Consider the following 53704-nt stretch of genomic DNA (forward strand, 5'->3'; position numbering starts at 1 on the left):
ATACCGGCCGGATGTGGATGACCTGAGGTTGCGTAGAACAAAACTGGAACAATGCCGCGGGCAATGCTATATGTGGATAACCGCTGCTTTGCCGAGGGATCGCTAAGTCGGGGCGGCCATCGGGCGTATAGGGTCGTCTCAAATGTCCCTGACAGGATGAGGCGGCCAATCCGGCGGCCCGTGCCGGCCGATTGCAGCGGTCGGGCAGCAGTTTTTTGGTACCGATTTTGAGTGGAGAGCGACGATGGCGGGAAGCGTGAACAAGGTGATCCTGGTCGGAAACCTCGGCAAGGATCCGGAAATCCGGCGGACACAGGACGGGCGGCCGATCGCCAATCTGAGCATCGCGACCTCGGAAACCTGGCGCGACAAGGGTACCGGTGAGCGCAAGGAAAAGACCGAGTGGCACCGCGTCGTGATCTTCAATGAAGGGCTCTGCAAGGTCGCCGAGCAGTACCTGAAGAAGGGCGCCAAGGTTTACATCGAGGGCGCGCTGCAGACCCGCAAATGGACCGACCAGAGCGGGGTCGAGAAATACTCGACCGAAGTGGTGCTGCAGGGCTTCAATTCGACCCTGACCATGCTCGACGGCCGGTCCGGCGGCGGGGGCGGCAGTTTTGGCTCCGACGATTCCAGCGGCGATTTTGGCGGCGGCCAGGCCACTTCCGCGCCGCGCCGCGCGGTAGCCGCCGGCGCCGGCCGCAACAACGACATGGACGACGATATCCCGTTCTGATCGGGGTCTGTCCGACCAACCGGGCTAGCGTGCTGCCATAAAATCGGCGGCTCGGGCAAGCTCGGTTGGCTCGTGTGTATTCTTACAAATCTGATCCAACGGGTTGATTCCATGGGCATGCGCTTGTGCGACGCAACATTTTGACTCGCGTCTATGTAAATGATATTTACATTAGGAGATCGATTTAGCGTTTTCGCCGCGCGTGATGCCGTCGAACCGGCGGCAGCCGGATGGAACCTTGGGGAGCGTCCGTCATGAGCTTCGCGCCGCTGCTGGATGCCGCCCCCGCGATCCCGCTTCATGCCTTTGCGGCGATGGCGGCCTTTGCGCTTGGCGTGGTGCAGTTCGCGGCCCCGAAGGGAACGCTGCCGCACCGGACGCTTGGCTGGATCTGGGTTGGCCTGATGGCCGTGGTCGCGATCTCCTCGTTCTGGATCCACGAGATCAGGCTGCTGGGTCCCTGGAGCCCGATCCATCTGCTGTCGATCTTCACGCCGATCATGCTGGTGCTCGGCGTGTGGTACGCGCGCCGGCACAAGGTCCGCGGCCACAAGATCACGATGATCTCGATCTTTGCCGGCGCGCTGGTTGTTGCGGGGCTGTTCACCTTCGTTCCCGGGCGGATTATGCACGCGGTGGTTTTCGGCCAATAGGCGACGCTGAGAACACCGGTTTTGACGAGTTGGATTTGGCCGCGGAGACGGCCGTATCGGGGGCCCGGAAATGGCTGGCGCGATGACTTGCCGGAAGGGCGCCGCGGGTCCTGTAAGTCCATGAAAAAACGAAGGGAAAAACAGCTGGCCGGGAGCGCCTTGGGGTGGTTAAAAGCACCCCGATACGCTATATGATTCCCAGCCTAGAACTGACCGGATTCCCCCTTTGTCTGATAACGATGAGAACAAGCCCGGCGAGCCGCCGGCGCCTTCCGATATTCGTCCCGTTTCCATTCTGGACGAGATGAAGCGCTCCTATCTGGATTACGCCATGAGCGTGATCGTGGCGCGTGCGCTGCCGGATGCCCGCGACGGCCTGAAGCCGGTGCATCGCCGCATTCTGTACTCGATGTACGAACAGGGGCACACGCCGGACAAGAAATACGTCAAATCCGCGCGCGTCGTCGGTGACGTGATCGGTAAATATCATCCGCACGGCGACCAGTCGATTTACGACGCGATGGTCCGGATGGCGCAGGAATTCTCCATGCGCGTGCCGCTGATCGACGGGCAGGGGAACTTCGGCTCCGTCGACGGCGATCCCCCGGCAGCCTACCGGTATACCGAAGCGCGCCTGACGAAATCGGCGCTCGCCGTGCTCGGCGATATCGACAAGGACACCGTCGATTTCCAGGCCAATTACGACAATTCGGAGAGAGAGCCGTCGGTTCTGCCGGCCAAGTTCCCGAACCTCCTGGTCAACGGTGCCGGCGGCATCGCCGTCGGCATGGCGACCAACATCCCCCCGCACAATCTCGGCGAAGTCATCGACGCCTGCACGGCGCTGATCGACAACCCCGCGCTCGGGATCGACGACCTCATCAACATCGTACCCGGCCCCGATTTTCCGACCGGCGGCATCATCCTCGGCCGCCAGGGTATCCGTTCGGCCTATCACCTCGGCCGCGGCTCGATCGTGATGCGCGGCAAGGTCGCGATCGACACCATCCGCAAGGACCGCGAAGCGATCATCATCACCGAAATTCCCTACCAGGTGAACAAGGCCACCATGGTGGAGCGCATCGCCGAACTGGTGCGCGAGAAGAAGATCGAGGGCGTCTCGGACCTGCGCGATGAATCGTCCCGCGAGGGCCTGCGCGTTGTCGTCGAACTGAAACGCGAAGCGGTGCCGGATGTCGTTCTGAACCAGCTCTATCGTTTCACGCCGCTGCAATCGAATTTCCCGGCCAACATGCTGGCGCTGGATTCCGGCCGCCCGCTGACCATGAACCTGAAGGACCTGCTGACGCTGTTCATCGCGTTCCGCGAGCAGGTCATCACGCGCCGGACCAAGTTCCTGCTCAACAAGGCCCGCGACCGCGCCCACATCCTGGTCGGTCTCGCCATTGCCGTCGCCAATATCGATGAGATCATTCGCGTGATCCGCGCCTCGCCGGATCCCACCACCGCCCGCGACAGCCTGATGGCGCGGGACTGGCCGGCGCGGGATGTCGAGGCGATGATCACGCTGATCGACGATCCCCGGCACCGGATGACCGCCGAAGGTACCGCGCGGCTGTCGTTCGAGCAGGCCAAAGCCATTCTCGACCTCCGCCTGCAGCGTCTGACTGCGCTGGGCCGCGAGGAGATTTCCGAGGAGCTCGACAAGCTCGCGGTGGAGATCGCCGACTATCTCGAGATTCTGCGCTCGCGTGCGCGGGTGCAGGCCATCGTCAAGGCCGAGCTCGCCGAGGTGAAGGCCGATTTCGCCACCCCGCGCAAGACCGTCATCATGGAGCAGGAAGACGAGGTCGAGGACGAGGACCTGATCCAGCGCGAAGACATGGTGGTCACGGTCTCGCATGCCGGCTACGTCAAGCGCGTGCCGCTGTCGGCCTACCGGGCGCAGCGCCGTGGCGGCAAGGGCCGCGCCGGCATGCAGACCCGCGACGAGGATTTTGTCTCCAGGCTGTTCGTGGCCTCGACCCATACGCCGGTGCTGTTCTTCTCCTCGCGCGGCCAGGTCTACAAGGAAAAGGTCTGGCGGCTGCCGATGGCGGCGCCGAACGCGCGCGGCAAGGCGCTGATCAACATCCTGCCCCTGGAGCAGGGTGAACGCATCACCACCATCATGCCGCTGCCGGAGGATGAATCCTCCTGGGGCAATCTCGACGTGATGTTCGCCACCACCGGCGGCAACGTCCGCCGCAACAAGCTGTCCGACTTCGTCGATGTCCGCCGTTCCGGCATCATCGCCATGAAGCTCGACGAGGGCGAGGCGATCGTCGACGTGCAGATCTGCACCGAGCGCGACGACGTGCTGCTGACCGCCGCCGGCGGCCAGTGCATCCGCTTCCCCGTCACCGATGTGCGCGTCTTTACCGGCCGCACCTCGATGGGCGTGCGCGGCATTGCGCTTGCCGAAAACGACAGACTGATCTCGCTGTCGATCCTGCGCCATGTCGAGACCACCTCGGACGAGCGGTCGGCGTACCAGAAGATGCGCCGCGCGGTGGCCGGCGAGACCGGCGCCGAAGAGCCCGCCGATGTCGAGGCCGAAGAGACGTCAGGTACGCTTCAGCTCTCCCAGGAGCGCTATGCCGAAATGTCGGCGCAGGAACAGGTGGTGCTGACCGTGTCCGTCAACGGCTACGGCAAGCGTACCTCGTCCTACGAATACCGGACCACGGGCCGTGGCGGCAAAGGCATCGTCGCGATGTCGGTCAACAACCGCAACGGCAAGCTGGTGGCCTCGTTCCCGGTCGAGGACAGCGACCAGATCATGCTGGTGACCGACAAGGGCCAGTTGATCCGCTGTCCGGTCGAGGGCATCCGCATCGCCGGCCGTTCGACACAAGGCGTGATCGTGTTCGACACCGCCGAGGACGAGCACGTGGTCTCCGTCGAGCATATCGGCGACGACGGCGAGAATGGCGAGAACGGCAATGGCGGTTAGCGCCTTGTCAAAGGCGCTGTCTCATTTCAGCGGAGCCAAATTCGGTTTGATGCGAGCTTGACGGAAGCCAGATTGGTGGGCGCTCGTTAATCGTGTCGGGCGCGCCACGCGCCGCTATTTCTTCGTTGCGGCATCCGCCGGAGCGCCCGGGACAGCGCGCGGCATCGATCGCGAACCAGGGTGCATGGTGATCGTGTGGCTGGACACGTAGGTGGCCCACGTGCTGCCGCTCAATAGCGATAGGCCGCTGGCGGCGTTCTTCGACGGCTTCATGACGCGACGGAGATGAATGCGACGTGCAATTTGATTGGGACCGGACGCCTGCAACCGGACCGAGCCTGCGTATGTCCGTTGTTCGGGGACGACCGGAAGTGACCGGCACGCGGCCAACCGACGCGACTGACCCTTAGCTGACATCGAGCCTACTCAGTCACAGGCCGGTTGGGGCGATTTGTCGCTCAACCGTGCGGTAGCAAAGTGCTAGGCTAAACCCAACGCCAGCGTGTTCTTCGGGAAGGCATGCGACGGCGCTAGTTCATCACATTGATTGGCGGTGCATTGGCAATTTGGCCGCTGGCAGCGCGGGTGCAGTAGCCGGCGGGTGAAGATTACCGCATCGGGTACTTGGGTTGTGTCGGTTTCTCTGACGCACTCCTAATGCTGCCAGATCCGAGAAGGTCGGAACATCGAATGGCATTGGGAAGTCTGCATTGAAGATTGGGCTGCCGACGATGTTTGGCTTGAGAGATGACCTCGCGGTTCACCTTTCCAGGCGGGGTCCTGCGAGACATGGGAGCTGAGTTTTCGGGAGCGAAGAGGAGGATTTCATGGCTGGACGTGATTGGCGCATCGAAGCTAAGTACGTTGAATACTGCAGTTGCGATCTTGGCTGTCCATGCGAGTCGATGGCCGATCCGACATACGGGATGTGCACCGGCTTAGTAGCCTTCAAGATCGACAAGGGCCACTGCGAGAAACTCAGTCTCGACGGTCTCGCGGTGGTGGCCACTTTTTACTTTCCCAGAGCCATCCACCACGGCCACGGCGTCTTGCAGCCGATCATCGACGAGCGTGCCAACGACGCGCAGCGGGACGCGTTGTTCTATGTCCTGTCCGGCGAGGACCAAAAGGCCGGGACGATGTTCCAAATTTTTTCAACCATTATCGAGACCATCAAGGACCCGCAGTTCTCGAAAATCACTTTTGAATGGGACTTGGCAAAGCGCACCGCACGCATTGAGGTGCCGGGCTTTGTCAGGGCCAACAGCGAGCCGATCCGCAATCCGGTGACCGACGAGGAACACCGCATGCTGACGGTGCTGCCCAACGGCTGGGTGTTCCATGAAGCCGAAAGCGCCGCCGGATTCGCCAAGGGGATCGGCGCGATCAAGTTCGATCTTAACCGCCGGCACAGTTCGCTTGCTAATGTCGCTTGGGATCCGAACGGACTCGTCCACTCCTACGACGAATACAAGCAGAAATTCGGACGGCCATAGACGACCTCACTGGCGATGCAGCTGCTGCCGTCGATGCTCGAAAAGGTACTGCACCGCGACCGGGTGATCGTGGGGGTGGGGTTGCTCTCGGTCATCGCGCTGTCGTGGTTTTGGGTTGCGCTCGGCGGCGGCATGGACATGAGCGCGGTCGAGGTAACGCGCATGCCTCGAGACATGGTGATGACGCCGGCGATCTGGACGGCAGGCTATGCTGCGCTGATGTTGTGGATGTGGTTTGTGATGATGGTAGCAATGATGCTGCCGAGCGCCACGCCGATGCTGCTAATTTTCGCGCGCGTCAGCCAGCGTGAACGAGCGGCTGAACGGCCGTGGGTGTCGACCGGCATCTTTGCCTCAGGGTATCTCGCAGCTTGGGCCTGCTTCAGTGCGGGGGCCGTCGCGATGCAGTGGGGGCTGGAAGAAAGCGGACTGCTGTCGGCAATGATGGTTACCACCACGGCCTGGCTCGGCGCCGCGATCCTGATCGCCGCCGGGCTTTGGCAGTTTTCGCCGATCAAGCATGCCTGCTTGCGCCAGTGCCGTTCGCCCGTCAGCTTCCTAGCCGCCCACTGGCGTGTCGGACGCGGTGGTGCATTCCGCATGGGCCTGACACACGGTGCCTATTGCCTAGGATGCTGCTCGTTCCTAATGGCGCTGCTGTTTTTTGGCGGTGTTATGAATCTTTGGTGGGTCGGGGGGCTCGCAGCGCTCGTCCTGCTCGAAAAGACTTTGCCGATCGGCCACTGGCTGGCCTACGCCGTCGGGGGCGCGCTGGTCGTTTGGGGCGTATGCCTGGTGGCGAGCGCCAGCAAGCACGTGTTTGACCTTCTTTGATTCCGAGTGCTCTCGCATGAGCACTCCATCTAGTCGCGTTGCGGGCCCGCAAAATGCCATTTGAGGCAATTTGGGCTCGCTGTCTCGCGTCCGCATTCGCCCATCTTGGACGTGACGTCGAGGCGCACGCGGCGGCGGCGAGTGTGCTTGAACACGATCCCAATTTAACAATAACCACGTACATCGCTCGCCGCGGACGATCAAACGCGAAGCTGTTTATCGAGGGCCTTCGGAAAGCGGGGTTGCCCGAGTAGCTCTGTTGCTTGTTCCGGCAGAGACCACACGAAGCGCGTTGTCGGTTTATCGGATAACCGAGTCAGCGCTGTTTCGGTGCTCGAAGCGCGTATAGCCTTTGATAGATCATCGGCTCGGGTATCCAATCAAGCAAGGTGTGTCCAAGTGGCAGCTTGATCAGGCTGGCGATAATTCGAGAAGAAGGCGGATGCCAGTAAACGGACAGGTTATGAAGTTTAAGGGGAGCGAACCCCAGAGCCGTGAACTCGTACATCAATCGCTTATGACCGAAGTGTCTTCTGTAGTCGACGATTGGGCCCGAAAGCAAAAGTATCTTGCCAGAGTGCTCTCTGGCGACCTTCTGCAAGAACGCTTCCCGCTCCGGCAGGGACAGATAGTAGACGCATTCGAGGGCTGCGATGACGTCGTACCCCTCGAATGAGGCTTGCAAGAAATCAACGCTTTCAAATCTGGCGTTTGGCAGGCTTAGCGATTTGGCGCGGGCAATTGCTACATCGCTGATGTCGATGCCAACCACCGATCGTGCTTTGTCAAAGATCGCTTGCGTCAAGTGGCCTTCGCCGCAGCCGAGCTCAAGAACGGATTTGTCCCGGATGAATGGCTTCAGGCATCGGCGCAACACCTTGTCCCTGAATTGGGCGTGGGAAATATGCCAGGGGTCAGGGGTCGCGTAATAGAGATTGAAATCTGCAGCCGTTCGCATGGCTGGTTTCCGCTTGGTTGAAAGACAAGCAATATTCCCAGTCGCCAAGAACGAAATGTCTGTGGCGCGTTGGCGAGATGCTTAAAACCTTGCCTGTGGCGGCAACGCCTATTGCATGCTCACCCTTTCGCGCCATCGCGCTTCGAAAGTATCAAAGTCCTTCAGTGCCCAGGCTTGGGCGTCCAATGGATTGCCGGACTTCTCTGTGGCCGCGGTTGTAACTTTTGCGGCGGAAACGGGTTGCGGGGATGCCTCCTTGGGCCATTCCAGCAACGCTTTCGACAGCATGGGCTTGCCTTCGTACCAGCACTTTCGTCCATCGATCAGACGATAGGACCACCAGCGCCCGTGCGTATTTGACGGCGTCGCGGCGCTGCATTGTTGTTTGGCCTGCGCGTTTGGCATCCCAACTGGCAGGAGCGTAGCAATCCAAACGGCCAGGGCGATTGGTGGGAGTTTCCTCATTTGCGCGCCTGTTGCTGCAAGCGGCTTACTGCGACCACCAAATCGGGGCGGCCCAGAACTTCCACCAAGCTGTCGAGGATCGTTTCATTGTTCTGCGGCCAGGGCCGAAGGTAATCTTCCAGTATGCGTTGTGCTTCGCTAATTGCCTGAACTGTCAATTGTTGATCGGTCATGTCTTCTTACCCATCAAACAAAACGCGCCCCGCCAAAAAGCGGAGCGGAAAATCAAGACGCTTTTGGGAAATATCCCCGTTATTCTGCCTTATTCGATCAATTTTTGTTTCAATGTGGAACCTCGGCGCTCAACCTCGGCGGCCTCGACCGGCGGATGACTACGTGAAGGCGATCGCACTGAAGTCGATTGAGACCAGCAGCATGTCCGTGACGGGTCTGCGATCGGGACCGCGAGCGTAAGCGCGCCGCATGCTCGGAAGGCGAATACCGCCGGCTTCGATATGCGCAGACGTGAGTTGCGCGGCCGGAAAACCGCCCGCGATGTTCACGCTGTAATCATGACGGCGCAGCATCATGTCCTCGCCGAAGAAGAAGTCCTGCACCATGCAGTGGGTTTCCATCCAACCGGGGAAGCGGGCGCGCAGCACGCGCCAGGTTCGGCCCCCTCGCGCCAGGGCTCGGTCTCTTCGACACGGACCCCGTCCATGGCCAGCAGGAATGGTGTCGTTAGATATGTCCACACGGCTTCGCCGTTGAAGTAGGCACGGTGCAGCGGATCCCAGGGGGTGTGCATCTGGTGGCCCGCGAAAGAATCCCGTGGCGCGTATCGCTCGGCGACCAGCGTACCGTCGAGCTTCTCGATGGCGATCCGATCCGGCGTGAACACGGTCCGCTGATCGGGAGCCCCGAACGGCGTGACGGAGGAGCGCTCCTCATGCAGCCACACGGTCATGCGCCGCGGATTGCTATCCTGCAACAGGCCTTTGAGGGGAAAGAGGCCGCCGCCTGTGACCATGGTGGCCTCGACCTTATTGTATCTTTGCCAGCGCTCCAGACCGCCGTGCGCATCGAGAACTTTCGCAAGCAGCTCGTTCATGGCTTTCGTCTCCAATCCTCAAGAGAAATCGGTCAGGATCAGGTCGAAGTTCGGTCTGGTTAGGCGGTCGGCGTTGGTAGCGCCGATATATGTGGGCGCGCTGGTGACGAGGGCGGCGTGCCCGGGGTAGCGGTGCTCGTGGACATACCCCTTCGTGGCTCTAAGCTATGCCCTCCGAACTTGCCGCGATATGGCAGATTAAGAGCTATCCTTGCGAATGGTGGAAGCGGATTCGATGGAATGCCTGGTGACGCTGCGGCATTCCAGAGCCTGGTTCCACCGCACCAAATTTTCGCCAAACGTCGCCGCTAACTCGACCGCCGGCTGGTGGTCGATCAAGGTGGAACTCAGTCATGTCGGCATATCCGAGCGTCACGATCGATGTCGAACCGCGTCACCCAAACGTCGCGGAAAGCCGTGTAGAGGGTGCGGGCAGATCCGATCTCGGCAACGGCCTCGTTGCCGCACTTTACGCTACGCTCGTCATTCCCGTGATGACTGGATGGTTGTACTTGCTCGGTCTTTCGTTTTGGAAGGTCATGATCTGGATGATTGCCTGATCATGCAGGGTTCTCTGTCCAGCCCCCTCAAGCCCAGTGCGTGGAGCACATGAGATGCTGGACGTCCTCGTTATTCTGCTTTTGCTCGGGGCAGCCTACGCTGCTGGATATTATACGCGTGACCGCATGTCCCGGAAACGGCGTGAGAGCGCTCGCAGATGGAAGAACTACGTGGAAGCGGGACGGCCGATGCCGGCTAATACGAACCGGGCTCCCGCCGAACAGGCGCATGGCGATCTCGCGCAAATGCTGAGCCGCTGGGATGACAGGGCCCGAGCACGTCGATCGCAGCAATGATCCTTCCCTAAAATGGATGCTGATCGCTTCCTGAAACGCCGAAGTCCTCGGGGGGCATCCCGAGGACTTCAAATCAGAGCAATCTGACGGCTAATTGGAAAGGTCGGCGCCCTTATGGGGTGCGGTCGGCGGTAACCAGGCGCGCTTCCCGGATCAACGACTTGGAACCGGCGGCGCGGAGGCAGGAAGCCTCGAAATTCGGCCAAGCCTGCTGCGAGCAATCCTTGCCGACGGTGCGGATGTCGAGGCGGTCACCCTTGGCAAGCGCCTGCGGCACGCTGGCTTCAACCGAGGGGGCAAAGCCGGGCAAAATGGTCAGTGCGGTGGCGATCAGCGCGGCAAAGGTGATTGCGGAAAGTGCCTTGATCATGACGGTCCCCTGTCATGGGCCGTTCGGCCCGTCGTTTCGTTGGATGGATGTGTACCTAGGCGGCGTTTCCGGGTGTCTTCGCCAAGCCCAAAAATGGTTTCGTCCGGGCCGAGTTTTGTTTCGTCGCCCCGACGGGACGAAACATTGGCGGCTCCTTAAGCAGACGCGCCGACCCCAAAAGTGGTTCATTGGCCGATTTCAAATAAATAGCGCCCATTGTGGGGAACCGGAGCGTTTTCGAGTGAAGCCGGCCCCGGGCTTGATCCGGGGTGGGTACCGGTTCGCGTGAAGAAAACGCGTCAAAACAAGAGGCTGGCCCGCTTGCCGGGCCGCCCGCGGCGGGTTAGGAGGGTTCTATGCCCCGTATTGCGCTCTATCCCGGCTCTTTTGACCCCGTTACCAACGGCCATCTGGACGTGGTCCAGCACGCTGTGACCCTGTGCGACCGCCTGATCGTCGCCGTTGCCGTCCATCCCGGCAAAAAGTCATCGCTGTTTTCGACCGAAGAACGCCTGGAAATGCTCGAGGACGTATGCGCGCCCATCGCGAAGAGCGCCGGTTGCGCCTTTGAGGCCTCCACCTACGACAATCTGACGGTCACGGCGGCCCGGGCCGCCGGCGCCACCATCATGATCAGGGGCCTGCGCGACGGCACCGATCTGGACTACGAGATGCAGCTTGCCGGCATGAACCAGGCCATGGCGCCTGAGGTGCATACGGTGTTCGTCCCGGCGTCCCCCGCGGTCCGCCCGATCACCGCCACACTGGTGCGCCAAATCGCGGGCATGGGCGGCGACTTTTCCGCGTTCGTGCCGCCCTCGATCGCAGCCAAACTCAAGGCCAAATTCGCCAGCTAGCGCGCCTCGCGTGCTCCCGACGCCTTACTCTCTCGATCCCGGAGTTTTCATGATCCGCATTCTCGCTTTTGTCGCCGCGCTGATTTGCGCGGCTCCCGCGATCGCCCAGCCGCTGCCGGCCAATCTCGACAAGGCCAATGCGGTCGTAATCGACACGACGAAAGGCCGCATCGTGATCAAGCTGCGGGCCGACCTCGCGCCCCAGCATGCCGAGCGCATCAAGCAGCTGGCGCGCGAGGGCTATTACAACAACGTGCCGTTCCATCGCGTGATGGACGGCTTCATGGCGCAGACCGGCGACGGCCAGAACTTCAACGGCACCGGTGGCTCGAAATATCCGAACCTGAAGCAGGAGTTCTCCAAGGTGCCGTTCACCCGCGGCATCGTCGGCATGGCGCGGCGCGGCGACAGCGTCGATACCGCGAACTCGCAGTTCTTCATCATGTTCGCGGAAGGCTCGAGCCTGAACAACCAGTACACCGTGATCGGCGAGGTCGTGTCCGGCATGGATGTGGTCGACAAGCTGAAAAAGGCGCCGCCGGGATCGTCCGGTGGACAGGTCACCGACCCTGACAAGATGGTGAAGGTACAAGTCGCATCCGATATCAAGTGAGCCATGACAACGTCGCGCAGCAAGCCGCTCCTCGGGTTTGCCGCGCTGCTGTTGTACCTGGTATCGACGGTGCAGGCCTCGGCACAACCGCTGCAACTCGACACACTCAAGGACATCTTTGTGCGGCTGCAGTCGTGCTGGAAGCCGCCGCCGCTGTCGCAAGCCAACCCGATCGACATCACCGTGGTCGTCAGCTTCAACCGCGCGGGCGCCATTATCGGTCAGCCCAGGATTACCTATGAATCGGAACACGCCAGCGATAACGACCGGCTCAAATACCGCATCGCGGTGATGGAAACATTGCAACGCTGTACGCCGTTGCCATTTACCGAGGGACTCGGCGGTGCCGTTGCCGGCCGGCCGCTCGCGATCCCTTTTCGAACCCGCAAACGTCCACCCAAACCTGATGAGAGAAGAGCATGGCAGCCACAGAAAATACTTTGATCCTCGAGACCACGCAGGGTCCCGTCACCATCGAGATGCGCCCGGATCTGGCGCCGGGCCATGTCGCCCGCATCAAGGAACTGGTGCGCGAAGGGTTTTACGACGGCATCGTGTTCCATCGCGTGATCGACGGCTTCATGGCGCAGACCGGTTGCCCGCAAGGCACCGGCACCGGCGGTTCCGGCAAGAAGCTGAAGGCCGAATTCAACAAGGAGCCGCATGTGCGCGGCACCACCTCGATGGCGCGCGCCGCAAGCCCGGATTCCGGCGACAGCCAGTTCTTCATCTGCTTCGACGACGCGTCCTTCCTCAACGGCCAGTACACGGTCTGGGGCAAGGTCACTGACGGTATGGAGAATGTCGACAAGATCAAGCGCGGCGAGCCGGTGCAGAACCCGGACAAGATCGTCAAGGCGCATATGGCTGAAGACGCGGGCTGATAGCCGCCGTCATTCCGGGGCATGCGAAGCATGAACCCGGAATCTCGAGATTCCGGATTGCCGCGTTTCACGCGGCATCCGGAATGACGCCCCTGGGTTACGCTGGAGCGCATTGCGCCATGCGCACCGATCTGTTCGACTTCGAACTGCCCCCCGCCAACATCGCGCTGCGACCGGCGAGCCCGCGCGATTCAGCGCGGATGCTGGTGGTGCAGCCGGACGGCGTGTTGCACGACCGGGCCGTGGCCGAACTGCCGGACTGGCTGCAGCCAGGCGACCAGCTCGTCGTGAACGATACCAAGGTCATTTCGGCTCAGCTCAATGGACGCCGCATTGGCCGCGAGACCGAACCGAAGATCGAAGCGACCTTGATCAAGCGGCTCGACGGCTCGCGCTGGCGGGCGCTGGTCAAGCCGGCCAAGAAGCTGGCGCCGGGCGACGTGGTGCGCTTCGGCAATGAAGGCAAGGTCTGCCTGCTCGGCCATCTCGATGCCGAGGTCGAGGCCAAAGGCGAGGAGGGCGAGATCACGCTGTCGTTCTCGTTTCATGGACCAACGCTCGACCAGGCCATCGCCGACCTCGGCACGCCGCCATTGCCGCCCTACATCGCCTCCAAGCGCACGCCTGACGATCGCGATGCCGCCGATTACCAGACCATGTTCGCGGCCAATGAGGGGGCGGTCGCGGCGCCCACCGCAGGGCTGCATTTCACGCCGGCGCTGGAGGCCGCGTTGCGCGAGCACGGCGTCGGACTGCACCGGATAACGCTGCATGTCGGGGCAGGGACCTTCCTGCCGGTCAAGGTCGAGGAAACGTCAGAACACCGGATGCATGCCGAATGGGGCTCGATCTCGGCCGAGACCGCCGCCGCCTTGAACACGGCCCGTGCCAAAGGTGGCCGCATCGTCGCGGTCGGGACCACATCGTTGCGGCTGTTGGAAAGCGCGGCCGCCGAGGACGGCACCATCCAGCCGTTTGGCGCGGAGACCGCGATCTTCATCACGCCGGGCTATCGCTTTCGCGCGGTCGATATTTTGCTGACCAACTTCCATTTGCCGCGCTCGACACTGTTCATGCTGGTGTCGGCGTTCAGCGGCTTGGAGACGATGAAGCAGGCCTATGCGCACGCGATCGCCAGCGGCTATCGGTTCTATTCCTATGGCGATGCGTGTTTATTGTTCCGCGCGCGGAAGTGAGTGACTGACGCGCCTGCTAGTTTCGTTCGACGGCGCGTTCGAGCTTCTTGCTCAAGAACCAGGACAGGCCGAGGAACACGACCAGCAGCGCGAAGGCCACGCCGGAGGAAGCATCGCTCATCATTTTCTCCGAGACCTGACCAAAAGCGTAGCCGGCCGAGACGACCGTGCAGGACCACAGGCCCGCCGCGACGAAATTGAACGCCAGGAAAGTGGACCAGGGCAGTTGCGATATTCCATACGCAAAGCCGGCGACGCCACGAATGCCGTGCGGAAAACGATGAAACAGGATCATCCAGGCATAGTGACGGTCGGCCAGCCGGGCTGCGATCTGGACGGCACGTTCCAGCCTCGGAAAGGATCCGAGCCAGCGTGTGCCATAACGCCGCCCGATCCAGAACCGGATGACATCACCGGTGAAGGTGCCGAGCCAGCAAACCGTGATCAGCGTGCCGAAATTCAGTGCGCCTGCATGCGCGGCGTAGCCTGCGAACAACGTTAGCAGCAGGCTGTGCGAGGCCGCATAAGCGAACATGAGGCTGTAGGCCGCATCGCCGTGCTGGCGGATGAGATCGAGAAACGACGCTAGATCGGTCGGAAACAGCAAATCAGCCCCGCTTTGACGACTATCCCCCGGTGACACGTCCTGTCGCCCGGGGGACCAGTTGGAACGCTACTACGCTGCGGGAGCATTTGAAAGCAAAAGGCAGGCTGGGTTTATGGGCATATTCGCGCAGGGCGCAGGGTGGCCAGAACGCAGCGAACCTACCAACACATGTACGCTGTTGCGTGCCTAGGGGCGCAGGAAACGCGCTACAACGGCGGTCTGTCGGTCCTTCATATGTCGATCAACGCGGCTCGCTCGGCTTGTCCCGCTCCCGACCTTCGGCGGCTTGAGCGGCGCATTCATCCATGCCGTGGCACTTGCTCTTGTAATAATAGTACCACGATCCGGCTATGGCGCAGATCAAGACCAGCCCGAGGAGATAGACCCAGCTTCGCTTCGGCATCGTCAGCCTTCAAGTTCGGTAGCGATCGCGAACTTAACCAACGATTCGCCGTGAAGCCAGCAGGCGCTGCGCGCCCCTCATCGATGTCAGGAATTTCTCATTTCCGGCGACGCAAAGGGCGCTTCGGCTCGACGGCACGCGATCGGTCAAATCCAGGGTTCTTGCAAATGCTCCTGTTGCAGCGCGCGTTGAACCGCAGGTCTTGCCAGAATGCGATTCATGTACGGAGCGACATGGGGCCAGCTTGCTCCCGGACGCGGCATTCCACGTGACCATCGACACAGGGTAAGCGCACCAGCGTCAACTGCCGAGTAAGTATCACCCAACAACCACGGGCCACCGTGAGATTCGAGCGCACCGTCGAGCAAATCGAACAAGCCATACACCTTCTGTTCAGCACACGCTCGCAACTCGGGAAACATGGCTGGATCGTTGGCCCATTTATGGGGATGCAAATACATCGACAATGCAGGCTGTAACGTACTCGAGGACCACATCAGCCACTTATAAAAGTGCGCGCGTTCGCCAGTCCCCATAGCCGGAGCCAGCTCACAACCCGGATAGGTATCGACCAAATGCAGGCAGATGGCTGCGGATTCGTACAAGACCAGGTCATCCTGCACGAGGACCGGGACTAGACCGTTTGGATTCAGTCGGAGATGATCGGGTCCCTTGTGCGCGCCGCCGCTCAGATTGACAAAAATGAGCTGATACGGAGCCCCAATTTCTTCCAGCAATATATGCGAAAAGAGGCTGATGAATCCGGGATAGTAGTAAAGCCGTATCATCAGCGATCTCCTCGCGAGCAAAAGCGAGCATGCTTCGTCGCATGAAAATGATGCGCGAAGCGTGGAGTTGGTTAGCGACGTCTAACCTACTCCACGCGTTCACCTCACGCCATCGCGCGCTGCGGCAGCAATTCCGCAATCTGGACGGCGTTCAGCGCGGCGCCCTTCAACAGCTGGTCTGCCGAGACGAACATCGCGATCGAGTGGCCTGTGGGATCGCTGAGATCCTTGCGGATGCGGCCGACCAGCACGTCGTCCTGGCCTGAAGCGTCGATCGGCATCGGGAAGTAATTCTTCGCCCGATCATCGACGATTCTGACACCCGGCGCCTTCGACAGGATCGCGCGCACCTCGTCTTCCGAGATCGGGCGCTCGCATTCGAAGGTGATGGCCTCGCAATGCGCGCGCAGCACCGGCACCCGCACGCAGGTGACGCCGATCGCGATCTTCTCGTCCTCGAAGATCTTGCGGGTCTCCTTGATGACCTTGGTCTCTTCGTCGTTGTAGCCGGTGTCCGGATCGATCGCGGTGTTGTGGCTGAACACGTTGAAGGCGTAGGGGAGCGGGATCACCTTCGGCGTAAACGGCCGCCCCTCGAGGTTGGCGCGGGTCGATTCCCTGAGTTCCTCCATCGCCGCCGCACCGGCGCCGCTGGCGGCCTGATAGGTCGAGATGATCATGCGCTTGATGCAGTTTTGCCTGTGGATCGGCCACAGCGGCACCAGCGCCGTGATCGCCGAGCAGTTGGGGTTGGCGATGATGCCCTTGTGGTCGCGGATGCGGCCCGCGTTGATCTCGGGAATGACCAGCGGCACGTCCGGGTCCATCCGGAAGGCCGACGAGTTGTCGACCACGACCGCGCCCGACTTCACCGCGATCGGCGCATACTTCTTCGAAATGCTGCCGCCGGCCGAGAACAGGGCGATGTCGACGCCGTGGAAGGAGTGCGGGGTGAGCTCTTCGATCACCACCTGCTCGCCGCGGAAGTTGACGGTCTGGCCGGCCGAGCGTGCGCTCGCCAGCGCCTTCAGCTTGCCGACGCGGAAACTGCGCTTGTCCATGGTGGCGATGAATTCGGCCCCGACGGCGCCGGTCACGCCGACAATGGCCACTACTGGATCGTTGCTCACGTTCGTCTTCCTTTGGTTTGAGTAGGCTGCAGGCAATAAAAAAGCCCCGGTCCTTTTCAGGCGGGGCTTCGGTTCAGATGATGCGATCGTCAGGTTACGCGCGCACGGCTCCCGAGCCCCCCAAGGGTGCTTTGGTTTTCGCGGTACGTTTGGTGGTCGCGTTCATGGGGCGGACTTATGCGGGAGACTTGTGCCGCCGTCAACGGGTTTTGGAGGGAAAAAGAGGCTGAATGGCCTGTTGAACAGGGCGCATCTGTTACGCCATAAGCTCACCCATGGACGTTCCCAATCATTTCGAGCTGCTCACCACCTGCGGCCAGGCCCGGCTCGGCCGGCTCGCCACCCCGCACGGCATCGTGCGGACGCCGGCCTTCATGCCGGTCGGCACCGCGGGCGCGATGAAGGGCATGCACTGGCGCGAGGTGCGCGATGCCGGCGCCGATATCGTGCTCGGCAATACCTATCATCTGATGCTGCGGCCGGGGGCCGAGCGGATCGCAGCCCTTGGCGGCTTGCAGAAATTCACGGGCTGGCAGGGGCCGATGCTGACCGATTCCGGCGGCTTCCAGGTGATGTCGCTTTCAGAGCTGCGCAAGGTGACAGAGCACGCCGTGACCTTTCGCTCGCATATCGACGGCGCCAAGGTCGAACTGTCGCCGGAACGATCGATCGAGGTGCAGCGGCTGCTCGGCTCGGATATCGCCATGCAGATGGACGAATGCGTGCGGCTGCCGGCCGAACGCGCCGACATCGAACGCGCGATGCAGCTCTCGTTGCGCTGGGCCGAGCGCTCAAAACGCGCTTTCGAGAGTGCGCCTCCCGGCTACATGCTGTTCGGCATCGTGCAGGGCGGCGACGTGCCCGAACTGCGCCATGCGAGCGCTCGCGGGCTGGTCGAGATCGGGTTCCACGGTTATGCGATCGGCGGCCTTGCGGTCGGCGAACCCCAGGCGGTGATGCTTGCCATGATCGAGGAGACCGCGCCGCGGCTGCCGCAGGATCGGCCGCGCTATCTGATGGGCGTCGGCACGCCCGAGGATCTGCTGGAGGCGGTAGCGCGCGGCATCGACATGTTCGACTGCGTGATGCCGACCCGCAACGGCCGGCACGGCATGGCATTTACCCGCTTCGGCCAGATCAATCTGCGCAATGCCCGTCACGCCGACGATCCGAGGCCGCTGGACGAGGAGAGCACGTGGCCGGCGACGCGCGAATACTCGCGTGCCTACCTGCATCATCTGGTGCGATCAGGAGAGACGCTGGGCGCGATGCTGCTGTCGGAAATCAATATCGCGTACTATCAGAGTCTGATGCAGGGCATGCGGGACGCGATCGGCAACGGCAGCTTTGAAGCGTTCAAAAAACAAACGCGCGCCGAATGGGCGCGCGGTGACATTGCTCCGAGGTAAATGGTTTTTTTAGTTTGACGCGTTTTCCTTACGTGAACCGGTGCCCACTTCGCTCGAAAACGCTATGCCTAGTTACAGGCGAACCTCCGGATCGAATGCTTGGTCACGAAGCCGTAACCGCAGGTATCGCAGGTCCAGAGATAACCGATGACGTTGTCATACATGTAGGCGGAAGCTTCCGCGGCCACCATGGAGTCCGCACATACCGGGCAGGTCGGTAAATCACAGCCACGCGGGTCGGGCCTAGATGCGACGGACAGGACTTCAGCAACTGCTGGCATCGTGACCTCCTGGCGATCTGAACGGAAGCTCAACTCACGACGAAAGTATAAACCGATTTATTTGACGTTGTCGCAACACAAATGCGTTGGAACGACGTTATCGGCGAACTTTCGATTTTGCGATGCAGCGAATTTTGACTCTGACGTTTCGGACTTGCGCATCAGCTCGGCCACCTCCTAAGTAAGAGAGCCCCGAATTCCGGGCATATTATCACTATAGGAGCGTTGTGATGGAGGCATCGTCAGCCACGGGTGCAGTGCACCGTCCCGGACGGGGCAGGGTGTTCGACAGCATCGTCGATGCCGTCGGCGACACGCCGATCGTCCGCTTGCGCAAACTGCCGCAAGCCCACGGTGTCAGCGCTACCATTTTAGCTAAACTGGAATATTTCAACCCGGCGGCAAGCGTCAAAGACCGCATCGGCGCGGCGATGGTGATCGCGATGGAGAAGGCCGGCGTGATCAACGCCGACACCGTGCTGATCGAGCCGACCTCGGGCAATACCGGCATTGCGCTGGCCTTCGTCGCGGCCTCACGCGGCTACCGGTTGAAACTCGTAATGCCGGAATCGATGTCGATCGAGCGGCGCAAGATGCTGGCCTTCCTCGGCGCCGAGATCGTGCTGACGCCGGCGGCGCAGGGCATGAAAGGCTCGATCGCGACCGCCGAAGAGCTGGTGCGCACGACGCCGAACGCCGTGATGCCACAGCAGTTCAAGAACCTCGCCAATCCCGAAATTCACCGCCGCACCACCGCGGAGGAAATCTGGAACGACACCGGCGGCAATATCGATTTCTTTGTCGCTGGCGTCGGCACCGGCGGCACCATCACCGGCGTCGGCCAGGTGCTGAAGCCGCGCAAGCCTTCGCTGCGGGTGATCGCCGTCGAGCCCGAGGAAAGCCCGGTGCTGTCGGGCGGACAGCATACGCCGCACAAGATCCAGGGCATCGGCGCCGGCTTCATTCCGGACATTCTGGATCGTTCCGTGATCGACGAGATCGTCAAGATCAACTCGGCGACCGCGATCGAGATGTCGCGCGCGCTGGCCCGCAACGAAGGCATTCCGGGCGGCATCTCCTCGGGCGCGGCGATCGCCGCGGCGCTTGAGATCGGCAAGCGGCCGGAGGCCGCCGGCAAGACCATCCTCGCCATTGTGCCGTCATTCTCCGAACGTTATCTGTCGACCGTTTTGTTTGAAGGAATTTAGCGATGGCGGACCAGCCGAGACGGCCGAGGACCCTGAACGACGCCCGCAGCGAGGCCGAGGCGGCGTTCAAGCGCACCACCACCAAGGTGGTGGAGGCGCCACCGAAGCCGACGGCGCTTCCCGGCGTGAAGGAACTGGTGTCGCTGCGCATCGACCAGGATGTGCTCGAATATTTCCAGGAAGGCGGCGCCGGCTGGCAGGACCGGATCAACGCGGCGTTGCGCAAGGCCGCCGGCAAATAGCCCTCGAAGCAGATACGCGCGAATGCGTCCTGTCCTCGCCCGCTTCCGGCTGGTTGTCCTGAGCTGCTTCGGAGTGGCGATCGGCGGCTGCCTCGCCGATCCGGCGAGGGCGGATCAGGCGCCGTTCACCTGCACGATCCTGCCGGGCGACGAGATCGCCAGCATCGCGATGACGAACCCGCTCGCCAGCGACGCTTCCTGCATCGTCACGTGTAGATTCTCGACCACCAAATACGACAACAATCCGCAGATCACCTGTGCCAAGTCGGTGCCCTCGGGCAAGGAAGTGGAGATGTGCCGGCTGACGTCGGGCGGCGACAAATTTGTCAAACTGACCGGAGGCCACGCGGACTGCCTGGGGCTGTCCAACCCCAGTTCCGAATGAAAAAGCCCGGGATGATCCCGGGCTTTTTGCTGTCGATTGTGCGTAGGGCTTTCGCTCGAAAACGCTATTCCTAGCGCAGCATGCCGCCCATGACGCCGCCGATGAAACGGCCGGCACCCGCCGGATCGGGGCCGCCGCCACCGCTGTGTTGACGCTGCGGCTGCGGTTGACCACCGCCACTATTGGCGCGGCGGCGCGGCTTTTCCTCGTCGCTGGAGCTTGCGGTCGGCGGCGCCGCCACGATCTCGGTCAACAGGGCCTTGTGCTGCAGCCTGTTGAGGTAGCCGCTCTTGGGGTAGCCGCGGGCGGCCTGCCAGCGCGTGATCACGGCCCGGGTCGGTGCATCGAAGGTGCCGGACATTTTGGTGTCGAAGCCGAGACCGTTCAGGCGGCGCTGGACGTCGCGGCGCTGGCCCTTGTCGAGGCCAATCTGATCCTCGGTGGTCTGGTTCGCTTCGTCCTTGAACGTCGCCGGATCGATGCCGGTGGTCAGGTTGCGCGTGGCGTTGTCCGGTTTGCTCTCCAGGGAGGCGATCCGTGCCAGCGCCAGCGATTTGAACTGACCGTTGGGATAGCTCGACACGTAGGCGTTGAGCTCTTCCGCCTTGTTGGAGTCCTTGATCGAGCGCCAGAACTCGAGTTCGACGTCGCTGCCCGGTGCGGCGGCGACCACCGCCGGCGTGGTTCCGGGCGCGGCAGGCGCGGGCGCACCGTTGAGGTAAACCGCACCGGTCAGATTGGTGTTGCCCCAGGGCAATTGACCCTTGTTGGTTTCCTCCTGGACCTGCGCGCGGACCTTGGTCATCGCCTGCTGAAGCTCGACGCCGGGCTGGGTGAGGTTGGCGAGCAGCGCGCGGGTGAACGGGCTGTTGCCGCCTTCCTTGCCGTCAAGCGCGGTCTGGCCGGGGCCGGTCGCAAACGCGATCAGCGTGCCTTCGCCGGATTTCATTTCGGCAAGGCCAGTCTGCACCGACACGCTGCGGGTGGACGGCGCGTTGGACTTGATCTTGGCGGCGAACGGATTGTCGCGGCAGGCATCGAGCAGTACCAGCTTGACCTTGGCGTCGCTCATGGTCTGGTCGAGCGTGAGATCGATATTGATGGCTGCGCCGAGCTTGACGTCCATTTCCGATTTGATGTCGGCGTCGATCGGCAGCAGATAATTGGTGCCGCCGATGGCGATGCCGTGGCCGGCGTAGAAGAACACGGCCACGTCGGCGCCCTGCGCCTTCTTGCCGAAATCGAGCAGCTTTTCCGTCATCTTGTCGCGGGTCAGGTTGGAGCCTTCCACCACGTCAAAACCGACGTTGCGCAAGGCGGCTGCCATCGCCTTCGCGTCGATCGACGGATTGGGCAACGCGGCGACGTTCTTGTAGGTGCCGTTCCCGACCACGAAGGCGACCCGCCTTTCGGCGCTGGCGGCGCCGGCGGTGAACACCATGCAGATCAGGGAAAGGACGAGGGTTGGGAAGCGCATCAGAAAAATCCCCCTGGCAGAATCAAAAAAGATTTCGGCGGCAACGTTGGCCGCAGGTTACACGAAAAAAATCACACCGCGCCAGAAAAATGGGGAGCTTGCCCAGGTCCCTGAAGCCGTGCGATTCGCCGTTAAGCTATTGAATCTACCCGAGACCTCGTGCGATCCAGATCACAATTGGGTGGGTAAAATCCGAATTCAGGTTGCTGCCCGCGCGGGAACCGGATTGGTCGCGCGCAAGTTCAGCAGATTGCCGGCCAGGATCAGGATGGCGCCGAGCACGGTGAACAGGTCGAGCCGCTCCGCATAGATCAGCCAGCCCGCGGTGGCGGTTAAGGGAACCCGCAGGAAATCCATCGGGATCACCACCGTCGCATCGGCATGCAGCAACGCGCGTGCCATGCAGTAGTGGGAGAACGTGCCGCAGAAAGCGATCACGACGACCCAGCCCCAGGCGTAAGCCGGCGGCCACGTCCAGACGTAGAGCGCGGGAAAAAAGCCGGCCACAGATTGTATCGCCAGCATCCAGAAAATGATCGCGACCGAATGTTCGGTCCGGGTCAGCGATTTGACCATCGCGATCGAGATGCCGAAGCCGACCGCGGCCGCCAGCGCAATCAATTGTCCGGGATTGACCTCGCCGGTCGCCGGGCGAACGATGACAATGACGCCGACGATGCCGAGCACGATGGCCGCGACCTTCCAGACCGTCATCCGCTCGCCGAGAAACATCGTGGCCAGGATCGCGGTCCAGATCGGCATCGTGAATTCGATCGCCACCACCTGACCGATCGGAATCAGCGTCAGCGCGAAAAACCAGCCGAGCTGCGCGCCGTAGTGAATGAGGTTGCGCGAGATGTGCATGTGCAGCCGCGCGGTTTTCAGGATGGCAAATCCGCCATTGGCGCGGATCATCGGATACAGCAGGAACAAGCCGATGATCGTGCGCATCTCCATCAGCTGGAACACGTTCAGCTCGCGCATGCCTTCGCGGCCGGCGACCACCACGATCAGCATCAAGGCGAGCCAGCCCGACATCCACAGTGCAGCCAGTGATTTGGAAGGTGTGCGGTCCATGCGCTAACGGCTGAGTTGGGCTGACTTAGAGGGGCAGGCGGGTATCGGCGAGCGCTCGGCGATTTGCAACGTGCAAATCTGCGGACGCAGCGATGCGCGGGCGCCAATTTCGCTGTGGGAGGCAGTGCGGGATCGGTGCTACTTGTCGTTCCGGGGCGATGCGAAGCATCGAACCCGGAACCTCGAGATTCCGGGTTCGCTTCGCGCCCCGGAATGACGATCATAATTGTGAGGACCTTATCCATGCGTATCCTACAACCGGCCGAATGGTCGAAACCCCGCGGCTTTTCACATGGTGTCGAGGTCGATGGTCCCGGCAAATGGATCGTGCTGGCCGGCCAGACCGGCGGCGACGAGAAGGGCGACTATCAGCCCGACATGGCCGCCCAGGTCGGCACGGCGCTGAAGCGGATCATCAAGCTGCTCGGAGAGGCAGGAGCTGGTCCCGAACACATCGTACGCCTGACCTGGTACCTGACCAGCCGTAGCGAATATGAGGCGGCAGGCGCCGGGATTGGGGCGGCCTGGAAAGAAACGCTCGGTCGCAACTTCCCGCCATCGACGCTGCTCTATATCGACGGGCTGGTCGATGTCAGGGCCAAGGTCGAACTCGAAGTCACCGCTTACGTGCCCAAGTCTTGAATCGGACTTAAGGCGCGCTCGAACAACACAGGAAACATAGACCATGACCAACCGCTCGACTTCAGAAGCCCGATCGACTTCAGCGAGTTTCGTGACGGCCTTCGCAACCGGCTGGCCTGAAGCCCAACCCGACATCATGGTGCTGTCGCTCACGACCCATAACGGGGTGCAGGATTTTGCCTTCAACAAGGAACAGGCCCTGCTGATCGCAAAGACCATCAAGGAGACTGCTGCGAGGCTGGAGAAACCCAAAACCGGCTAGTAACCGCAAATACCGCTCACAACGAAAATCGCCCGCTCTTCACAGCGGGCGATTTGGTATTCGGGGTAGGGCGGGCGGACCGCTGCGGTTTTACTTCGTAAGCGAAATGTTGGCGGCGCGGAACTGGCTGTCGGCCCGGATGCTGACGGACTGCTTGTTGCCGGCTGTCTTGAGCGCGATGTTGGCGTTGAAACCGACGGTGACGGCCGTGACCTGGAAGTTGCCGCCGCCGCCGCGGCCCTGCAGGCTGCCGGTGATGCCGCGGCTGCTTTCGCTCCACTGCCCGACAATCGCGCCGCCCTGGTCGACCACGTTGGCCGTCAGATTGAACCTATAGGCGTCGCTCGCGCAGGTGAGGCTCATGTCCATCTTGGCGCCCGCAACGTCATAGACCGCGCGGCAACGGATGCGTTCGTTGGATCCGTCGTCCAGCGTGACGGTGCCGCCGCCCGCCCACTTGCCAGCCATGCCGGCGTAAGGCCCGGAGGACTGGGCGTAACTTGCTGGGACTGCAAGCGAAGTCATAAAAAACGCGACGGCTGCAATTGTCAGCCGCCGCGGGTAGGCGAAGAATTCTGATGTTCGGCTTGTCTTACTGACGGGACGCTTCCCATCGACCGCTACACGGTACACCAGCTGATGCCCCATTCCATTTCCCCGATCCGGAGTTGCCACTGAGTTGTCCGTTCGCATATGCACCATTGATCGAGACTCGCACAAGTCCCCCGGAACTGACGGTGCCGGAAACCGGGGCGCCGGAGCCCGTTACCTTACCGTCGCTGACAGTAACGGTTGAGGCGGTGCGCGCATCGCAACTGCCGGTTTTGGTGACGACGGTAACCTGCCAAAGCCCGTCATAGGGCTGCTGGGCGGCGGCGGGAGCGGCCGCGAAGGCAGCGGTGGCAAGAAACGAAGTCAAAAACAGCTTGCTGATGCGGTTGGAACGCATGGATCAAATCCCCGAAAGATGTGTGTGATGAGCGCGTTATCCGGTCACAATGTGTTCAAACTTTGTTGCGCCGCAATAACGCAGAAAGTTCCTAACAATTCAAACACATCAAGGTGAATCCCGTTCCGGCCTCGGAACGAATAAATGTGCGAAATGGGCTTCGATTCGGGCCATGATTCGGATCCGGATGGTTAACTGGCTGAAACGGATGGGTTTTCCTCGTTCGGTCAGTGCTTGGCGTCGGAAAGCTTTGGCGCGAGGGTGGCGAATTGCTCGTCCTGGGGCCGGGCGGGCAGGGTCTTGTGGATCCTGGCGTAATCAATGACTTCGCCGAGCAGCTTTTGGCCGAGGGGAGCGAGCGCGCGCTCCCAGAGCTCGCGTGCGGTCTCGCCTTTCTTGACGAAAACCCACTCCTGCGCCGCGATCGCGCCGGCGTCCATCCGGTCGGCGAGGTGATAGATGGTGCCGCCGGCGATCGGATCGCCTTCCTTGATGGTCCATTCGACCGCGGCGATGCCGCGGTGCCGGGGCAGCAGCGAGGGGTGATAGCCGATACCGCCGAGCTTGGCGACGGCCAGTGCCTCGCGGGTGATGCGGGCGTGGCTGTGGGCGGTCACGATCAGGTCGCTGTCGGGGGCGATTTCCGCCGCGGTGACGAATCTGGCGTCGGCCTGCACGACGACCTCGACGCCAGCGGCCCTCGCTGCGGCAGCCAGCCGGTCTTCGTTATCGTGGACGACTATCCTCGCGATTTCGACGCCGTGTTCGCGCAGCATGGTGAAGGTCGTCACGCCGAAATGGCGGGAGCCGACGAGGGTGATCCGCATATGTTCCGTCCGTCGTTAGTCAGGCCGATATGCGGATAGCACACCAAAGCCGTCAGACTCGCCGCCGGGGTCGGCGAGTCCGGGTTATCAACAGTCAGGGTTATCAATGAAAGGGCGCGCCGGGCAAGTCGGCGTGCCGACGCCGCGATTAGTTCCTGCCGGCGCAGCTCGGGTAGGGCGCGGGCTCGCCGGGCACGATCGGACAGACACGAATCGGCTGCAATTGGCGCAACCGCGCCAGCCATTTGGTCTCGTCAATTGCGCTTCGCCCAGTCGCCGGCGCGCGTTCGGCCCATTGCACCGTGTAGTAATCGGCGCTGCCTTTGACGGTGACGATGAGCGTGGTTTCGCTGTGTTTGTCGGCGCTGGTTTCGACCCGGCCGCAGCTTGCCACTGCGACATACGCATCTTGATCGCCGAATTTGGTCGCGCCAAGTCCTTGTGCTGCGAAGGTGTCGGGACAGGCCGACTTGAAGCCACCGACCATCGAGCCCGCAAAGCGCTCCGGCGAAACCCCGGCGTTGCCGGCGGCCCCCTTGGCGCCGGTCACCGTGATCATCTGGGTCCAGCTCTTGACCGTCTCGCCCTTCAGCACGGCCTCGCGGACATAGTTCGTCCCTTTGGTGTTCTCGAACACCGTGGCGAAACTGGTCGGCAACGAGAAGGTGACGAGTTGACCGAAGATCGGCGAGATCACCTTGAACGCGGTGGGGGCCGGATTTTGGGCCGATGCCGACGTCGCGAGCAGCGCGCACAAGGCCGCCGAGAAAATCGTCACTCTCGTCATTGGCAGCTTCCTGGCCGACTTTGCCTTGCAATCCGCGCGTCCGATCATAGGCCCGCGACGACGCACCGACCAGCGTGAGAGCGGTCACATCGGGAGAAACGACGCGGCGATACGTTCGCAAATCGAAGCAGGCCATCAGGCTGCACGAGACCGCATAAGGAACGTGCCACATGAAACGCTTTGTGATTTTTGCCGCGGTTGCGCCACCGCTCGGGTTCATCGTCGCGTTCTGGGTGATGCTCCAGATCGCCAACTGGGTTGCCGGCGGTCCGAGCACGTTCGACCTTGCACAGGTCGTGATGCTGCCCACGGTCTATTTGGTCGGTCTGATTCCAGCGCTGCTGACCGCGTGGTTCGACCATGTGCTGGTTAAACGCGAGATGCCGTACCGGATCGCGCTGACGGCCTTGTTTGCGTACTTCGTCAGTTACGTGCCGCTGGTTGCCGCATTCCAGATGGGATTCATCCACGAACCATCCGTGGTGCTGCTCGGTGTTGTCGGCGCGGTTCCGGCTGCGGTGTGTTCGTGGCTGGCGATGGAGCGCAGACAGCCGGTTGGCGCGTGATCCCCAAGGAATCTCCAAGGGTCAAGTCAGGATACGAAGCTCCGGCCTACCGGGGGTGCGGGGCTGGCCCTTGACCGGCTGTGACTGACGCGTCGCCACCAATTGAAGCTGGGTTCGCAGGTCGGCGCTGCATTGCTTCATCTGATTGCGCAGTTCGCGGCGCGCAAAGGCGGTGAGGGAGGGATCGGCCAGCTGCTGCCAGGCGGAGCGCAGCCATTCCTGCAGGGCGCGGATATCATTATCAAGGATTACGGGCTGGTTCATGCCGCCGAATCTCCGGATGTGATCGCCGGCAAATTAGGTCTGATTCGTTTACAGATGCCTACTCCGGTAAATGACGGACGCGACCTTTACCCTTGGGAACGCGCGCCCCACATAATCGTTGGGTCCACAGCTTCCCCTGGAGATTCAATGTCCGGCCATTCGGCGCTAGTTCGTTTTGCGGTGCTGGTCAGCCTGATCGTGCCCGGCAGCGCGTTCGCGCAGTTCCCGCCGCCCGCCGGGTCGGCCGGAGCGGGCAATTCTGCGATCAGCGGCATACCTTACGGTCCGGCCAATCCCAGCGTGGTCGGCGACCCCAGCGGAATCGGAAACGCCTCCCGGATCCCGCCGCCCGGCACCAACACGATGGTGCCGATCACCGGCTCCGGTTCGGTCAACGCGTCGCCCTCGGGCTCGCGCGTGTTCGTGCCGCCCTATGCGGGCGCGTCACAACGGATCACCGTTCCACGCCAGGGAAGGTCAAAAAGGCCACCTGTGCGCCCGCGCGGCCGGGTTGAGACCAGCACGTTCACCGGGATCTGTCGGGGCTGCTAGCGGCGCGTTGCCTTGAGGCAACGCCATGCTTCGCGCCGGAGCCCCGCCTAATGCGGTTGCAGATCGGTCGCTTTCCAGCCGGTGGAAAGCACAAGGAACAAGGCGCGATACGCGTGATAGCGGGCGGCGGGCCGGGTTTTCTCCCGTCCGCCTGCAATCATTTTCCCGCTCTGGTCGCGCACTTGCCAGCAAAAGTTCCGGCGGCGCTTGAAGATGATAAATTCCAGCATCGGAGGCCGGAACACCGCGCGGGGCCAGTTATTCCCGGGAAAATGCGAACAATGCATGTTTCGCCTCATGGCGTGCGCTGCTCCGATTGAGAGCGGAGGAACGCTCAAACGCGTTATGGCCGATTCTCTTCCAAAATATACGGGCCGCAGGCTTGATCGCGGCTCGCGGGGCTGGCCCAAGGGCGGCACGGTATTCTTGCCGACCGGTTCGGATTCCAGCCACCCCACGAATGAAACCCCCGCCGGCCTGTGAGGATCGGCGGGGGCGTATGGGAAAGATGGTGCGAGGCTGGGGGGTACCCAGGTGTCGCGCCAAGGACCCGCTTGAAATCAGCCCTATCGAACGGTTCCGGGCAAGACGATTTTGTAAGCAATGCTGCCTGCGTTTCGTGCACGCTGCGCCAGCGCGCGATTTTTGCGCGCGATCTTGGCGGCATCACGCGACCAATCGATTACTCCGCGATGAATGACGTCGTCTTGGTCCCGGAATCGTAGCGCAGCCTGAGCACGTTGAATTTGCACAGATTGACGTTCTTCCAGAGCACCGATTCATCGTAATTCGCCCAATCCACCTTGATGTTCCAGACGCAGCCGTCCTCGTCCTCGTCCTCATCGAATTCAACGTAAGCGGTGTCCTGGTTCTTCAGGGTCTTGTCGAGTTCGTTCTCCCATTCGTCGAGGCCGTCATCGGGCGAATTGAAACCCAAAAACTTGATCGCATAGCCGGTCTCGTTGATGACCGAAACGTTGCGGTTGTCGGCGGCCAAGGCGGGCGCGGCGGCGAGCGATAGTCCAAGCACAATCAACGCGGATAAAATCGTTTTCATTTGAAATGCTCCTGGCGGCACAAGGCGTGCGGCGACGCGTTTAGCAATCTTTACGTTTGCGGTCCTCTCACGCAGCGCACGATGATCGCAATCTGGACATCCGTATTCGTCCGGGTTGGCGGCACGCGGCTTCGCAATCTATAACGGCGTCGCTAACAGCGGGGGGCAGGGCGTTCGCTCATCACAGTGAACGCCTTCCACTGGAGGCTCACGAGGCCCGGACTCCTAGGCACTCCGGGCCTCGTCTACCTCACCTACACATCCGCTCAGCCGGTCCGACGGCGATCTTTTTCCACCGCTGAGACTGCGATCAGCCAAATTCTGCAGTTGCCGCGCGGTTCATCCGCCTGTCGCAAAACCTTCGGGCTGCGGTCAATTTGGACGGGCACCCTTCGTCGCGATTCGACGAGGACGCCTTCAATGCCGATTGGAATACGCGCGAAGCAAGAGCTGCTTGGACAAGGCTTGACCAGACGTCAATTGCTGGTTCGGACTGCATCCACCGCTGCGGTCGCAGCATTGGGAAGCGTTGCCAAACCTTATCTCAGCCGCGCCGCGGATCGTCCGCACATCGCCAGCGGGATCGCGTCAGGCGACGTCTCGGCCGATTCCGCGGTGATATGGGCAAGGGCCGATCGGGCCGCGCGCATGCAGGTGGAGTGCTCGATCGACGAGAGCTTCAAGTCCATCCTTCGCGTCGCATCGTCGGAAGCGCTGCCCGAGCATGACTTCACCTCGAAGCTTTTGCTCGAGGGCCTTCCGCCCGGGCAGGATATTTTCTATCGGGTGCGTTTCGACGATATCGGCGAGTCCGGGATTTCGGGTGAGGCACAGGTCGGCCATTTCCGCACCGCGCCGGTGGCGCGGCAGGCGATCTCGTTCGTCTGGTCAGGCGACACTGCCGGCCAGGGCTGGGGCATCGATCCCGCCCGCGGCGGCATGCGGACTTACAAAACCATGCTCGAAAATCGCCCGGACTTTTTCATCCATTCCGGCGATCACATCTACGCCGACTGTCCGATCGAAGCCGAATTGAAGCTGCCGGACGGAGGCCTGTGGCGGAACATCGTCACCGAAGACAAATCCGTCGTTGCCCACAGCCTCGCGCAATATCGCGCCAACTACAAATACAATTTGCTCGACGAAAATCTGCGCGCCTTCAACGCGCAAGTGCCGATGCTCGCGCAGTGGGACGATCATGAAGTAACCAATGACTGGGCGCCGATCGGCACCGCTGACGAGACCGGCTACGCCGAAGACGGCAGCTCCCACCTGGTGGCGCGGGCGGCCCGCGCGTTTCATGAATTCATGCCGATCCGCAACCTGGCTGGGCAGGCGGGGCGGATCTATCGCAAGGTCGCCTATGGGCCGCTGCTCGACGTCTTTCTGATCGACATGCGCAGCTACCGCGATTCGACATGGAATAATCGCGACGACCGCAGCGACACCTGCATTCTCGGCCCGGCGCAACTGGCCTGGCTGAAGCGTGAACTCACGGCCTCCGATGCGACCTGGAAGGTGATCGCCGCCGACATGCCGATCGGATTGATCAGCGAGGATGCGATTGCGCTTGGCGATGGGCCTCCGGAGCGGCGCGAATGCGAGATCGCCGATCTGCTGTCCTTCATGAAACGCATGGGTATCAGTAACACGGTGTGGTTGACAGCCGACATGCACTATACGGCCGCGCATCGCTACGATCCAAACCGTGCGGTATTCCAGGATTTCGAGCCGTTCTGGGAGTTCGTCTCCGGGCCACTGCATGCAGGGACCTGGGCGCCCGCCCAGCTGGATAATACGTTCGGACCGGCCGTGGCGTTCCAAAAAGGCTGCAGCGCAGAGCAGGGCGAAAACCTCGCGCCATGCTTCGGACTGCAGTTCTTCGGCCGGGTCGATATCGATGGCCGATCGGAGGTCATGACGGTGACCTTGAAGGATGTCGACAACCGGGATCTATGGTCGGTGGATATCGACCCGCGGCCGGATGGACGGCAGAAGCAAGTGCTGTCTCAACACATCTGATCCGACTGACGCAGCGGCAATACGATGCGTCTAACCCTGGCCTGGCATCAGGACGTATTGTCTGATGATCCGGAAGCGGGAATCCGCGCTGTCCTGACGGAATAACGCGAGCCGGTCGATTGCGAGGGTGTCGAGGCCGAGCGTGGAAAAACTGTTTCTCAGCATCGCCAGAACGGTCTCCAGGCGGCTTGCGTTGAGCCGGCCGGTTAGCGTCATGTGGAAACGAAACTCTTCCATCACGTAGGGATAGCCCCAGCGGTCGAGATGGGCGCGCTGCGCCGATGTCAGCCGGGAAGGATTGCGGCGCGCACGGTCCGCTTCGGTGAGCGGCGCGCGGAATGAATCGAACTCGCTGACGCAGTCGGCCGCAAGGCGGATCAGTTCCGCCGGTGGATCAGCCGGGATCACTGCAATGAAGCCACTGATGGAGCCGACCACCGGCCTGATGACCGGAATCGCGCGGGGCGTTGCGGCGAAGGCGGCACACGCCGCGAGGAGTTCGGCTTCCGTGCTGCCTTGTGCCAGCGAGAAGGGCGCCTTCAGCGTGGCGTGAAAGCCGTATTTGCAGGGATCGGCCGTCAGGTTGCGCCAATCCGGCGCCGCGCTGGCGACGTCTTCCGGAAACGGCAGGTCTTCGCCGGTGAAGGCGTCATAGCCAAGCAATTGCGCGCCAAAGCGATTGAGGTCGCTGGCCTGCGCCGGGGCGTAGTAGATCGCGTAACGCGGATAATTCGACATCGGTGCAGACTAAAGCGTTTTCGAGTGAAGTGGAGCCCGGTTCGCGTGAAGAAAACGCGTCGAGACAAAAGACTCGGCGGCGTCAGGCGGCCGCAACCGTCTTGCGCGGCGCCGTTGAGGGACTGCGCAGACGGTTGGCTTCTGTCAGATGCACCAGCCTTCCCGCGGCGATGACGGCGACGACACGCGGCCGCAACGGCACCTTGTCATCAACGAAGATGATGTCGGCACGCTGGCCGGTGGCAAGAACGCCGCGATCGGTGAGGCCGGCGGCCCGGGCGGGGGCTGACGATATCAGCTGCCAGGCCTCGGCCAGCGGCAGCACGCCATCGGCAGCGAGACGGAACGCTGCCAATAGCTGCGCCGGATAATAGTAATCCGACGCCAGCACCGAACACAGACCCTTGGCGATCATGTCGGACGCCTTGGTCCAGCCGGTATGGCTGCCGCCGCGGACGACATTGGGCGCGCCGAACACGATGAAGTCGCCGGCCTCTGCCGCCTCGCGCGCGGTTTCCTCATTGACCGGAAACTCGGCAATGCCGACGCCCTGCGCCCGAAACGCCTTCCGCATCTCGGGGGTTTCGTCGTCATGCGACAGCATGCGTACATTGGCGTCACGCGCCGCTCTCGCCAGCCGGGCGATCGAAGCCGGCACCTCGTGTGCGCGGCCAACGACGCTCGCCACCAGCAAATCGAACGCTTCGTTCGAAAGCCCGGTGCGTTCGACCATGCGGCTGCGCTTTTGCGGCTTGTCGAGGTTGGCGACCGTCCCGTCCATGTGGTCGTTGAACGCGAACAGGTCGATGCGCCCGTCGGATAGCCATTCGATGATCTCGGCCTCGGCGTCGAGGTTGTAGGTCTCGTGGCGCAGATGGAAGCGGGTGTCGGCCGAAAGCTGCGGCCTCATCGACTCGATCGCCTCCAGCAACCGCCTTGCATTGTCGCCGGAGCGCAGGCCCGGCTCCCACGACCATGTCGTGCCATGATAGACCGTGGTGATGCCGTTGCTGATCGCCTGCCGGTCGCTGTCACCAAGGGCGACGTCGATCGGGAAGTCAACGCCCGGGCGCGGCATCATCTGCCGTTCGAACGCATCGCCATGAAGATCGACGATCCCCGGCAACACCAGCAAGCCGCCGGCGTCGATACCCAGCGAAGCGCGGCCCTGGTCGACGCCGATGGCGCTGATGTCACGGCCTGCGATCCGCAGCGAGGTCTCGTGGATTTCGTGGCCGAGCAGGGCCCGGCCGCCTTCGATGAAAATATCAGTCACGATGCTGCACCCTGATGCCTGATCTGCGCGCGGACGGAGCCCGTGCCGCCTTCGTATTTTGCCAGAAAATCCTCGACTGTGAGCTTGCGGAAATCGGGCAGGGCGCCGCGCAGGGTTTCATGGTCCCAATTCCACCAGGCGAGCTCGGCGAGCCGGCCGGCGACTTCTTCCGAAAACCGCCGCTTGATCGGCCGTGCCGGATTGCCGCCGACGATGGTGTAGGCCGGGACGTCCTTGGTCACGATCGCGCCGGCGGCGATCACCGCACCGGTGCCGACGTTGCGGCCTGGCAGGATGATCGCGCCATGCCCGATCCAGACGTCATGTCCGATATGGATGTGGTGCGCGCGCCGCCATTCGAAGAACCCTGCGTCGTCGCTCTCGCCGGGAAAATAAGCGCTGGCCCGGTACGTGAAGTGCGCCTGCGTCGCGCGGTGCATCGGATGGTTGCTCGGATTGATCCTGGTCATCGCCGCGATCGAGCAGAATTTGCCGATGGACGTGTAGGTGATCTGGGCGTCGTTGACGACGTAGGAATAGTCGTCCATCGACACTTCATGCAGGATCGTGCGCGCGCCGACTTCGCAATAGGCACCGAGCCGGGTGTCGTGCAGTTTTGCCGTGGGATCGACGGTCGGGTCGACTGAAAGCATTTTGCCGGCCATACGGGCGTCTCTCCGCGACAAAAATGGTGTCACGATGGCACGTCATCAACGGGCATGATGACATCTTCGTGACGGTTGCATGACGGATATCGCGCGAGCGATGAGGGTGTGGACGACGCCGCACCGCAGCGTGATTGTCACACAACTGTAAAGTCCAATCGCTAGCGATGATCCACGAGCGGGATTCTGGAGCATTGCATGCTGGTGGTGGAAGGTTTGACGTGCCGTTTCGGCACAAAAGCCGCAGTGGATGATGCGTCATTCTCGATCGCGCCCGGCAGCTTCGTCGGCGTGATTGGCCGCTCCGGCGCCGGTAAGTCGACGCTGCTGCGGATGATCAACCGCCTCGCTGAGCCTTCCGAAGGCCGCATCCTGTTCGAAGGCGTCGACGTCACCGCGCTGCGCGGCAAGGATTTGCGGCAGTGGCGCGCCCGCTCGGCGATGATCTTTCAACAGTTCAATCTGGTCGGCCGGCTCGATGTGCTGACTAACGTTCTCATGGGACGCCTCGCGGAAATCCCGTCCTGGCGTTCGCTGACGCAAACCTGGCCCGAACGGGACAAGGCGCTGGCGATGTCGGCGCTCGAGCAGTTCGACATGGCTTCGCTTGCGGCCCAGCGCGCCGACCAGCTCTCCGGAGGTCAACAGCAGCGGGTCGCGATCGCGCGTGCGCTGGTGCAGGAGCCGGATATCATTCTCGCCGACGAGCCGATCGCTTCGCTCGATCCACGCAACACGCGGATCGTGATGGATGCGCTGCTGCGCATCAACAAGCATTTCGGCATCACCGTGATCTGCAATCTGCATTCGCTCGACCTGGCGCGAACCTACTGCGACTGCCTGATCGGCATGTCCGCGGGCCGCATCGTGTTCGACGGGGCGCCGGCGACGCTGACCGACCTCATCGCGCGCGAGCTTTACGATCTCGAAGCCAACGACGTCATGGGCGCAGCACCCGCACATGCGCCTGGCGGAGCCGCCGTCCCTGAGCTGGGCACTGCGGCGGCGGCCTGAGCGTTTCTTCTGTAACAGGGTGGCCGCTTGCAAACCTGCAAACGGCCAAAAAAATGCGTAACACAACAAGAGGGCACACCATGATCAATCGTCGTATCGTTCTGGCCGGCGCGGCCGCGCTGGCGTTTTCGGCCTCCAGCGCCTCTGCGCAGGACTGGAAGGGCAAATATCCGGAACTGACCTTCGCCGTCGTGCCGGCGGAAAACGCCTCGGGTGTGACCGAGCGCTGGGCACCGTTCGTCGCCTATCTCTCCAAAGAGCTCGGCGTCAAGGTCACGCTGCGCATCGCCAACGATTACGCCGCCGTCATCGAAGGCCAGCGCTCCGGCAACATCCATATCGCCAGCTACGGCTCGGCGTCGTTCGCACGCGCGCGGATGACCGGCGTCAAGACCGACGCGTTCGCCAACGACATCAATGCCGATGGCTCTACGGGTTATTACTCGGTGTTCTTCGTCAAGGCGTCGAGCCCGTACAAGAACATCGACCAGCTGAAGGGCAAGAATCTCGCCTTGGTCGATCCGAATTCGACGTCCGGCAACAACGTGCCGCGCTTCGAACTCGACAAGCTGGGCATCTCCGATGCCGACACGTATTTTGGCAAAGTCGTGTTCAGCGGCAGCCATGAGAACGCCATCCTGGCGCTGACGCAGGGCACCGTCGAAGTCGCTGCCAATCAGTGGACCACCGACAACGACTCCACGCTAGCCCAGATGCTGACCAAGGGCATGCTGAAGAACGCCGACGGCACAGCGATGAAGAAGGAAGATTTCCGGATCGTCCATAAGTCCGCGCCCATTCTCAATGGACCCTATGCCTATAGTTCGGACCTTCCGGACGGCCTGAAGGCCGCCATCGCCAAGGCGTTCGCGGATGCACCGACCAAGGACAAGGCCGCCTTCGACCGCCTTTCCGATGGCCAGAAAAAGGCCTTCAACCCCGCCACGACAAAGGATTGGGATGGCATGATCGACCTGATCAAGTTCGTGGACAATCTTCGCAAGAAGAAGGCTTCCTGATCGATCGGCGGAGCGAGACCAGGCCGGGTCCATGCGACCCGGCCTTTTTCCGTTCAGGACATAACCGGCACAGCAGCCTTCCATGACATCAGCAGTATCCATCCTTCCAGCCCAGCAACTCGCGGTACTCAACGACGCTTATCGTGCGGCGGTGGCGCGCAAGCGGCTGCGGATGACGCTGGCAACGGCGGTATTCTTTGCGGTTCTCGTCATCGCCGCGATCGGCGCCGAGGTGAATCCGGTTATTTTCGTCAACAAGATCGGAAATTTCGTCAGCTACTTCGACCGCATCGGCACGCTGGAGAGCGGCGCGCGAGTCTGGTCCGATATCGGCGAGTGGTTCTGGGGCTGGAAAAAATGGCTGGCGCTGCTCGGCGAGACCGTCCTGATCAGTTACGTCGGTACCCTGGCCGGCGCGATCCTCGCTTTTGGGCTCAATTTTCTGGCCGCTGAAAACACCTCGCCGGCGCCATGGCTGCGCTTTACGGTTCGCCGCCTGATGGAGTTCTGCCGCACCGTTCCGGACATCGTGTTCGCGCTGATCTTTGTGATCGCGTTCGGTCTCGGGCCGATGGCCGGGGTTCTCGCCATCATGATCCATTCGGTCGGCGCGCTCGGCAAACTGTATTCCGAAATCGTCGAGAACATCGACATGAAGCCGGTCGAGGGGGTCCGATCGACCGGCGCGAGCTGGATATCGTGCATCCGCTTCGCGGTCGTGCCGCAGGTCGCGGCGGGTTTTGCCAGCTACACGCTGCTGCGCTTTGAGATCAACGTGCGCGGCGCTTCGGTGATGGGTTTCGTCGGCGCCGGCGGCATCGGCCAGGAACTCGTCGTCGCCGTGAGAAAGTTCTTTTATTCCGACGTCAGTGCGATCCTGCTGATGATCATTGTCACCGTGTTCCTGATCGATATCGGCACCGGATGGGCGCGCGGGCGGCTATTCGGCAAGGAGGCACGGGCATGACACGGCTGCCTGCACCGGACTCCGGCGATCTGCGCGGCCGCTATCCCGAGGTTTTTGACCGGCCGGTTTCCTCCCGTCTCGCGATCCCCGCGATGCTGCTGGCTGCGTTCGGGATCTTCGTGTTCGGACTGGTCGAGCTGGAGTTTTCGCCGGCGCGGATGCTGGCTGGGCTCGGCCAACTCGGCTGGATCACGATGATGATGATCCCGCCCGATCCCGGCGGTTCGCTCCCGGTCTATCTCGTTGCGCTCGGTGAAACCCTGTCGATCGCGATGCTGGGCACGACCCTTGCCGCGTTGCTCGCGCTGCCGGTCAGTCTGCTGGCGGCGAAGAACATCGTGCCGTCGGGTATCTTCCGCTTCCCGGTCCGCCGCTTTCTCGATTCGATCCGCGGCGTCGACACGCTGATCTGGGCGCTGGTCTGGATCAACGTTGTCGGGCTTGGGCCGTTCGCAGGCGTGCTGGCGATTGCGGTGGCGGACTTTGGCGCGTTCGGCAAATTGTTCTCCGAAGCGATCGAGGCCGCCGACAAGAAACAGGTCGAGGGTATCCGGGCGTCCGGTGGTAATGCGCTGCACGAAATACGGTTTGGGCTGATGCCGCAGGTGCTGCCTGTGATCGCGGGGCAGGTGCTCTATTTCATCGAGTCGAACACCCGCTCGGCCACCATCATCGGCATCGTCGGCGCCGGCGGCATTGGATTGCAGCTGGCCGAGCAGATCCGCGTGCTGGAATGGCAGAAGGTCTCGTTCCTGATCCTGATGATCCTGGTCGCGGTCGCCGCGATCGACTGGATCTCGAGCAAGCTCCGTTTTGCGATCATCGGCAAACGCGCGGTGGTTTGATGGCGGTGCGTAGGGTGGGCAAAGGCGCTCTTGCGCCGTGCCCACCATTCTTGTCACGGATGCTGAGAGGTGGGCACGCTTCGCTTTGCCCACCCTACAAGCTAACCGGTCAATCGCTTTCGACGATGAACTCGACGCGTTCGGCGGCAAAGCGCGAGCGCTTGGTGACGATTGGTTTGCCGTCGGGATCTACGTCCGTGCTGTCGACCACCAGCACCGGGCGGCCGAGCGCGAGATCGAGCCGTGCGGCGTCGCTGGCGTCGGCTATGGCGGCGGTGATCCGGGTGGAAGACCTGCGGTAATCGCGGATGCCGTAATGTGCGACCAGCTTGGTCATCGAGCGCACGCTGGCGAAGACCTGTCCCGCGTCAGGGAAGCGCTCGGCGGAAAGCCACGAGGTGCTGACGCAGATCGGCGTCCGGTCGGCCAGCCGCAGCGCCTCGATCCGGACCAAGGGGGCGCCCGTCTTCAGCCCGAGTTCCCGCGCCAGTTCACGTGTCGCGACATCGTCGGACGCTTCGATCAACTGGCCGCGCGGTTCATGGCCGCCGGCGCCGACGATCTCGGAAAACCGCGTCCGCGAGCGCAAGGGATAGGCGAGGCGCTGGGTTTCGACATAGGTGCCGCTGCCGCGCTCGGCGCGCACCAGCCCGCGTTCGGCGAGCGTCGCCAGCGCCCGGCGCACGGTATGGCGGTTGACGCGATAGGTCTCGGCGATCTCCATCTCGCCCGGCAGCTTTTCACCCGCGGCGAAGCGGCCCTCGGCGATGCCGCGTTCGATCCCGTCGGCGACCTGCCGCCACAACGCCACACCGGTGGCCGCATCCTGCATGCTCATGGTGTGAATATACCCGGGACGGTCATCCGAAAAAACAACCCTGTTGTCACCAAACAGTCATGGCGTTTGGTTATGAAGTTGTCTATTAGCATAGACAACTTGATTCCGGCAAGGTGGATATGACGGCAACCGAGAACGACAAGCAGGCGCAGCGCAAGGCAGTCATGGCCGTGCTGGCGCATTCTGATCCATCCGAGATATCGGTCCATCTGGGTACAATCGCGCTGCCGGCGCATGAAAACCTGCGCGAGCCGGAGAACGGCCTTGTGATGGTGCGCGGCCGTATCGGCGGCGACGGCTCTGCCTTCAACCTCGGGGAAGCCACGGTATCGCGTGCGGCGGTGCGGCTTTCGACCGGCCAGGTCGGCTTCGGCTACACGCTCGGCCGCGACCGCGAGAAAGCGCGGATGATCGCGCTGTGCGACGCCATGGTGCAATCGGATGAATTCGCCGGCCTCATCGAGACAAAGGTGATCGCGCCGCTGCGCGCGGCGATATCTGCGAAACGGAACCGCAAGGCAGCGGAAGCCGCGGCGACGCGGGTCGATTTCTACACCTTGGTGCGGGGAGAGGGTTGATGACGACGGTTGCCGAACTGCCCGCAGGATTTGCCGACAAGGTGCTGTCAGCGCAATCGACCTTCCGCTCGGTGATGGATGCGATGGCGCGTCCCGGCAGCGTGCAGCGCATCGCGGCCGTCGCCGGCACGCCCGCCGCCATGATGCGCGGCACCGCGGCCATTGCGCTGACGCTGTTCGACCATGATACGCCGATCTGGCTCGACAGCCGGATGTCGGCAACGACGGACGTTGCCAAATGGCTCAAATTCCACACCAGCGCGCCTGTGATCGCGGATTCCTCGATCAGCAGCTTTGCCTTGATCGGCAGCCCCCGCGAGCTTCCGGCGCTCGATCGTTTTGCGTTCGGCAGCAATGAATACCCGGATCGTTCGACGACGCTGATCCTGCAGGTCGACAGCCTGACGCAGGGGCCCGCCCTCGAGCTGCGCGGCCCCGGCATCGACGGCACCGCGATCCTGCAGGCCGCGATCCAGCCGCATGATCTGTTCGAGCGGCTTGAAGTCAACGTGGCGCTGTTTCCGCGCGGCATCGATGTCGTGCTGGTCCATGACGATGCGATTGTCGCGATACCGCGCACCACGCGGCTGGTCGCGAGGGGAGGCTAGTTATGTACGTTGCCGTCAAGGGAGGCGAACGCGCCATCGAGAACGCCCATCGGCTGCTGGCGCATGAGCGGCGCGGCGACCGTGACGTTCCCGAGGTCTCGCTGTCCCAGATTTCCGAGCAGTTGTCGCTCGGCGTCGACCGGGTCATGACCGAGGGCTCACTGTACGATCGCGAGCTTGCGGCGCTGGCGATCAAGCAGGCGCGCGGCGACATGATCGAGGCAATCTTCCTGGTGCGCGCGTTCCGCGCCACCCTGCCGCGCTTCGGCGCCACCGAGCCGGTCGATACCGGCGCGATGCAGGTGCGGCGGCGGATTTCCTCGACCTTCAAGGATATCCCGGGCGGACAAATTCTGGGACCCACCTTCGATTACACCCATCGGCTGCTCGATCCGCAGCTCGCGGACGGATTTTCTCCGGAAACACCAGAGACGAGCGAAGCGTCGCTCGCGGCGACGCCGCGCGTGACCGACATTCTCGGCCGGGACGGCCTGATCGAGCCGTCGCCGGAGGCGGATGCGGAGACGCCGGTCGGCGACCTCACGCGCGAGCCGCTCAGCTTCCCGGCGGAGCGCGACCTGCGCCTGCAGAACCTGGCGCGCGCCGACGAAGGCTTCTTGCTGGCGCTTGGCTACTCGTCGCAGCGCGGTTACGGCCGCAACCATCCGTTTGCCGGCGAAATCCGCTTCGGCGAAGTCGAGATCGAATTCATGGCCGAGGATGTCGGTTTTGCCGTGCCGCTCGGCGCGATCGCGATGACCGAATGCCAGATGGTCAACCAGTTCAAGGGCTCGGCCACCGAAGCTCCGTGTTTCACCCGCGGCTATGGGCTCGCGTTCGGGCAGAGCGAGCGCAAGACCATGTCGATGGCGCTGGTCGACCGTACGCTGCGCGCCCGTGAGCTCGGCGAGGAAGTGATCGCACCGGCGCAGGATGAAGAGTTCGTGATGTCGCATTCGGACAATGTGCAGGCGACCGGTTTCGTCGAACATCTCAAGCTGCCGCATTACGTCGACTTCCAGTCCGAACTCGGCCTGCTGCGCAAATTGCGCAAGGAGTTCGCGGAAGCCACGGAAGCGCCGCCGATGCAGGAGGCCGCGGAATGAACGCGCCAACGTATAATTTCGCCTATCTCGACGAGCAGACCAAGCGGATGATCCGCCGCGCGATCCTGAAAGCGATCGCGATCCCCGGCTATCAGGTGCCGTTCGCCAGCCGGGAAATGCCGATGCCCTATGGCTGGGGCACCGGCGGCGTGCAGGTGACGGCGGCGATCCTCGGGCCTGAGGACGTGCTGAAGGTGATCGACCAGGGATCCGACGACACCACCAACGCGATCTCGATCCGCAAATTCTTCGGCAAGACCGCAGGCGTTGCGACCACAACCGCGACCGCGGACGCCACCGTGATCCAGACAAGGCACCGGATTCCCGAAGCGCCGCTGCATGGCGGGCAGGTGCTGGTCTATCAGGTCCCAATCCCCGAGCCGCTGCGGTTCCTCGAGCCACGCGAGACCGAGACCAGGCGCATGCACGCGCTCGGCGAATACGGCCTGATGCACGTCAAGCTGTATGAGGACATCGCGCGCTTCGGCCATATCGCGACGTCCTATGCCTATCCGGTGAAGGTGAATGCGCGTTACGTGATGGACCCGTCGCCGACGCCGAAATTCGACAATCCGAAGATGGACAATTGCCCGGCGCTGCAATTGTTCGGGGCCGGGCGCGAGAAGCGGATCTACGCGATCCCGCCGCATACGTCAGTGGTCTCGCTCGATTTCGAGGATCATCCCTTCACGCGCTACCGCTTCGACGCGCCCTGCGCGCTGTGTGGAGCCGGCGATTCCTACCTCGACGAAATCGTCACGGACGACAAGGGCGGCCGGATGTTCGTCTGTTCCGATACCGATTACTGCGAAAGCCGCCAATTGGCCGGGCATCGCGGCAGCGAAAGCGCGGCGCCGCACAAGGAGAGGGCGCATGGCTGAGCAAACCCTCGACGATCAACCGCTGCTGGTCGCCGAAAACCTCGGCAAGACCTATGGGAAGCTGATTGCCTGCCGCGACGTGTCCTTTGCGCTCTATCCCGGCGAGGTGCTGGCCGTGGTCGGCGAGTCCGGGTCGGGCAAGTCGACGCTGCTGCAACTGCTGTCGGCGCAACTGGCGCCGACGGCGGGCAGCGTCTCGTACCGGATGCGCGATGGCGTGCTGCGCGAACTCTCCGCGTTGGGCGAGGCCGAACGGCGCTTCCTGTTCCGTACCGACTGGGGCTTTGTGCATCAGGATCCCGCGCAGGGCCTGCGGATGGCGGTCTCGGCGGGGGCCAATGTCGGCGAGCGGCTGATGGCGGTGGGCTGGAATCACTACGGCCGCATCCGTGACACCGCGTCATCCTGGCTGGAGCGCGTCGAGATCGACACCGACCGTATCGACGATGCGCCGCGGACCTACTCCGGCGGCATGCGCCAGCGGTTGCAGATCGCCCGCAATCTCGTCACCGAACCACGGCTGGTGTTCATGGACGAGCCGACCGGCGGCCTCGACGTATCGGTGCAGGCGCGGCTGCTCGACCTGATGCGCAACCTCGTCAGTGAACTCGGCCTTGCGGCCATCGTCGTCACCCACGATCTTGCGGTCGCGCGGCTGCTGTCGCACCGCGTGATGGTGATGAAGGGCGGCCGGGTGATCGAAACCGGGCTGACCGATCAGGTGCTCGACGATCCCCGCGAACCCTACACCCAGTTGCTCGTCTCTTCCATTTTGCCGGCATGAGCGAATCAATGACCGCGATGATCGACATCAACAACGCCGAAAAGACTTTTACGATGCATCTGCAGGGCGGCGTCGAGCTGCCCGTGGTGCGCGGGGTCTCGTTTCACGTCGCGCCTGGCGAATGCGTGGTGCTGTCGGGACCCTCGGGCGCCGGCAAATCCTCGATCCTGAAGATGATCTTTGGCAACTACCGCTGCGACGGCGGCCGGATCGGCATCCGCCATCAGGGCACAGTGATTGATCTCGCTACCGCCGAGCCGCGCCAGGTGCTCAGCGTGCGGCGTTCGACCATCGGCTATGTCAGCCAGTTCTTGCGGGCGGTGCCGCGGGTGGCGACCATCGACGTGGTGGCCGAGCCCCTGATCGTGAACGGGATCGGCCACGCAGAGGCGCGCGAGCAGGCCGGCACGCTGTTGCGCCGCCTCAACATTCCTGAGCGGCTGTGGGCGTTGCCGCCCTCGACGTTCTCGGGCGGCGAGCAGCAGCGCGTCAATATCGCGCGCGGCTTCATTTCCGATCTGCCGATCCTGCTCCTGGACGAGCCGACGGCATCGCTCGACGCCGCCAATCGCGCCGTCGTGGTCGAATTGATCGATCAGAAGAAACATCAGGGGGTGGCGGTGGTCGCGATCGTCCATGACGACGAGATACGCCATTTGATCGCGGACCGGATCGTCGATGTGACGACGTTCGCCTCGGCGGCATAGGGAAGAGCAGTGAGATGAGCGCAACGAAGCAGGAAATCATTCTGGGCAATGCCGGCATCATCCTCGCCGATCGCGTGATCGCGCGCGGCTGGGTCGCCATATCAGATGGCCGCATCGCCGAATTCGGCGAGGGCGATGCCCCGGGGCGAGCTGTGGACGCCGCCGGCGACCTCATCATGCCCGGCCTGATTGAGCTGCACACCGACCATCTCGAAGCGCATTACGTGCCGCGGCCAAAAGTGTTCTGGGATCCGATCGCCGCAGTCGTCTCCTATGACGGACAGCTAGCCACCTCGGGCATCACGACAGTTTTGGACTCGCTGCGGGTCTGGCGCGAGGACGGCGCCGAGGAGGTCGACGGCAGGGCAGGTATACTCGCGAAGGCGATCACATCGGCGCGTGAGGAAAATCTGCTGCGTGCCGATCACTTCCTGCATCTGCGCTGCGAAATCCCGATGCCGAGCGTCGTCGAGGAAGCCAAGGAGTTGATCGACCGGCCGGACATCCGGCTGATGTCGCTGATGGACCACACGCCGGGACAGCGCCAGTTCCGCGACGAGGTCAAGCTGCGCGACTATTACCGTGGCAAGGGCGGCGGCATGACGGACGCGGAGCTCGACGTGCTGTTCGAGCGGCGCTTTGCCTACCAGAAGACCTATGCCGCGGCCAATATGCGTGAAATCGTGGCCCTGGCGCATCAATACGCGATACCGCTCGCCAGCCATGACGACACGACCGAGGAAAATGTCATCGACGCCGTGCGCGACCGCGTCGCCGTGGCCGAGTTTCCGACCACGATGGAAGCCGCGCGGGGCCTGCACCAGGCCGGCATCGGCATCCTGATGGGCGCGCCGAACGTGGTGCGCGGCGGCTCGCATTCCGGCAACATCGCCGCCGTCGATCTCGCCCGCGAGGGTTTGCTGGACATCCTGTCGTCCGACTACATTCCCTCGAGCCTGTTGATGGCCGCCCTGCAATTGCCGCGGCATGTTCCCGCCTTTGATCTTGCTTCTGCCGTACGCACCGTCACCAAGACGCCGGCCGAGGCCGTGGGGCTTTCGGACCGCGGCGAAATCGCCGTAGGCAAGCGCGCCGATCTGATCCGGGTGCATGTGGCGCGCGACATCCCGGTGGTGCGCAGCGTCTGGCGGGAAGGGCAGCGTGTGGCATGACAGACATACTTACGACATCAACGGGCCATGCGGACACGATCGGACCGGGCCGGCTCATCCTGGTGGTCGGACCGAGCGGCGCCGGCAAGGATACGCTGCTTGGGCTTGCGAAAGCAGCCTGTGCCGATGATGGCACCATTGCATTCCCGCGTCGCGTGATCACGCGGCAGGCCTCCGCCTCCGAGGACAATGAAGAGGTCAGCGCCGGCACTTTCGAGGCGGCGCTGGCGCGCGACGAATACGCCATGCACTGGGATGCGCACGGCCACCGCTATGCGATATCGCGGGCCATCGACGACGAAATCCGCGCCGGGCACACGGTTGTCGCCAATGTTTCGCGCACCATCATCACGTCGATGCGCCGCGCCTACGCCGACGTCACGGTGATCTCGATCACCGCGCCGCCGAACGTTCTGGCGGAGCGCTTGGCGATGCGGAGCCGCAGCAGCGACGGCAAGATCGAGCACCGGCTTAGTCGGACGGTGGACGAGACTGCGCCTGACGTCACCATCGTCAACACCGGCAGCGCCGAGTTTCACGCGCGTCAGCTGGTGCGGGCGATCAAGGGCGAGAAGTGGGAGGACTAGAGCAGGATGACGTTTCTTCGAATCGTCATCCTGCTCTAGCTTTTTGTTGGAGCATGATCTTGTCGGAAAACCGGTACCCACGTTTCCGGATCATGCTGTAGGCGGGGGGACGCAAATGTCTATCATCACGACGATCGAGCAACTCGAGGCGATCTATGGGTTTCCCGGTGAGGCCTCGACGGTCAAGGTCGCGGACCGCGTGACCCCGTCCTATCGGGCGCTGATGGATCAATCTCCATTCGCGGCGCTCGCGACCTGCGGACCGGAGGGGCTGGATTGTTCGCCCCGCGGCGATCTGGCCGGCTTCGTGCGCTTCCATGATGAAAAGACACTGATGATGCCGGATCGCCGCGGCAACAACCGCTGCGATTCCCTGCGCAATATCGTGCGAGACCCACGGGTGGCGCTGCTGTTCCTGATCCCGGGCTCGGGCAGCACGCTGCGCGTCAACGGCCGCGCGCATGTTTCCGCCGATCCCGAGCTGCTGGCGTCGTTCAAGATGGACGGGAAGGCGCCGCGCACGGTGATCGTCATGACGGTGGAGGAGATCTATTTCCAGTGCGCCCGCGCCATCGTCCGCGCCGACCTCTGGAATCCCGACAAGCGCGTCGATCCGAAGAGCTTGCCGACACCGGGCGATATCCTGGCCGAGATGAGCGACAACACCGTGGGCGGCGAGAAATACGATCGCGAATGGCCGGAGCGCGCGCGGCAGACGATGTGGTGACGGCCAGTTCGGAAGCGCCGTTCGCTTTCCGGTTCAACAGCTACGCCTCCACTCCGGCAGGTCGATTTCTCTTCACTGATTTCCCGCAGATGCGTTGCTGCGTTGCACGGGGGCATGGGCCGCTATCTTGATCTATTTGAAGGAAGACGCCCGGCTTGACCGGCCTCACGATTGTCGTGACACTTCGGGTCACCAGTCTCCGCGGGGGCGGAGGTGGCATTTCCAATAGGGAGGTTTTGATGATCCGTTTTTCAGCTATCGTTGCAATTGCGTTCGCGCTCGCTGTTTTCGTCGGGGGATCGCTTGCGCAGGCCCAGAAGGCCTCAGACCCAAAGAGCCAGCCCGGTAGCGGCCAATGCCGGCTTTCAAACGGGCAAAAATGCTGATCTGATTTCGACCGGCCAGCGCGTAATGCTGGCTGTCCTGGGCTCGCCGGCCCTGCCGGTGAGCCCATTTTCGTACTGGGCACTACCCTTGATTCGTTGCCGCGGGGCCCTGACTTGTGGGGCTGTTGATGAAAGCATTGAACCGCAGGGAGGCCTCGGCAAATCTCTTCAGAAACTCGGCCGTGCTCGCCTCGGCTTCGGGCAAGACATTGTCCACAAGCCCGCCACCCGCAACGGACCCAAGTTCCTCAACGCTCAGTTCGCGATTTTCGCTGGTCATTGTCTCGCACCATTTTTGCGACGTTTCGCAGGCCGCGATCATGGCGGACTACAATCAACAGAGATGTGACGTAAATCACGAAACGAGGGAGGCCGCCAAACGAGGCGACCTCGAACAGACCCGTCACATTCGTCACGGTCGACTCGTGGCTAGTAGGCCGGCTTGACTCCTATGGTCACGTCGGGACCGCCTAACTTTTCGTAGAGTGCGGCGGCTATGGGATTGCCCCCGAGCCTAAGTGCGAAGGAGAAGAGGCCTCCGCCTGATACAAGGTTGAGTTCGTCGACGTTCAGTTCGCGAGTTTCATTCGTAGTGGTGACGTTCATTGCCAGCTCCTGTTTGTGATCGGGACGGAACTATTCCCGCACCCAGCCACAACCGTTGGCCCGAAGCGGCACTCAGCACAGTAATCCACATCACTCATGCCGCGCTTGATCCTGGGTGTGATGATCATCACAGCAAACGATCGGGTCTCCGCTTATCCCTGTGACCACGGTTGGCGGGAATGATCCCGCCACGAGACAAACGGGGGATACCATGACTGATTTGAACAACGGCAGCTGCGAACTGACGATCGACAATCTCGAGAAGGTTTCCGGCGGTGCCAAGGGCGACTCCGGCGCGCTCGCCGCGGCCAACAAGATCGACCTCACGGCGTTCCTGGCGCAACTGGATCGGGCCATCGCCAAAGCCAAGCAGATCTAACGCTTTGATTTTCCGAACAGGTCCGCACGACGGACGTTAGATTCCGTGGCTATGCCGTATCCTCAAAATCTGAACCGACGTCGGAAGCTCGATTAGAAAATCCTTGTCGCGCTCCAGGTGATGAATCTTTGAAGGATCTCCGCCGGTGAACCTGCTCATCGATTCCAGGTTTTCCCAATACGAGATCGTGACGAACTCGGTCTCGTTTTTTCTGTCCTCCCTGAACGTCTGGACGGCAAGGGCCTTCTCGATCAGCGGCTTGATGCCGACCTCGTAATTGTAGGCCTCGTACGCGTCCGCCACTTCTGGATTGGTCCTGCCGCGCCAAACGCGGGCGATCCGGGGTTTGGTCATGTTGCGCCTCCGGTCGGGAAAACCCGCTTCCGGATAAACCGTTCCAACGACTAAACGGCTGCTCTTGGTGCTAACGAAAATTCATGCCGATGGGGGCTCGGACCCACCTTGTTTGGGGCCAGTCATCAGGTACATGAACGAGTTGTTAGGAATTTTGCCGACGAAACAAGTTTGAAACAATCGCGAAACGAAATCGCCATGAACCCCTCGAAATCTCGGCTCGACTAACCATCGAACAGGAGATGATGACGATGATTAAAGTTGGTTCAAAGGAAGAAGTTGCCCTGCTGCTCGCATTGTTTGGCGTGCTCGATCTGCCGGTACAGGCGCCGAAGAAGCGTAAATGACACTGCTCGTCGCCCCACTGTTGTTTGTCTTGCTGGGCGTCGGAGCTGTCAAAGCCAAGAAAGCAGGCCTCTCTGGCTGGGAGGTCTTCCTCATTGTCGCAGTCGGCAGCCTGTGCATTCTCGTGGTGACGTTGGGAATCCTGATGTGGGGATTCCGCAACTTCGGTTAGTTTCGATTGATCAGCCATACACCTGCGCTGCTAAGCGTCTACAAGTTGTCGTCGGCGCATATGCGGATGTTATCGTTCCCGAGGGGCGCCTGTGGGTTGCCGGGCTATTGGCCATGTGCCCGTGCCTGCCGATCTATTCGGTCCAAATGCGCTCTCCGCACTGCTTGCATTCAAACATATGAGTGACAACTCCGCTTTCGGATTCCATGATCGTTTTGAGAAGAGTGAGTCTTCCTCCGCAGAAGCGGCAGTCATGGTTTGATTGATCCCGAGCAGTGGCAATCTTCTCAGCTCGAAATAACTCCATGACGCCCCCTTCCCACAAAGGGTAGGGTACGGAGCGCCGGTTTCGTGAGGCGTAATTGGGCAACAAGTCTTGCCCCGGGGGACAAAGTTAAAGACGAAGGTCAGTTGTCCACAGCAATCCACCGGCGCGCGCCGCCGTTGCTAAGGCGCCCTTACGCTTGTCCGCGTCGGACCTGAGCTTTTCTGGTGTTTTTGATAGTCCTTCACAGCGGGTGCTCCAGCTAGCCATGACCACATCCGCTAAATGTTGCCCTCAAACAGCGACGGCCCTGGTGCACGAAATCCACGGCCGTCTGGGAGGTTGTTTCTCGTGCTCCGGGGGCAGACACGATGGCTAGATCGTTTACGACTGCCGCGACCGTTCGAAAGCCGCGGTCAACGATCCACCAAAACGACGTTGTGAGCGCCGCAACCGCCTTAAGGGCTCGCGGCCTTCGAACATTGGGATCAACTTCGGTTAGTTAATGGTGTGGGATGCGGCCAAGCTCCATCTTGATGCAGGCGCGACCCGCTCGATATCCATTGCAATCTAAGATCGTTCGATCTTGAAGTCTTATCGATCGCGTTTCCGTATCGCAACATGAGACAGCTTTATTGATTCCTGGATCGATTCCAATTCTCTTTGGCGGATAGCAAATCGCCGGCAGAGAATATGGATGACACCAGCTTACGACCCATGGACCGCGGCACGCGGCGCTGAAATCATCGCGGAGCATTCCCACCTTGAGGGTGCGACGCTGGTGATCCTGCATGCGCTCCAGGAAGCATTCGGTTACGTGCCGGAGCCCGCGATCCCGATGGTGGCATCGGCGCTCAACCTGTCGCGCGCCGAGGTTCACGGCGTGTTTACCTTTTACCATGATTTCCGCCGCGAGCCTGCCGGCCGGCATGTTCTGAAACTCTGCCGCGCGGAAGCCTGCCAGGCCGCCGGTGGCGACGTGCTCGCCGCGCGCGCCGAGGCGAAACTCGGGATTGCGCTGGGCCATACCACCGCCGACGAGCGCGTCACGCTGGAGCCGATCTACTGCCTCGGCCTGTGCGCTACCGCGCCGTCGGCGATGCTGGATGGCCGCGTGGTTGGCCGGCTTGACGAAGCGCGCATCGATGCGCTGGTCGCGGAGGCGCAGCGATGACGCTTCGCATTTACGTTTCGCGCGATGCTGGCGCGGTCGCGGTCGGCGCCGATGACGTGGCGGAAGCGCTGGAACGCGCCGCCGCCAGCCGCGGCATGGGAATCGAAATCGTCAGGACCGGCTCGCGCGGGCTGTATTGGCTGGAGCCGATGGTCGAGGTCGCGACAGCGCAGGGCCGTGTCGCCTTTGGGCCGGTGACGGAGGCGGATGTAGCCTCCGTACTCGATGCGATGGCGGCAGACGCTCCGCATGCCCTGCGGCTCGGCATCGCCGACGAAATCCCCTGGTTGAAGCGACAGACCCGTCTGACCTTTGCGCGCTGCGGCGTGATCGATCCACGCTCGGTCGAGGATTATCGCGCCCTCGACGGCTACAAGGGGCTCGAGCGGGCACTGATGCTCGGCTCCGACGGGATCCTCGCCGACGTCACGACCTCGGGATTGCGCGGCCGTGGTGGTGCGGGCTTCCCGACCGGCATCAAATGGAAGACGGTGGCGCAGGCCAGCGCCGACCGCAAATTCATCGTCTGCAACGCCGACGAAGGCGACAGCGGTACGTTTGCCGACCTCATGATCATGGAAGGCGATCCCTTCGTGGTGATCGAGGGCATGACGATCGCAGGCGTCGCGGTCGGCGCCACCTATGGCTACATCTACATCCGCTCGGAATATCCGCACGCGGTCGAGGCGATGAATGCGGCAATAGCGGCCGCCAGGCGCACGGGTTTTCTCGGCACGCGCGTCGGTGGCTCCGACCACAGCTTCGACCTCGAAGTCCGCGTCGGCGCCGGCGCCTATGTCTGCGGCGAGGAAACCTCGCTGCTGGAAAGCCTGGAGGGACGCCGCGGCATCGTGCGCGCCAAGCCACCATTGCCGGCGCACAAGGGCCTGTTCGGCAAGCCGACCGTGATCAACAACGTGCTGTCGTTTGCGGCGATTCCCTTCATCCTGGCCGGCGGGGCCAAAGCCTATGCCGATTTCGGCATGGGCCGTTCGCGCGGTACGATGCCGATCCAACTCGCCGGCAACATCAAGCACGGCGGATTGTTCGAGGTCGCATTCGGCATCACCCTCGGCGAACTGATCGACGACGTCGGCGGAGGCACCGCGAGTGGCCGCCCGGTGCGCGCCGCGCAGGTCGGCGGACCTCTCGGCGCGTATTTTCCCCGCGAACTGTTCGACACGCCGTTCGACTACGAAGCCTTTGCGGCACGCGATGGCCTGATCGGCCACGGCGGCATCGTGGTGTTCGATGACAGTGTGGACATGTCCAAGCAGGCGCGCTTTGCAATGGAGTTCTGCGCCGTCGAATCCTGCGGCAAGTGCACGCCGTGCCGGATCGGCTCCACGCGCGGCGTCGAGACGATCGACAAGATCAGGTCGGGCGAGCGCGTGGCGGAAAACATCGCCGTGGTCGAGGATCTCTGCAACACCATGAAATTCGGTTCGCTCTGCGCGCTGGGCGGTTTCACGCCGTATCCCGTCATGAGCGCGTTGAAGCATTTCCGGGAGGATTTTGACCCGGCACCGGCCCGCTTGCAGGCCGCGGAATAGGAGAGGGCGCAATGTCATTGATCCATGAAATCGACTTTGGAACACCGCGCTCCAGATCCGAGACGATGGTCACGCTGACCATCGACGGCAACAGCGTCACTGTGCCCGAGGGCACTTCGATCATGCGCGCGGCGATGGAAGCCGGTACGCAGATTCCGAAACTCTGCGCCACCGACATGGTTGACGCCTTCGGCTCCTGCCGCCTGTGCCTGATCGAGATCGATGGCCGCGCCGGCACGCCGGCATCCTGCACCACGCCTGTCATGAATGGCCTTGTGGTCCACACCCAGACCGAGCGACTGAAGAAGCTCCGCAAGGGCGTGATGGAGCTCTATATCTCCGACCATCCGCTGGATTGCCTGACCTGCGCCGCCAACGGCGATTGCGAATTGCAGGACATGGCCGGCGCCGTCGGCCTGCGTGACGTGCGCTACGGCTATGAAGGCGAGAACCATGTGTTCGCCAAGTCGCATGGCTGCGATAACGACGCATGGATGCCGAAGGACGAGTCCAACCCGTACTTCACCTACGACCCGTCGAAGTGCATCGTCTGCTCGCGCTGCGTCCGGGCGTGTGAGGAAGTGCAGGGCACCTTCGCGCTGACGATCTCCGGCCGCGGCTTCGACAGCCGGGTGTCGCCCGGCATGAGCGAAAGTTTCCTCGGCTCCGAATGCGTGTCCTGCGGCGCCTGCGTGCAGGCTTGCCCGACCGCGACGCTCACGGAAAAATCCGTGATCGAGATCGGCCAGCCCGAGCATTCGGTCGTGACCACCTGTGCCTATTGCGGTGTCGGCTGCACCTTCAAGGCGGAAATGCGCGGCGAGGAAGTCGTGCGCATGGTGCCGTACAAGGACGGCAAGGCGAACCGCGGTCATTCCTGCGTCAAGGGCCGCTTCGCCTGGGGCTATACCACCCACAAGGAACGCATTCTCAAGCCGATGATCCGCGAAAGCATCGACGATCCCTGGCAGGAGGTGTCGTGGGATGAAGCGTTTAGCTTCGCGGCCGCCAAGTTCAAAGGCATTCAGCAGAAGTATGGCCGCGACGCCGTAGGCGGTATCACCTCATCCCGCTGCACGAATGAAGATGTGTACGTCGTACAAAAGCTGATCCGCGGCGGTTTCGGCAACAACAATGTCGATACCTGCGCCCGCGTCTGCCATTCGCCGACCGGATACGGCCTGTCGACGACATTCGGCACGTCCGCGGGGACGCAGGACTTCGATTCGGTCGAACATAGTGATGTGATCATCGTGATTGGCGCCAATCCGGCGGCCGCGCATCCCGTGTTCGCCTCGCGCATGAAGAAGCGGCTGCGTCAGGGTGCGAAGCTGATCGTGATCGATCCCAGGCGCACCGACATGGTCGAGGCTCCCCATCTCAAGGCGGTACACCATCTGCCGCTGATGCCCGGCACCAACGTCGCCGTGCTGACCGCGCTGGCGCATGTCATCGTGACCGAGGGCCTTGCTGATGAAGCTTTCGTGCGCGAGCGTTGCGACTGGAGCGAGTTCGAGGATTGGGCTGAATTCGTCGCCCAGCCGAAGAACTCCCCTGAAGCAACCGCGATCATGACCGGCGTCGATCCCAGGGAATTGCGCGCCGCGGCGCGGCTGTTCGCCAGCGGCGGCAATGGCGCGATCTATTACGGCCTCGGCGTCACCGAGCATAGCCAGGGCTCCACCACCGTGATCGCCATCGCCAATCTTGCGATGGCGACCGGCAATATCGGCCGGCCCGGCGTCGGCGTGAACCCGCTGCGCGGCCAGAATAACGTGCAGGGTTCCTGCGACATGGGTTCATTCCCGCACGAACTGCCCGGCTATCGCCATATTTCCGGTGAGGCGGTCCGCGACCAGTTCGAGGCGATGTGGAACGTCAAGCTCAATCCCGAACCGGGCCTGCGCATTCCCAATATGTTCGACGCCGCGATCGAAGGCACCTTCATGGGCCTTTACGTGCAGGGCGAGGACATCCTGCAGTCCGACCCCAACACCAAGCATGTGGTGGCGGCGCTGTCGTCGATGGAATGCGTTATCGTGCATGATCTCTTCCTCAACGAGACCGCGAACTACGCCCATGTGTTCCTGCCGGGATCGACCTTCCTCGAGAAGGACGGCACCTTCACCAATGCCGAGCGGCGCATCCAGCGCGTTCGCAAGGTGATGACGCCGCGCAACGGCCTCGCCGACTGGGAAGTCACCCTCGGCCTCGCCAAGGCGATGGGCTATGAGATGCACTATGATCACCCGTCGCAGATCATGGACGAGATCGCGGCACTGACGCCGACCTTCGCCGGCGTATCCTACGCCAGGCTCGAAGAACTCGGTTCGGTGCAATGGCCTTGCAACGAGGAGGCGCCGGAGGGCACGCCGGTCATGCATATCGACGGCTTCGTCCGCGGCAAGGGCAAGTTCGTCATCACCGAATACATCCCGACCGACGAGCGCACCGGGCCGCGTTGCCCGCTGCTGCTGACCACCGGCCGCATCCTCAGCCAGTACAATGTCGGTGCGCAGACGCGCCGCACGGACAATGTCGTCTGGCACAGCGAGGACCTGCTGGAAATTCATCCGCACGACGCCGAGCAGCGTGGCGTGCGCGACGGCGACTGGGTGCGGCTCAAGAGCCGCGCCGGCGAGACCACATTGCGGGCGGAGATCAGCGATCGGGTAGCACCGGGCGTGGTCTACACCACCTTCCATCACCCGGACACGCAGGCCAACGTCATCACGACGGACTATTCGGACTGGGCGACCAATTGCCCGGAATACAAGGTCACAGCGGTGCAGATCTCGCCGTCGAACGGTCCGTCGGACTGGCAAAAGGCCTATGACGAGCAGGCCCGTCATTCGCGTCGCATTGCGCCGGTCGTGGAAGCCGCGGAGTGACCATGCACGACCCGGTTCGCATGGTGGATCGTCTTGTCTGGCGTGACAGTGGCCAGAGCGAGGGCGCGAGGATCATTCCGGAGGAAACCGCGCTCGCGCTGACCTATAATGGCGGGACTTACGCCGTCATGATGGGGACGCCGCAGGATCTTGCGGATTTTGCTGTTGGCTTCAGCCTTAGCGAAGGGATTGTGCGATCGCCTCGG

General features: G+C 62.4%; 66 protein-coding genes (1 of these 66 cut by a window edge). 39 read left to right on the forward strand and 27 right to left on the reverse strand.

Features of this window, described 5'->3' with window-relative positions; genetic code table 11:
* Window positions 1–244 precede the first annotated feature (244 nt).
* The 5 genes from JQ629_RS00280 to JQ629_RS00300 all read left to right on the forward strand — a co-directional run bounded on the left by JQ629_RS00280 (window position 245) and on the right by JQ629_RS00300 (window position 6675).
* The gene (locus JQ629_RS00280; RefSeq protein ID WP_192739871.1) at window positions 245–736 is read left to right on the forward strand and encodes a single-stranded DNA-binding protein; all 492 of its coding nucleotides are present in this window, start codon (window positions 245–247) and stop codon (window positions 734–736) included.
* 254 nt (window positions 737–990) lie between these two features.
* The gene (locus JQ629_RS00285; RefSeq protein WP_212390573.1) at window positions 991–1389 is read left to right on the forward strand and encodes a DUF2306 domain-containing protein; all 399 of its coding nucleotides are present in this window, start codon (window positions 991–993) and stop codon (window positions 1387–1389) included.
* Window positions 1390–1615: 226 nt separating this feature from the next.
* Window positions 1616–4345, forward strand: coding sequence for a DNA gyrase subunit A (gene gyrA, locus JQ629_RS00290; protein WP_212410346.1), 2730 nt, complete (start codon window positions 1616–1618; stop codon window positions 4343–4345).
* Between the two features lie 827 nt (window positions 4346–5172).
* Window positions 5173–5841, forward strand: a complete 669-nt coding sequence (locus JQ629_RS00295; protein ID WP_212410348.1) for a DUF1326 domain-containing protein — start codon at window positions 5173–5175, stop codon at window positions 5839–5841.
* A 15-nt stretch (window positions 5842–5856) separates the two neighbouring features.
* A complete protein-coding gene (locus JQ629_RS00300) occupies window positions 5857–6675 on the forward strand; it encodes a DUF2182 domain-containing protein (protein ID WP_249134731.1) in 819 nt (272 codons plus the stop codon).
* 316 nt (window positions 6676–6991) lie between these two features.
* On the opposite strand, the gene JQ629_RS00305 is transcribed toward JQ629_RS00300, so the two are convergent.
* The 5 genes from JQ629_RS00305 to JQ629_RS00320 form a co-directional block, all read right to left on the reverse strand.
* Window positions 6992–7633 carry a class I SAM-dependent methyltransferase gene (locus JQ629_RS00305; protein WP_212410350.1) on the reverse strand — a complete coding sequence of 214 codons (642 nt, stop codon included), beginning with the start codon at window positions 7631–7633 and terminating at the stop codon, window positions 6992–6994.
* Between the two features lie 108 nt (window positions 7634–7741).
* The gene (locus JQ629_RS00310) at window positions 7742–8098 is read right to left on the reverse strand and encodes a hypothetical protein (RefSeq protein ID WP_249134732.1); all 357 of its coding nucleotides are present in this window, start codon (window positions 8096–8098) and stop codon (window positions 7742–7744) included.
* Window positions 8095–8271 (reverse strand): hypothetical protein, encoded by a 177-nt coding sequence (locus JQ629_RS00315; protein ID WP_211996742.1) that lies wholly within the window; start codon window positions 8269–8271, stop codon window positions 8095–8097. Before JQ629_RS00315 ends, JQ629_RS00310 begins: the two co-directional genes overlap by 4 nt.
* A gap of 159 nt (window positions 8272–8430) precedes the next feature.
* On the reverse strand, window positions 8431–8658 hold the full coding sequence (locus JQ629_RS36910) for a hypothetical protein (protein WP_249134733.1): 228 nt from the start codon (window positions 8656–8658) through the stop codon (window positions 8431–8433).
* Window positions 8625–9149: a hypothetical protein gene (locus JQ629_RS00320; protein WP_249134734.1), complete on the reverse strand. Its 525-nt coding sequence runs from the start codon at window positions 9147–9149 to the stop codon at window positions 8625–8627. Before JQ629_RS00320 ends, JQ629_RS36910 begins: the two co-directional genes overlap by 34 nt.
* A gap of 353 nt (window positions 9150–9502) precedes the next feature.
* Between JQ629_RS00320 and JQ629_RS00325 the strand changes: the two genes are divergently transcribed.
* Entirely contained in the window at window positions 9503–9709 is a 207-nt protein-coding gene (locus JQ629_RS00325; protein WP_212410352.1) for a hypothetical protein, read from the forward strand.
* 409 nt (window positions 9710–10118) lie between these two features.
* On the opposite strand, the gene JQ629_RS00330 is transcribed toward JQ629_RS00325, so the two are convergent.
* A complete protein-coding gene (locus JQ629_RS00330) occupies window positions 10119–10376 on the reverse strand; it encodes a hypothetical protein (protein WP_212262800.1) in 258 nt (85 codons plus the stop codon).
* Window positions 10377–10732: 356 nt separating this feature from the next.
* Between JQ629_RS00330 and coaD the strand changes: the two genes are divergently transcribed.
* The 5 genes from coaD (at window position 10733) to queA (ending at window position 13926) form a co-directional block, all read left to right on the forward strand.
* Window positions 10733–11233: a pantetheine-phosphate adenylyltransferase gene (coaD, locus tag JQ629_RS00335; protein WP_212410354.1), complete on the forward strand. Its 501-nt coding sequence runs from the start codon at window positions 10733–10735 to the stop codon at window positions 11231–11233.
* 49 nt (window positions 11234–11282) lie between these two features.
* Window positions 11283–11846, forward strand: coding sequence for a peptidylprolyl isomerase (locus JQ629_RS00340; RefSeq protein ID WP_212410356.1), 564 nt, complete (start codon window positions 11283–11285; stop codon window positions 11844–11846).
* Window positions 11847–11849: 3 nt separating this feature from the next.
* The gene (locus JQ629_RS00345) at window positions 11850–12290 is read left to right on the forward strand and encodes a UCP034077 family protein (RefSeq protein WP_212410358.1); all 441 of its coding nucleotides are present in this window, start codon (window positions 11850–11852) and stop codon (window positions 12288–12290) included.
* A complete protein-coding gene (locus JQ629_RS00350) occupies window positions 12266–12730 on the forward strand; it encodes a peptidylprolyl isomerase (protein ID WP_212410360.1) in 465 nt (154 codons plus the stop codon). The genes JQ629_RS00345 and JQ629_RS00350 overlap by 25 nt, the downstream gene beginning before the upstream one ends.
* Window positions 12731–12849: 119 nt before the next feature.
* On the forward strand, window positions 12850–13926 hold the full coding sequence (gene queA / locus JQ629_RS00355) for a tRNA preQ1(34) S-adenosylmethionine ribosyltransferase-isomerase QueA (protein WP_212410362.1): 1077 nt from the start codon (window positions 12850–12852) through the stop codon (window positions 13924–13926).
* A gap of 16 nt (window positions 13927–13942) precedes the next feature.
* On the opposite strand, the gene JQ629_RS00360 is transcribed toward queA, so the two are convergent.
* The 4 genes from JQ629_RS00360 to JQ629_RS00375 form a co-directional block, all read right to left on the reverse strand.
* Window positions 13943–14533 (reverse strand): DedA family protein, encoded by a 591-nt coding sequence (locus JQ629_RS00360; RefSeq protein ID WP_212410365.1) that lies wholly within the window; start codon window positions 14531–14533, stop codon window positions 13943–13945.
* 241 nt (window positions 14534–14774) lie between these two features.
* Complete coding sequence (locus JQ629_RS00365; protein ID WP_212410367.1) at window positions 14775–14936, reverse strand: hypothetical protein; 162 nt, start codon at window positions 14934–14936, stop codon at window positions 14775–14777.
* Between the two features lie 146 nt (window positions 14937–15082).
* Window positions 15083–15724: a glutathione S-transferase family protein gene (locus JQ629_RS00370; protein ID WP_212410370.1), complete on the reverse strand. Its 642-nt coding sequence runs from the start codon at window positions 15722–15724 to the stop codon at window positions 15083–15085.
* A gap of 104 nt (window positions 15725–15828) precedes the next feature.
* Window positions 15829–16854: an aspartate-semialdehyde dehydrogenase gene (locus JQ629_RS00375; protein ID WP_212410372.1), complete on the reverse strand. Its 1026-nt coding sequence runs from the start codon at window positions 16852–16854 to the stop codon at window positions 15829–15831.
* Between the two features lie 275 nt (window positions 16855–17129).
* Here JQ629_RS00375 and tgt point away from each other — a divergent pair, with 275 nt between their 5' ends.
* Window positions 17130–18263, forward strand: a complete 1134-nt coding sequence (tgt, locus tag JQ629_RS00380) for a tRNA guanosine(34) transglycosylase Tgt (RefSeq protein WP_212410374.1) — start codon at window positions 17130–17132, stop codon at window positions 18261–18263.
* A gap of 68 nt (window positions 18264–18331) precedes the next feature.
* Here the strand turns inward: tgt and JQ629_RS00385 are convergent, their stop codons facing one another.
* Window positions 18332–18544: a hypothetical protein gene (locus JQ629_RS00385; protein WP_192736088.1), complete on the reverse strand. Its 213-nt coding sequence runs from the start codon at window positions 18542–18544 to the stop codon at window positions 18332–18334.
* 230 nt (window positions 18545–18774) lie between these two features.
* Between JQ629_RS00385 and cysK the strand changes: the two genes are divergently transcribed.
* The 3 genes from cysK to JQ629_RS00400 are packed head-to-tail and all read left to right on the forward strand — an operon-like array spanning window position 18775 to window position 20379.
* Entirely contained in the window at window positions 18775–19752 is a 978-nt protein-coding gene (gene cysK, locus JQ629_RS00390; RefSeq protein ID WP_192736087.1) for a cysteine synthase A, read from the forward strand.
* Between the two features lie 2 nt (window positions 19753–19754).
* Complete coding sequence (locus JQ629_RS00395) at window positions 19755–19994, forward strand: BrnA antitoxin family protein (RefSeq protein WP_192736086.1); 240 nt, start codon at window positions 19755–19757, stop codon at window positions 19992–19994.
* Between the two features lie 22 nt (window positions 19995–20016).
* Complete coding sequence (locus JQ629_RS00400; RefSeq protein ID WP_249134737.1) at window positions 20017–20379, forward strand: hypothetical protein; 363 nt, start codon at window positions 20017–20019, stop codon at window positions 20377–20379.
* A 70-nt stretch (window positions 20380–20449) separates the two neighbouring features.
* Here the strand turns inward: JQ629_RS00400 and JQ629_RS00405 are convergent, their stop codons facing one another.
* Window positions 20450–21856, reverse strand: a complete 1407-nt coding sequence (locus tag JQ629_RS00405; protein ID WP_212410376.1) for a caspase family protein — start codon at window positions 21854–21856, stop codon at window positions 20450–20452.
* A 198-nt stretch (window positions 21857–22054) separates the two neighbouring features.
* Window positions 22055–22933 (reverse strand): DMT family transporter, encoded by an 879-nt coding sequence (locus JQ629_RS00410; protein ID WP_212410378.1) that lies wholly within the window; start codon window positions 22931–22933, stop codon window positions 22055–22057.
* A 243-nt stretch (window positions 22934–23176) separates the two neighbouring features.
* Here JQ629_RS00410 and JQ629_RS00415 point away from each other — a divergent pair, with 243 nt between their 5' ends.
* Together JQ629_RS00415 and JQ629_RS00420 are read left to right on the forward strand one after the other, a co-directional pair.
* Window positions 23177–23575, forward strand: a complete 399-nt coding sequence (locus tag JQ629_RS00415; protein ID WP_212262813.1) for a RidA family protein — start codon at window positions 23177–23179, stop codon at window positions 23573–23575.
* A gap of 43 nt (window positions 23576–23618) precedes the next feature.
* Window positions 23619–23837 carry a hypothetical protein gene (locus JQ629_RS00420; protein ID WP_212262814.1) on the forward strand — a complete coding sequence of 73 codons (219 nt, stop codon included), beginning with the start codon at window positions 23619–23621 and terminating at the stop codon, window positions 23835–23837.
* 90 nt (window positions 23838–23927) lie between these two features.
* On the opposite strand, the gene JQ629_RS00425 is transcribed toward JQ629_RS00420, so the two are convergent.
* The 4 genes from JQ629_RS00425 to JQ629_RS00440 form a co-directional block, all read right to left on the reverse strand.
* On the reverse strand, window positions 23928–24485 hold the full coding sequence (locus tag JQ629_RS00425) for a hypothetical protein (RefSeq protein ID WP_502752114.1): 558 nt from the start codon (window positions 24483–24485) through the stop codon (window positions 23928–23930).
* Window positions 24430–24786, reverse strand: a complete 357-nt coding sequence (locus JQ629_RS00430; RefSeq protein ID WP_212037380.1) for a hypothetical protein — start codon at window positions 24784–24786, stop codon at window positions 24430–24432. Before JQ629_RS00430 ends, JQ629_RS00425 begins: the two co-directional genes overlap by 56 nt.
* 227 nt (window positions 24787–25013) lie before the next feature.
* A complete protein-coding gene (locus tag JQ629_RS00435) occupies window positions 25014–25613 on the reverse strand; it encodes a formyltransferase family protein (protein WP_192736080.1) in 600 nt (199 codons plus the stop codon).
* 148 nt (window positions 25614–25761) lie between these two features.
* Window positions 25762–26400: a hypothetical protein gene (locus JQ629_RS00440; protein ID WP_212410380.1), complete on the reverse strand. Its 639-nt coding sequence runs from the start codon at window positions 26398–26400 to the stop codon at window positions 25762–25764.
* Window positions 26401–26570: 170 nt separating this feature from the next.
* Between JQ629_RS00440 and JQ629_RS00445 the strand changes: the two genes are divergently transcribed.
* Window positions 26571–26966, forward strand: a complete 396-nt coding sequence (locus tag JQ629_RS00445; RefSeq protein WP_212410381.1) for a DUF5413 family protein — start codon at window positions 26571–26573, stop codon at window positions 26964–26966.
* Window positions 26967–26987: 21 nt separating this feature from the next.
* Here JQ629_RS00445 and JQ629_RS00450 read toward each other — a convergent pair whose 3' ends face one another.
* Window positions 26988–27230 (reverse strand): hypothetical protein, encoded by a 243-nt coding sequence (locus tag JQ629_RS00450; protein WP_212410649.1) that lies wholly within the window; start codon window positions 27228–27230, stop codon window positions 26988–26990.
* 147 nt (window positions 27231–27377) lie between these two features.
* On the opposite strand from JQ629_RS00450, the gene JQ629_RS00455 reads away from it, so the two are divergent.
* Window positions 27378–27782 (forward strand): hypothetical protein, encoded by a 405-nt coding sequence (locus JQ629_RS00455; protein ID WP_212410382.1) that lies wholly within the window; start codon window positions 27378–27380, stop codon window positions 27780–27782.
* Between the two features lie 47 nt (window positions 27783–27829).
* On the opposite strand, the gene JQ629_RS00460 is transcribed toward JQ629_RS00455, so the two are convergent.
* Window positions 27830–28012 (reverse strand): hypothetical protein, encoded by a 183-nt coding sequence (locus tag JQ629_RS00460; protein ID WP_212410383.1) that lies wholly within the window; start codon window positions 28010–28012, stop codon window positions 27830–27832.
* A gap of 452 nt (window positions 28013–28464) precedes the next feature.
* Window positions 28465–28839, reverse strand: a complete 375-nt coding sequence (locus tag JQ629_RS00465; RefSeq protein WP_212262821.1) for a hypothetical protein — start codon at window positions 28837–28839, stop codon at window positions 28465–28467.
* Between the two features lie 420 nt (window positions 28840–29259).
* Here JQ629_RS00465 and JQ629_RS00470 point away from each other — a divergent pair, with 420 nt between their 5' ends.
* Complete coding sequence (locus tag JQ629_RS00470; protein WP_212410385.1) at window positions 29260–30861, forward strand: alkaline phosphatase D family protein; 1602 nt, start codon at window positions 29260–29262, stop codon at window positions 30859–30861.
* Between the two features lie 30 nt (window positions 30862–30891).
* Here JQ629_RS00470 and JQ629_RS00475 read toward each other — a convergent pair whose 3' ends face one another.
* The 3 genes from JQ629_RS00475 to JQ629_RS00485 all read right to left on the reverse strand — a co-directional run bounded on the left by JQ629_RS00475 (window position 30892) and on the right by JQ629_RS00485 (window position 33540).
* A complete protein-coding gene (locus JQ629_RS00475) occupies window positions 30892–31599 on the reverse strand; it encodes a DUF1045 domain-containing protein (protein ID WP_212410387.1) in 708 nt (235 codons plus the stop codon).
* Between the two features lie 82 nt (window positions 31600–31681).
* Complete coding sequence (locus JQ629_RS00480) at window positions 31682–32875, reverse strand: alpha-D-ribose 1-methylphosphonate 5-triphosphate diphosphatase (RefSeq protein ID WP_212410389.1); 1194 nt, start codon at window positions 32873–32875, stop codon at window positions 31682–31684.
* Window positions 32872–33540, reverse strand: coding sequence for a transferase hexapeptide repeat family protein (locus tag JQ629_RS00485; protein WP_212410391.1), 669 nt, complete (start codon window positions 33538–33540; stop codon window positions 32872–32874). Before JQ629_RS00485 ends, JQ629_RS00480 begins: the two co-directional genes overlap by 4 nt.
* A gap of 198 nt (window positions 33541–33738) precedes the next feature.
* Between JQ629_RS00485 and phnC the strand changes: the two genes are divergently transcribed.
* The 4 genes from phnC to phnE (JQ629_RS00505) all read left to right on the forward strand — a co-directional run bounded on the left by phnC (window position 33739) and on the right by phnE (JQ629_RS00505) (window position 37385).
* Window positions 33739–34554: a phosphonate ABC transporter ATP-binding protein gene (gene phnC / locus JQ629_RS00490; protein ID WP_212410392.1), complete on the forward strand. Its 816-nt coding sequence runs from the start codon at window positions 33739–33741 to the stop codon at window positions 34552–34554.
* A gap of 80 nt (window positions 34555–34634) precedes the next feature.
* Complete coding sequence (gene phnD, locus JQ629_RS00495) at window positions 34635–35573, forward strand: phosphonate ABC transporter substrate-binding protein (protein ID WP_212410393.1); 939 nt, start codon at window positions 34635–34637, stop codon at window positions 35571–35573.
* An 82-nt stretch (window positions 35574–35655) separates the two neighbouring features.
* Complete coding sequence (phnE, locus tag JQ629_RS00500; protein WP_212410394.1) at window positions 35656–36540, forward strand: phosphonate ABC transporter, permease protein PhnE; 885 nt, start codon at window positions 35656–35658, stop codon at window positions 36538–36540.
* Entirely contained in the window at window positions 36537–37385 is an 849-nt protein-coding gene (phnE, locus tag JQ629_RS00505; protein WP_212410395.1) for a phosphonate ABC transporter, permease protein PhnE, read from the forward strand. Before phnE (JQ629_RS00500) ends, phnE (JQ629_RS00505) begins: the two co-directional genes overlap by 4 nt.
* A gap of 109 nt (window positions 37386–37494) precedes the next feature.
* Here phnE (JQ629_RS00505) and phnF read toward each other — a convergent pair whose 3' ends face one another.
* Window positions 37495–38223, reverse strand: a complete 729-nt coding sequence (gene phnF, locus JQ629_RS00510; protein ID WP_212037368.1) for a phosphonate metabolism transcriptional regulator PhnF — start codon at window positions 38221–38223, stop codon at window positions 37495–37497.
* A 119-nt stretch (window positions 38224–38342) separates the two neighbouring features.
* Here phnF and phnG point away from each other — a divergent pair, with 119 nt between their 5' ends.
* The 9 genes from phnG (at window position 38343) to JQ629_RS00555 (ending at window position 45373) form a co-directional block, all read left to right on the forward strand.
* Window positions 38343–38801, forward strand: coding sequence for a phosphonate C-P lyase system protein PhnG (gene phnG, locus JQ629_RS00515; protein ID WP_212410396.1), 459 nt, complete (start codon window positions 38343–38345; stop codon window positions 38799–38801).
* Window positions 38801–39409: a phosphonate C-P lyase system protein PhnH gene (phnH, locus tag JQ629_RS00520; protein ID WP_212410397.1), complete on the forward strand. Its 609-nt coding sequence runs from the start codon at window positions 38801–38803 to the stop codon at window positions 39407–39409. Before phnG ends, phnH begins: the two co-directional genes overlap by 1 nt.
* A 2-nt stretch (window positions 39410–39411) precedes the next feature.
* On the forward strand, window positions 39412–40515 hold the full coding sequence (locus JQ629_RS00525) for a carbon-phosphorus lyase complex subunit (protein WP_212410399.1): 1104 nt from the start codon (window positions 39412–39414) through the stop codon (window positions 40513–40515).
* Window positions 40512–41396, forward strand: coding sequence for an alpha-D-ribose 1-methylphosphonate 5-phosphate C-P-lyase PhnJ (locus JQ629_RS00530; RefSeq protein ID WP_212410401.1), 885 nt, complete (start codon window positions 40512–40514; stop codon window positions 41394–41396). Before JQ629_RS00525 ends, JQ629_RS00530 begins: the two co-directional genes overlap by 4 nt.
* Complete coding sequence (phnK, locus tag JQ629_RS00535) at window positions 41389–42180, forward strand: phosphonate C-P lyase system protein PhnK (protein WP_212410402.1); 792 nt, start codon at window positions 41389–41391, stop codon at window positions 42178–42180. Before JQ629_RS00530 ends, phnK begins: the two co-directional genes overlap by 8 nt.
* Before the next feature lie 8 nt (window positions 42181–42188).
* On the forward strand, window positions 42189–42887 hold the full coding sequence (phnL, locus tag JQ629_RS00540; protein WP_212410403.1) for a phosphonate C-P lyase system protein PhnL: 699 nt from the start codon (window positions 42189–42191) through the stop codon (window positions 42885–42887).
* Between the two features lie 14 nt (window positions 42888–42901).
* Window positions 42902–44059 carry an alpha-D-ribose 1-methylphosphonate 5-triphosphate diphosphatase gene (locus JQ629_RS00545; RefSeq protein ID WP_212410404.1) on the forward strand — a complete coding sequence of 386 codons (1158 nt, stop codon included), beginning with the start codon at window positions 42902–42904 and terminating at the stop codon, window positions 44057–44059.
* Window positions 44056–44646: a phosphonate metabolism protein/1,5-bisphosphokinase (PRPP-forming) PhnN gene (gene phnN, locus JQ629_RS00550; RefSeq protein WP_212410405.1), complete on the forward strand. Its 591-nt coding sequence runs from the start codon at window positions 44056–44058 to the stop codon at window positions 44644–44646. Before JQ629_RS00545 ends, phnN begins: the two co-directional genes overlap by 4 nt.
* Before the next feature lie 115 nt (window positions 44647–44761).
* Entirely contained in the window at window positions 44762–45373 is a 612-nt protein-coding gene (locus tag JQ629_RS00555) for a pyridoxamine 5'-phosphate oxidase family protein (protein ID WP_212410406.1), read from the forward strand.
* A 468-nt stretch (window positions 45374–45841) separates the two neighbouring features.
* Here the strand turns inward: JQ629_RS00555 and JQ629_RS00560 are convergent, their stop codons facing one another.
* A complete protein-coding gene (locus tag JQ629_RS00560) occupies window positions 45842–46039 on the reverse strand; it encodes a hypothetical protein (RefSeq protein ID WP_212410407.1) in 198 nt (65 codons plus the stop codon).
* A gap of 149 nt (window positions 46040–46188) precedes the next feature.
* Window positions 46189–46365 (reverse strand): hypothetical protein, encoded by a 177-nt coding sequence (locus JQ629_RS00565; protein WP_212410409.1) that lies wholly within the window; start codon window positions 46363–46365, stop codon window positions 46189–46191.
* A gap of 211 nt (window positions 46366–46576) precedes the next feature.
* On the opposite strand from JQ629_RS00565, the gene JQ629_RS00570 reads away from it, so the two are divergent.
* Window positions 46577–46744 carry a hypothetical protein gene (locus tag JQ629_RS00570; protein WP_212410410.1) on the forward strand — a complete coding sequence of 56 codons (168 nt, stop codon included), beginning with the start codon at window positions 46577–46579 and terminating at the stop codon, window positions 46742–46744.
* Between the two features lie 36 nt (window positions 46745–46780).
* Here the strand turns inward: JQ629_RS00570 and JQ629_RS00575 are convergent, their stop codons facing one another.
* On the reverse strand, window positions 46781–47098 hold the full coding sequence (locus tag JQ629_RS00575) for a hypothetical protein (RefSeq protein WP_212410411.1): 318 nt from the start codon (window positions 47096–47098) through the stop codon (window positions 46781–46783).
* 343 nt (window positions 47099–47441) lie between these two features.
* On the opposite strand from JQ629_RS00575, the gene JQ629_RS00580 reads away from it, so the two are divergent.
* The 5 genes from JQ629_RS00580 to fdhD form a co-directional block, all read left to right on the forward strand.
* Window positions 47442–47615, forward strand: a complete 174-nt coding sequence (locus JQ629_RS00580; protein WP_212410412.1) for a hypothetical protein — start codon at window positions 47442–47444, stop codon at window positions 47613–47615.
* 962 nt (window positions 47616–48577) lie between these two features.
* Complete coding sequence (locus tag JQ629_RS00585; RefSeq protein WP_192736053.1) at window positions 48578–49054, forward strand: formate dehydrogenase subunit gamma; 477 nt, start codon at window positions 48578–48580, stop codon at window positions 49052–49054.
* On the forward strand, window positions 49051–50607 hold the full coding sequence (locus JQ629_RS00590) for a formate dehydrogenase beta subunit (protein WP_212410413.1): 1557 nt from the start codon (window positions 49051–49053) through the stop codon (window positions 50605–50607). Before JQ629_RS00585 ends, JQ629_RS00590 begins: the two co-directional genes overlap by 4 nt.
* 11 nt (window positions 50608–50618) lie before the next feature.
* Entirely contained in the window at window positions 50619–53498 is a 2880-nt protein-coding gene (gene fdhF, locus JQ629_RS00595; RefSeq protein WP_212410414.1) for a formate dehydrogenase subunit alpha, read from the forward strand.
* Between the two features lie 2 nt (window positions 53499–53500).
* Window positions 53501–53704, forward strand: the 5' end (the start) of a protein-coding gene (fdhD, locus tag JQ629_RS00600; protein ID WP_212410632.1) for a formate dehydrogenase accessory sulfurtransferase FdhD. The gene runs 627 nt beyond the window's last position; only the first 204 of its 831 coding nucleotides appear in the window; it begins with the start codon at window positions 53501–53503; its stop codon lies off the right edge, out of view.

Origin of the sequence: Bradyrhizobium sp. AUGA SZCCT0222 (genome assembly GCF_018130205.1) — a bacterium.
In the GTDB taxonomy this organism is placed as follows: Bacteria; Pseudomonadota; Alphaproteobacteria; order Rhizobiales; family Xanthobacteraceae; genus Bradyrhizobium.

Coding starts and splice junctions, on each gene's coding strand:
- JQ629_RS00370 (WP_212410370.1), bottom strand. CDS start 15,724: ATGATACGGCTTTACTACTATCCCGGATTCATCAGCCTCTTTTCGCAT.
- JQ629_RS00445 (WP_212410381.1), top strand. CDS start 26,571: ATGAAACGCTTTGTGATTTTTGCCGCGGTTGCGCCACCGCTCGGGTTC.
- JQ629_RS00460 (WP_212410383.1), bottom strand. CDS start 28,012: ATGCTGGAATTTATCATCTTCAAGCGCCGCCGGAACTTTTGCTGGCAA.
- queA (WP_212410362.1), top strand. CDS start 12,850: ATGCGCACCGATCTGTTCGACTTCGAACTGCCCCCCGCCAACATCGCG.
- cysK (WP_192736087.1), top strand. CDS start 18,775: ATGGAGGCATCGTCAGCCACGGGTGCAGTGCACCGTCCCGGACGGGGC.
- JQ629_RS00560 (WP_212410407.1), bottom strand. CDS start 46,039: ATGACCAGCGAAAATCGCGAACTGAGCGTTGAGGAACTTGGGTCCGTT.
- phnG (WP_212410396.1), top strand. CDS start 38,343: ATGACGGCAACCGAGAACGACAAGCAGGCGCAGCGCAAGGCAGTCATG.
- JQ629_RS00330 (WP_212262800.1), bottom strand. CDS start 10,376: ATGATCAAGGCACTTTCCGCAATCACCTTTGCCGCGCTGATCGCCACC.
- phnH (WP_212410397.1), top strand. CDS start 38,801: ATGACGACGGTTGCCGAACTGCCCGCAGGATTTGCCGACAAGGTGCTG.
- JQ629_RS00405 (WP_212410376.1), bottom strand. CDS start 21,856: ATGCGCTTCCCAACCCTCGTCCTTTCCCTGATCTGCATGGTGTTCACC.
- JQ629_RS00475 (WP_212410387.1), bottom strand. CDS start 31,599: ATGTCGAATTATCCGCGTTACGCGATCTACTACGCCCCGGCGCAGGCC.
- JQ629_RS00575 (WP_212410411.1), bottom strand. CDS start 47,098: ATGACCAAACCCCGGATCGCCCGCGTTTGGCGCGGCAGGACCAATCCA.
- phnL (WP_212410403.1), top strand. CDS start 42,189: ATGACCGCGATGATCGACATCAACAACGCCGAAAAGACTTTTACGATG.
- JQ629_RS00395 (WP_192736086.1), top strand. CDS start 19,755: ATGGCGGACCAGCCGAGACGGCCGAGGACCCTGAACGACGCCCGCAGC.
- JQ629_RS00310 (WP_249134732.1), bottom strand. CDS start 8,098: ATGAGGAAACTCCCACCAATCGCCCTGGCCGTTTGGATTGCTACGCTC.
- JQ629_RS00400 (WP_249134737.1), top strand. CDS start 20,017: ATGCGTCCTGTCCTCGCCCGCTTCCGGCTGGTTGTCCTGAGCTGCTTC.
- phnE (WP_212410395.1), top strand. CDS start 36,537: ATGACACGGCTGCCTGCACCGGACTCCGGCGATCTGCGCGGCCGCTAT.
- JQ629_RS00555 (WP_212410406.1), top strand. CDS start 44,762: ATGTCTATCATCACGACGATCGAGCAACTCGAGGCGATCTATGGGTTT.
- JQ629_RS00450 (WP_212410649.1), bottom strand. CDS start 27,230: ATGAACCAGCCCGTAATCCTTGATAATGATATCCGCGCCCTGCAGGAA.
- JQ629_RS00280 (WP_192739871.1), top strand. CDS start 245: ATGGCGGGAAGCGTGAACAAGGTGATCCTGGTCGGAAACCTCGGCAAG.
- fdhF (WP_212410414.1), top strand. CDS start 50,619: ATGTCATTGATCCATGAAATCGACTTTGGAACACCGCGCTCCAGATCC.
- JQ629_RS00305 (WP_212410350.1), bottom strand. CDS start 7,633: ATGCGAACGGCTGCAGATTTCAATCTCTATTACGCGACCCCTGACCCC.
- JQ629_RS00485 (WP_212410391.1), bottom strand. CDS start 33,540: ATGGCCGGCAAAATGCTTTCAGTCGACCCGACCGTCGATCCCACGGCA.
- JQ629_RS36910 (WP_249134733.1), bottom strand. CDS start 8,658: ATGGTGCAGGACTTCTTCTTCGGCGAGGACATGATGCTGCGCCGTCAT.
- JQ629_RS00340 (WP_212410356.1), top strand. CDS start 11,283: ATGATCCGCATTCTCGCTTTTGTCGCCGCGCTGATTTGCGCGGCTCCC.
- phnD (WP_212410393.1), top strand. CDS start 34,635: ATGATCAATCGTCGTATCGTTCTGGCCGGCGCGGCCGCGCTGGCGTTT.
- phnC (WP_212410392.1), top strand. CDS start 33,739: ATGCTGGTGGTGGAAGGTTTGACGTGCCGTTTCGGCACAAAAGCCGCA.
- JQ629_RS00570 (WP_212410410.1), top strand. CDS start 46,577: ATGACTGATTTGAACAACGGCAGCTGCGAACTGACGATCGACAATCTC.
- JQ629_RS00590 (WP_212410413.1), top strand. CDS start 49,051: ATGACGCTTCGCATTTACGTTTCGCGCGATGCTGGCGCGGTCGCGGTC.
- JQ629_RS00565 (WP_212410409.1), bottom strand. CDS start 46,365: ATGAACGTCACCACTACGAATGAAACTCGCGAACTGAACGTCGACGAA.
- JQ629_RS00285 (WP_212390573.1), top strand. CDS start 991: ATGAGCTTCGCGCCGCTGCTGGATGCCGCCCCCGCGATCCCGCTTCAT.
- phnN (WP_212410405.1), top strand. CDS start 44,056: ATGACAGACATACTTACGACATCAACGGGCCATGCGGACACGATCGGA.
- JQ629_RS00545 (WP_212410404.1), top strand. CDS start 42,902: ATGAGCGCAACGAAGCAGGAAATCATTCTGGGCAATGCCGGCATCATC.
- phnE (WP_212410394.1), top strand. CDS start 35,656: ATGACATCAGCAGTATCCATCCTTCCAGCCCAGCAACTCGCGGTACTC.
- coaD (WP_212410354.1), top strand. CDS start 10,733: ATGCCCCGTATTGCGCTCTATCCCGGCTCTTTTGACCCCGTTACCAAC.
- JQ629_RS00325 (WP_212410352.1), top strand. CDS start 9,503: ATGTCGGCATATCCGAGCGTCACGATCGATGTCGAACCGCGTCACCCA.
- JQ629_RS00440 (WP_212410380.1), bottom strand. CDS start 26,400: ATGACGAGAGTGACGATTTTCTCGGCGGCCTTGTGCGCGCTGCTCGCG.
- JQ629_RS00525 (WP_212410399.1), top strand. CDS start 39,412: ATGTACGTTGCCGTCAAGGGAGGCGAACGCGCCATCGAGAACGCCCAT.
- JQ629_RS00410 (WP_212410378.1), bottom strand. CDS start 22,933: ATGGACCGCACACCTTCCAAATCACTGGCTGCACTGTGGATGTCGGGC.
- JQ629_RS00345 (WP_212410358.1), top strand. CDS start 11,850: ATGACAACGTCGCGCAGCAAGCCGCTCCTCGGGTTTGCCGCGCTGCTG.
- JQ629_RS00580 (WP_212410412.1), top strand. CDS start 47,442: ATGACACTGCTCGTCGCCCCACTGTTGTTTGTCTTGCTGGGCGTCGGA.
- JQ629_RS00430 (WP_212037380.1), bottom strand. CDS start 24,786: ATGCGTTCCAACCGCATCAGCAAGCTGTTTTTGACTTCGTTTCTTGCC.
- JQ629_RS00415 (WP_212262813.1), top strand. CDS start 23,177: ATGCGTATCCTACAACCGGCCGAATGGTCGAAACCCCGCGGCTTTTCA.
- JQ629_RS00425 (WP_502752114.1), bottom strand. CDS start 24,485: ATGGGGCATCAGCTGGTGTACCGTGTAGCGGTCGATGGGAAGCGTCCC.
- JQ629_RS00300 (WP_249134731.1), top strand. CDS start 5,857: ATGCAGCTGCTGCCGTCGATGCTCGAAAAGGTACTGCACCGCGACCGG.
- JQ629_RS00320 (WP_249134734.1), bottom strand. CDS start 9,149: ATGAACGAGCTGCTTGCGAAAGTTCTCGATGCGCACGGCGGTCTGGAG.
- phnF (WP_212037368.1), bottom strand. CDS start 38,223: ATGAGCATGCAGGATGCGGCCACCGGTGTGGCGTTGTGGCGGCAGGTC.
- JQ629_RS00585 (WP_192736053.1), top strand. CDS start 48,578: ATGACACCAGCTTACGACCCATGGACCGCGGCACGCGGCGCTGAAATC.
- JQ629_RS00295 (WP_212410348.1), top strand. CDS start 5,173: ATGGCTGGACGTGATTGGCGCATCGAAGCTAAGTACGTTGAATACTGC.
- JQ629_RS00365 (WP_212410367.1), bottom strand. CDS start 14,936: ATGCCGAAGCGAAGCTGGGTCTATCTCCTCGGGCTGGTCTTGATCTGC.
- JQ629_RS00455 (WP_212410382.1), top strand. CDS start 27,378: ATGTCCGGCCATTCGGCGCTAGTTCGTTTTGCGGTGCTGGTCAGCCTG.
- phnK (WP_212410402.1), top strand. CDS start 41,389: ATGGCTGAGCAAACCCTCGACGATCAACCGCTGCTGGTCGCCGAAAAC.
- JQ629_RS00385 (WP_192736088.1), bottom strand. CDS start 18,544: ATGCCAGCAGTTGCTGAAGTCCTGTCCGTCGCATCTAGGCCCGACCCG.
- JQ629_RS00420 (WP_212262814.1), top strand. CDS start 23,619: ATGACCAACCGCTCGACTTCAGAAGCCCGATCGACTTCAGCGAGTTTC.
- JQ629_RS00350 (WP_212410360.1), top strand. CDS start 12,266: ATGGCAGCCACAGAAAATACTTTGATCCTCGAGACCACGCAGGGTCCC.
- JQ629_RS00470 (WP_212410385.1), top strand. CDS start 29,260: ATGCCGATTGGAATACGCGCGAAGCAAGAGCTGCTTGGACAAGGCTTG.
- JQ629_RS00530 (WP_212410401.1), top strand. CDS start 40,512: ATGAACGCGCCAACGTATAATTTCGCCTATCTCGACGAGCAGACCAAG.
- tgt (WP_212410374.1), top strand. CDS start 17,130: ATGGACGTTCCCAATCATTTCGAGCTGCTCACCACCTGCGGCCAGGCC.
- JQ629_RS00435 (WP_192736080.1), bottom strand. CDS start 25,613: ATGCGGATCACCCTCGTCGGCTCCCGCCATTTCGGCGTGACGACCTTC.
- JQ629_RS00465 (WP_212262821.1), bottom strand. CDS start 28,839: ATGAAAACGATTTTATCCGCGTTGATTGTGCTTGGACTATCGCTCGCC.
- JQ629_RS00315 (WP_211996742.1), bottom strand. CDS start 8,271: ATGACCGATCAACAATTGACAGTTCAGGCAATTAGCGAAGCACAACGC.